Source organism: Microcoleus sp. S13_B4, assembly GCF_036700885.1.
Lineage (GTDB): Bacteria > Cyanobacteriota > Cyanobacteriia > Cyanobacteriales > Microcoleaceae > Microcoleus.
This window is the reverse complement of record NZ_JAUBPU010000019.1, coordinates 1-57,671: the sequence shown is the minus strand read 5'-3', so window position 1 is coordinate 57,671 and position 57,671 is coordinate 1. Positions and strand designations below refer to the sequence as shown.

At 46.1% G+C, this 57,671-nt stretch carries 51 protein-coding genes (1 of these 51 running past the window's edge); 30 read left to right on the top strand and 21 right to left on the bottom strand.

What is annotated here, in order from left to right; translation table 11 throughout:
• Both QT994_RS13310 and QT994_RS13305 read right to left on the bottom strand, forming a co-directional pair.
• A protein-coding gene (locus QT994_RS13310) for a hypothetical protein (RefSeq protein WP_333175188.1) crosses the window boundary here: on the bottom strand, window positions 1-458 show its 5' portion. The gene continues 208 nt to the left of window position 1, outside the view; the window shows 458 of its 666 coding nt (coding positions 1-458); the start codon lies at window positions 456-458; its stop codon lies off the left edge, out of view.
• Between the two features lie 93 nt (window positions 459-551).
• Window positions 552-1,214: a hypothetical protein gene (locus QT994_RS13305; protein ID WP_333175186.1), complete on the bottom strand. Its 663-nt coding sequence runs from the start codon at window positions 1,212-1,214 to the stop codon at window positions 552-554.
• Here QT994_RS13305 and QT994_RS13300 point away from each other — a divergent pair.
• On the top strand, window positions 1,213-1,401 hold the full coding sequence (locus QT994_RS13300) for a hypothetical protein (RefSeq protein WP_333175183.1): 189 nt from the start codon (window positions 1,213-1,215) through the stop codon (window positions 1,399-1,401). The two genes, QT994_RS13305 and QT994_RS13300, sit on opposite strands and share 2 nt — an antisense overlap.
• 44 nt (window positions 1,402-1,445) lie before the next feature.
• On the opposite strand, the gene QT994_RS13295 is transcribed toward QT994_RS13300, so the two are convergent.
• The gene (locus tag QT994_RS13295; RefSeq protein ID WP_333175181.1) at window positions 1,446-2,471 is read right to left on the bottom strand and encodes a YihY/virulence factor BrkB family protein; all 1,026 of its coding nucleotides are present in this window, start codon (window positions 2,469-2,471) and stop codon (window positions 1,446-1,448) included.
• A gap of 144 nt (window positions 2,472-2,615) precedes the next feature.
• Here QT994_RS13295 and QT994_RS13290 point away from each other — a divergent pair, with 144 nt between their 5' ends.
• A complete protein-coding gene (locus QT994_RS13290; RefSeq protein ID WP_333045498.1) occupies window positions 2,616-3,230 on the top strand; it encodes a hypothetical protein in 615 nt (204 codons plus the stop codon).
• Window positions 3,231-3,380: 150 nt separating this feature from the next.
• Here QT994_RS13290 and purU read toward each other — a convergent pair whose 3' ends face one another.
• The gene (purU, locus tag QT994_RS13285) at window positions 3,381-4,235 is read right to left on the bottom strand and encodes a formyltetrahydrofolate deformylase (protein ID WP_333045497.1); all 855 of its coding nucleotides are present in this window, start codon (window positions 4,233-4,235) and stop codon (window positions 3,381-3,383) included.
• Window positions 4,236-4,503: 268 nt separating this feature from the next.
• Entirely contained in the window at window positions 4,504-5,628 is a 1,125-nt protein-coding gene (gene thrC, locus QT994_RS13280) for a threonine synthase (protein ID WP_445243905.1), read from the bottom strand.
• 120 nt (window positions 5,629-5,748) lie between these two features.
• Between thrC and QT994_RS13275 the strand changes: the two genes are divergently transcribed.
• The 6 genes from QT994_RS13275 to QT994_RS13250 all read left to right on the top strand — a co-directional run bounded on the left by QT994_RS13275 (window position 5,749) and on the right by QT994_RS13250 (window position 12,258).
• Window positions 5,749-6,030, top strand: a complete 282-nt coding sequence (locus tag QT994_RS13275) for a hypothetical protein (protein WP_333175177.1) — start codon at window positions 5,749-5,751, stop codon at window positions 6,028-6,030.
• Between the two features lie 256 nt (window positions 6,031-6,286).
• Window positions 6,287-7,339 (top strand): fatty acid desaturase, encoded by a 1,053-nt coding sequence (locus QT994_RS13270; protein ID WP_333175174.1) that lies wholly within the window; start codon window positions 6,287-6,289, stop codon window positions 7,337-7,339.
• Window positions 7,340-7,520: 181 nt separating this feature from the next.
• Window positions 7,521-9,023, top strand: coding sequence for an AAA family ATPase (locus QT994_RS13265; RefSeq protein WP_333175171.1), 1,503 nt, complete (start codon window positions 7,521-7,523; stop codon window positions 9,021-9,023).
• Window positions 9,023-9,733, top strand: coding sequence for a ParB N-terminal domain-containing protein (locus QT994_RS13260; RefSeq protein WP_333175169.1), 711 nt, complete (start codon window positions 9,023-9,025; stop codon window positions 9,731-9,733). The genes QT994_RS13265 and QT994_RS13260 overlap by 1 nt, the downstream gene beginning before the upstream one ends.
• Window positions 9,734-10,272: 539 nt before the next feature.
• Window positions 10,273-11,367, top strand: a complete 1,095-nt coding sequence (locus QT994_RS13255; protein ID WP_333175167.1) for a Rho termination factor (modular protein) — start codon at window positions 10,273-10,275, stop codon at window positions 11,365-11,367.
• A gap of 153 nt (window positions 11,368-11,520) precedes the next feature.
• Complete coding sequence (locus QT994_RS13250) at window positions 11,521-12,258, top strand: Uma2 family endonuclease (RefSeq protein ID WP_333175165.1); 738 nt, start codon at window positions 11,521-11,523, stop codon at window positions 12,256-12,258.
• 27 nt (window positions 12,259-12,285) lie between these two features.
• Here the strand turns inward: QT994_RS13250 and QT994_RS13245 are convergent, their stop codons facing one another.
• A complete protein-coding gene (locus QT994_RS13245) occupies window positions 12,286-13,815 on the bottom strand; it encodes a phenylacetate--CoA ligase family protein (protein WP_333175162.1) in 1,530 nt (509 codons plus the stop codon).
• A gap of 302 nt (window positions 13,816-14,117) precedes the next feature.
• Between QT994_RS13245 and QT994_RS13240 the strand changes: the two genes are divergently transcribed.
• The 4 genes from QT994_RS13240 to QT994_RS13225 all read left to right on the top strand — a co-directional run bounded on the left by QT994_RS13240 (window position 14,118) and on the right by QT994_RS13225 (window position 19,271).
• Window positions 14,118-16,025, top strand: a complete 1,908-nt coding sequence (locus QT994_RS13240; protein WP_333175160.1) for a serine/threonine-protein kinase — start codon at window positions 14,118-14,120, stop codon at window positions 16,023-16,025.
• A gap of 80 nt (window positions 16,026-16,105) precedes the next feature.
• On the top strand, window positions 16,106-16,375 hold the full coding sequence (locus QT994_RS13235; RefSeq protein ID WP_333175157.1) for a hypothetical protein: 270 nt from the start codon (window positions 16,106-16,108) through the stop codon (window positions 16,373-16,375).
• 570 nt (window positions 16,376-16,945) lie between these two features.
• On the top strand, window positions 16,946-18,292 hold the full coding sequence (locus tag QT994_RS13230) for an EAL domain-containing response regulator (RefSeq protein ID WP_333045483.1): 1,347 nt from the start codon (window positions 16,946-16,948) through the stop codon (window positions 18,290-18,292).
• 313 nt (window positions 18,293-18,605) lie between these two features.
• The gene (locus tag QT994_RS13225; RefSeq protein ID WP_333175154.1) at window positions 18,606-19,271 is read left to right on the top strand and encodes a response regulator; all 666 of its coding nucleotides are present in this window, start codon (window positions 18,606-18,608) and stop codon (window positions 19,269-19,271) included.
• Between the two features lie 222 nt (window positions 19,272-19,493).
• On the opposite strand, the gene QT994_RS13220 is transcribed toward QT994_RS13225, so the two are convergent.
• Window positions 19,494-20,210 carry a pentapeptide repeat-containing protein gene (locus QT994_RS13220; RefSeq protein WP_333175152.1) on the bottom strand — a complete coding sequence of 239 codons (717 nt, stop codon included), beginning with the start codon at window positions 20,208-20,210 and terminating at the stop codon, window positions 19,494-19,496.
• 191 nt (window positions 20,211-20,401) lie between these two features.
• Window positions 20,402-21,601 (bottom strand): phosphoglycerate kinase, encoded by a 1,200-nt coding sequence (locus tag QT994_RS13215; RefSeq protein ID WP_333175149.1) that lies wholly within the window; start codon window positions 21,599-21,601, stop codon window positions 20,402-20,404.
• A 183-nt stretch (window positions 21,602-21,784) separates the two neighbouring features.
• Here QT994_RS13215 and QT994_RS13210 point away from each other — a divergent pair, with 183 nt between their 5' ends.
• Both QT994_RS13210 and ylqF read left to right on the top strand, forming a co-directional pair.
• A complete protein-coding gene (locus tag QT994_RS13210; RefSeq protein ID WP_333045478.1) occupies window positions 21,785-22,198 on the top strand; it encodes a universal stress protein in 414 nt (137 codons plus the stop codon).
• A gap of 329 nt (window positions 22,199-22,527) precedes the next feature.
• Window positions 22,528-23,382, top strand: a complete 855-nt coding sequence (gene ylqF / locus QT994_RS13205; RefSeq protein WP_333175147.1) for a ribosome biogenesis GTPase YlqF — start codon at window positions 22,528-22,530, stop codon at window positions 23,380-23,382.
• 19 nt (window positions 23,383-23,401) lie between these two features.
• Here the strand turns inward: ylqF and QT994_RS13200 are convergent, their stop codons facing one another.
• Window positions 23,402-24,217: an MOSC N-terminal beta barrel domain-containing protein gene (locus tag QT994_RS13200; RefSeq protein WP_333175144.1), complete on the bottom strand. Its 816-nt coding sequence runs from the start codon at window positions 24,215-24,217 to the stop codon at window positions 23,402-23,404.
• A gap of 234 nt (window positions 24,218-24,451) precedes the next feature.
• On the opposite strand from QT994_RS13200, the gene QT994_RS13195 reads away from it, so the two are divergent.
• A complete protein-coding gene (locus QT994_RS13195; RefSeq protein ID WP_333175141.1) occupies window positions 24,452-25,162 on the top strand; it encodes a carbonic anhydrase in 711 nt (236 codons plus the stop codon).
• A gap of 124 nt (window positions 25,163-25,286) precedes the next feature.
• Here the strand turns inward: QT994_RS13195 and QT994_RS13190 are convergent, their stop codons facing one another.
• The gene (locus tag QT994_RS13190) at window positions 25,287-26,474 is read right to left on the bottom strand and encodes a tetratricopeptide repeat protein (RefSeq protein WP_333175138.1); all 1,188 of its coding nucleotides are present in this window, start codon (window positions 26,472-26,474) and stop codon (window positions 25,287-25,289) included.
• Between the two features lie 300 nt (window positions 26,475-26,774).
• Here QT994_RS13190 and QT994_RS13185 point away from each other — a divergent pair, with 300 nt between their 5' ends.
• A complete protein-coding gene (locus QT994_RS13185; RefSeq protein WP_333045473.1) occupies window positions 26,775-27,044 on the top strand; it encodes a GlsB/YeaQ/YmgE family stress response membrane protein in 270 nt (89 codons plus the stop codon).
• Between the two features lie 231 nt (window positions 27,045-27,275).
• On the opposite strand, the gene sppA is transcribed toward QT994_RS13185, so the two are convergent.
• From sppA to QT994_RS13170, 3 genes are all read right to left on the bottom strand, one after another.
• A complete protein-coding gene (gene sppA / locus QT994_RS13180) occupies window positions 27,276-29,096 on the bottom strand; it encodes a signal peptide peptidase SppA (RefSeq protein ID WP_333175136.1) in 1,821 nt (606 codons plus the stop codon).
• Window positions 29,097-29,352: 256 nt separating this feature from the next.
• On the bottom strand, window positions 29,353-30,402 hold the full coding sequence (fni, locus tag QT994_RS13175; RefSeq protein ID WP_333175134.1) for a type 2 isopentenyl-diphosphate Delta-isomerase: 1,050 nt from the start codon (window positions 30,400-30,402) through the stop codon (window positions 29,353-29,355).
• A 142-nt stretch (window positions 30,403-30,544) separates the two neighbouring features.
• Window positions 30,545-31,228, bottom strand: coding sequence for an SDR family NAD(P)-dependent oxidoreductase (locus QT994_RS13170; RefSeq protein WP_333175131.1), 684 nt, complete (start codon window positions 31,226-31,228; stop codon window positions 30,545-30,547).
• 78 nt (window positions 31,229-31,306) lie between these two features.
• Here QT994_RS13170 and QT994_RS13165 point away from each other — a divergent pair, with 78 nt between their 5' ends.
• The gene (locus QT994_RS13165) at window positions 31,307-32,416 is read left to right on the top strand and encodes an S-(hydroxymethyl)glutathione dehydrogenase/class III alcohol dehydrogenase (RefSeq protein WP_333175128.1); all 1,110 of its coding nucleotides are present in this window, start codon (window positions 31,307-31,309) and stop codon (window positions 32,414-32,416) included.
• 196 nt (window positions 32,417-32,612) lie between these two features.
• Window positions 32,613-33,467, top strand: a complete 855-nt coding sequence (gene fghA, locus QT994_RS13160) for an S-formylglutathione hydrolase (RefSeq protein WP_333175126.1) — start codon at window positions 32,613-32,615, stop codon at window positions 33,465-33,467.
• A 145-nt stretch (window positions 33,468-33,612) separates the two neighbouring features.
• On the opposite strand, the gene QT994_RS13155 is transcribed toward fghA, so the two are convergent.
• Complete coding sequence (locus QT994_RS13155) at window positions 33,613-34,527, bottom strand: branched-chain amino acid transaminase (protein ID WP_333175124.1); 915 nt, start codon at window positions 34,525-34,527, stop codon at window positions 33,613-33,615.
• Between the two features lie 286 nt (window positions 34,528-34,813).
• Between QT994_RS13155 and QT994_RS13150 the strand changes: the two genes are divergently transcribed.
• The gene (locus QT994_RS13150) at window positions 34,814-35,182 is read left to right on the top strand and encodes a Lin0512 family protein (RefSeq protein ID WP_333175122.1); all 369 of its coding nucleotides are present in this window, start codon (window positions 34,814-34,816) and stop codon (window positions 35,180-35,182) included.
• A gap of 463 nt (window positions 35,183-35,645) precedes the next feature.
• On the opposite strand, the gene QT994_RS13145 is transcribed toward QT994_RS13150, so the two are convergent.
• Window positions 35,646-36,407, bottom strand: a complete 762-nt coding sequence (locus QT994_RS13145; protein WP_333045464.1) for a DUF4142 domain-containing protein — start codon at window positions 36,405-36,407, stop codon at window positions 35,646-35,648.
• A 69-nt stretch (window positions 36,408-36,476) separates the two neighbouring features.
• Window positions 36,477-37,373 carry a hypothetical protein gene (locus QT994_RS13140; RefSeq protein WP_333175119.1) on the bottom strand — a complete coding sequence of 299 codons (897 nt, stop codon included), beginning with the start codon at window positions 37,371-37,373 and terminating at the stop codon, window positions 36,477-36,479.
• Between the two features lie 861 nt (window positions 37,374-38,234).
• Between QT994_RS13140 and QT994_RS13135 the strand changes: the two genes are divergently transcribed.
• Together QT994_RS13135 and QT994_RS13130 are read left to right on the top strand one after the other, a co-directional pair.
• Window positions 38,235-38,714, top strand: a complete 480-nt coding sequence (locus QT994_RS13135) for a YqhA family protein (RefSeq protein ID WP_333045461.1) — start codon at window positions 38,235-38,237, stop codon at window positions 38,712-38,714.
• A 200-nt stretch (window positions 38,715-38,914) separates the two neighbouring features.
• Window positions 38,915-39,157, top strand: coding sequence for a ChaB family protein (locus QT994_RS13130; protein ID WP_333175117.1), 243 nt, complete (start codon window positions 38,915-38,917; stop codon window positions 39,155-39,157).
• A 223-nt stretch (window positions 39,158-39,380) separates the two neighbouring features.
• Here QT994_RS13130 and QT994_RS13125 read toward each other — a convergent pair whose 3' ends face one another.
• Entirely contained in the window at window positions 39,381-40,013 is a 633-nt protein-coding gene (locus tag QT994_RS13125; protein ID WP_333175113.1) for a hypothetical protein, read from the bottom strand.
• A gap of 248 nt (window positions 40,014-40,261) precedes the next feature.
• Here QT994_RS13125 and QT994_RS13120 point away from each other — a divergent pair, with 248 nt between their 5' ends.
• The gene (locus QT994_RS13120) at window positions 40,262-40,981 is read left to right on the top strand and encodes an SAM-dependent methyltransferase (RefSeq protein WP_333175111.1); all 720 of its coding nucleotides are present in this window, start codon (window positions 40,262-40,264) and stop codon (window positions 40,979-40,981) included.
• Window positions 40,982-41,159: 178 nt separating this feature from the next.
• On the opposite strand, the gene QT994_RS13115 is transcribed toward QT994_RS13120, so the two are convergent.
• Complete coding sequence (locus QT994_RS13115) at window positions 41,160-42,362, bottom strand: iron-containing redox enzyme family protein (protein WP_333175109.1); 1,203 nt, start codon at window positions 42,360-42,362, stop codon at window positions 41,160-41,162.
• Window positions 42,363-42,686: 324 nt separating this feature from the next.
• Window positions 42,687-44,504 (bottom strand): AAA-like domain-containing protein, encoded by a 1,818-nt coding sequence (locus QT994_RS13110; RefSeq protein WP_333175105.1) that lies wholly within the window; start codon window positions 44,502-44,504, stop codon window positions 42,687-42,689.
• 175 nt (window positions 44,505-44,679) lie between these two features.
• On the opposite strand from QT994_RS13110, the gene QT994_RS13105 reads away from it, so the two are divergent.
• The 6 genes from QT994_RS13105 (at window position 44,680) to QT994_RS13080 (ending at window position 51,604) form a co-directional block, all read left to right on the top strand.
• On the top strand, window positions 44,680-45,225 hold the full coding sequence (locus QT994_RS13105) for an NfeD family protein (RefSeq protein ID WP_333175103.1): 546 nt from the start codon (window positions 44,680-44,682) through the stop codon (window positions 45,223-45,225).
• A gap of 124 nt (window positions 45,226-45,349) precedes the next feature.
• A complete protein-coding gene (locus tag QT994_RS13100) occupies window positions 45,350-45,910 on the top strand; it encodes an SPFH domain-containing protein (RefSeq protein WP_333175100.1) in 561 nt (186 codons plus the stop codon).
• Between the two features lie 116 nt (window positions 45,911-46,026).
• Window positions 46,027-46,545, top strand: coding sequence for a type IV pilin-like G/H family protein (locus QT994_RS13095; protein WP_333175099.1), 519 nt, complete (start codon window positions 46,027-46,029; stop codon window positions 46,543-46,545).
• A 19-nt stretch (window positions 46,546-46,564) separates the two neighbouring features.
• Complete coding sequence (locus tag QT994_RS13090) at window positions 46,565-49,396, top strand: AAA-like domain-containing protein (protein ID WP_333175097.1); 2,832 nt, start codon at window positions 46,565-46,567, stop codon at window positions 49,394-49,396.
• A gap of 217 nt (window positions 49,397-49,613) precedes the next feature.
• Window positions 49,614-50,672: a potassium channel protein gene (locus QT994_RS13085; protein WP_333175095.1), complete on the top strand. Its 1,059-nt coding sequence runs from the start codon at window positions 49,614-49,616 to the stop codon at window positions 50,670-50,672.
• Between the two features lie 584 nt (window positions 50,673-51,256).
• Window positions 51,257-51,604 carry a hypothetical protein gene (locus QT994_RS13080; protein ID WP_333175092.1) on the top strand — a complete coding sequence of 116 codons (348 nt, stop codon included), beginning with the start codon at window positions 51,257-51,259 and terminating at the stop codon, window positions 51,602-51,604.
• Window positions 51,605-51,766: 162 nt separating this feature from the next.
• Here the strand turns inward: QT994_RS13080 and QT994_RS13075 are convergent, their stop codons facing one another.
• Together QT994_RS13075 and QT994_RS13070 are read right to left on the bottom strand one after the other, a co-directional pair.
• Complete coding sequence (locus QT994_RS13075; RefSeq protein ID WP_333175089.1) at window positions 51,767-52,324, bottom strand: single-stranded DNA-binding protein; 558 nt, start codon at window positions 52,322-52,324, stop codon at window positions 51,767-51,769.
• Between the two features lie 192 nt (window positions 52,325-52,516).
• Window positions 52,517-55,060 carry a mannose-1-phosphate guanyltransferase gene (locus tag QT994_RS13070; RefSeq protein WP_333045446.1) on the bottom strand — a complete coding sequence of 848 codons (2,544 nt, stop codon included), beginning with the start codon at window positions 55,058-55,060 and terminating at the stop codon, window positions 52,517-52,519.
• 571 nt (window positions 55,061-55,631) lie between these two features.
• On the opposite strand from QT994_RS13070, the gene QT994_RS13065 reads away from it, so the two are divergent.
• Window positions 55,632-55,829, top strand: a complete 198-nt coding sequence (locus QT994_RS13065) for a hypothetical protein (protein WP_333030091.1) — start codon at window positions 55,632-55,634, stop codon at window positions 55,827-55,829.
• A gap of 7 nt (window positions 55,830-55,836) precedes the next feature.
• Entirely contained in the window at window positions 55,837-56,574 is a 738-nt protein-coding gene (locus tag QT994_RS13060; RefSeq protein WP_333175086.1) for a class I SAM-dependent methyltransferase, read from the top strand.
• Window positions 56,575-57,671 lie beyond the last annotated feature (1,097 nt).

Below are 57,671 nucleotides of genomic sequence, written 5' to 3'. Positions count from 1 at the left end.
TAAATTGCCTCCGCTTGTTTTAATGTCATTCCCGGCCCGACACCCTCAACTGTTTTATAAATGGGATTGTCAGTCATCAAATCTTCAATGACATCCGCATCTTTCAGCTTTGTACGAAAAGGATAAATAATCCAATATTGCACTTGTCCCGGCTGGCTGACAGCCACAGCCTCAAAGCCTTCTCCTGGTTTAAAAGGAGATTCCTTAAACTGCGCCGTGGAACCCAAAGCTTTTTTCAATTCTCCGAAAGTCATCCCCAGCTTCGCCGATCCAATTCCGCGCTCGGAAATTGTTAAACTTGCAGCAGGTGTTTTTTGAGCAACCTTTGCCACTTCTGGCAGCGCCTTTGTACCCACATGCGCCACAGCGGCATCGGGCCTCGATATTGCTCCCAGATAAGAGCAGATCGCCAGCAAAACAGCTATCATTGATCCAGACAAAACTTTAACATTCAACATGGCTAATTCTCCTAGATTTCAAATGCGACTATCTACCCGTATCTTTTTCGTTTACGTTAAGAAACCGGGGTTTTTGCGTCCAGGACTACTAACTTACTTCCGCACCATCACAGACTTAATTACAGCATTCGGCTGATACTTATTAGTCTGATAAAATCCCCCTTGACCAGCGCCATAAACTCCCGCAAATTGTTTCCCTTCAGCCTTGGGAACAAACATAATGTTTCTCGTGGGTTGCTTGGCAAATACAACCCCTTCTCTCATTTCATTATCTACGTTATAAGATAAAGTAGCCTTACCGTAAATTGCCTCGGCTTGTTTCAGATTCATTCCCGGCCCGACACCCTGAACTGTTTTATAACTAGAATTTTCAGTCATCAAAAGTTCAATGACATCGGTATCTTTTAGTTTTGTACCCGCAGCGTAGATAATCCGATATTGCACTTTTTGCGACAGGCTGACAGCCACAGCATCAAAGTCTACCATAAAAGGAGACTCTACCTTAAACCGTGCCGTGGAACCCAGAGCCTTTTTCAATTGTCCGAAAGTCATCCCGACCTTCGCCGCTCCAATTGTGCGATCGGAAATTGTTAAACTTGCAGAAGGTGTTTTTTGAGCAGCATTTGCCGCTTCTCCCAGCACATTTGTAGCCCCAGGCGCAATAGCGGAACCGGGAGTCGAAATTAAGGTGAGGTAACTGCCGATCGCCAGCAAAGCAGCTATCATTGATCCAGACAAAACTTTAACATTCAACATGACTAATTCTCCTAGATTTCAAATGCGACTATCTACCCGCATCTTTTGGGCTATCCTGGGCCTCACCCTCCTAGTTTGGATTCTCAGAGGTGTTGGCCTCTTGACATTCATTCCCGGTGGTGTCATTTGGATACTGATTTTGCTTTCTTTTGTGGCGGGCATCCTCAGCACTTTACTCCGTAGGTAAGCCAGCATCCGGCAAATAACAAATAACAAATAAAAATTAACCAATTATTTTAATTGTGATTGTTTCATTGCCTTGCCCACCGTCACATTTAACTGAGCGCCCATCAGCATCACCAAAGCAGAAAGATTGAGCCACAGCAGCAACACAATAAAAGTTCCGATCGTTCCGTAAGTCCAAGTGTAATTGCTTAAATGCAAAACATAAAACCGAAATAAAGCTGAAAATAGCGCCCACAAAATAGCAGCAAAAACAGCTCCCGAAAAAATAGGAATATCTGGTTGACGGCGACTAGGCCCGTAGCGGTAAACAAAGGCAAAAGCCAGTGATACAATTCCCAAAGAAATCGGCCACCGCCACAGACGCCAAACAGCTAACAGTTGCGACTCCAAAGGGCAATTGCCGGCGAGTAGCAAGCAATTTTGGACATCTTTTAAATCGCAATTGGCGACGGACTCCAGCAGGCAACTCTGGCGGGCAATAGCTTGTACAATTAGGTCGCTGACAAATACTACTCCCGATGCCAGAATCAATAGTATAATTGTACCGATACTCAGCGCCAGAGAAATAAGTTTGGCTTTCCAAAATGGTCGAGTTCGATCGCTCGGGATTTCATGGATGCGATCGAGTGCAGCCATCGCCGCGCTCATTACTCCAGAAAATGCCCAAATCGCCACAAGAAAGCTCACGGAAAACAGCCCTTTATTGCGAGTTAACAGAATTTCTTTGATTAAGCCGCGAATCAAATTCCGAACGTTATCGGGTATTACCTCCCCCAAAAGGCCGGCGAGTTGATAAAGTGTTGACTGCAAAGGTTCAAAGAGAGCGATCGCAGATAAGATAGCCAACAACCCCGGAAACAGCGCCAGCATAGAATTGTAGGCCATTTGCGCCGACAGCCCCGGCAAGCGCTGCTCTCCCGCCTTAGCGCCGACTTCCTTGAGCGTGCCCCAAGTCAAACACCGACAAAACAGCCAAAAAGCACCAAATTTCCTTTTGAGAGCTCGAAGCAGCCTTAAAAGCGCCTTAAACAAAGCTAAAATCAGGTAGCGCAACCAGTAAAAAATGTTCATAGCGCACAGGAAACGGGGCGAAAGATGAGGTAAAACAAGTCGTTAATTAATTAAGCCATTATCAACTCGCAATTGCCAATTCCCAATTGCCAATTCCCAATTCCCCAATCTAAAATCTAAAATCTAAAATCTAAAATCAATATTATGGCTCAGGATGTCAGACAGTGGTTAGATGAAATCAAGCGGCTGCAACAGCAGTTAACAGAAGTTTCGCGCGATCGCGATGAGGCCGGTGAAAGTGCTGCTCAGTGGCGGCAACTCTACAATACCGAAGCCGAACAGCGGCGGAATGATGCCAAATTAACTCAGCAAAGCATCGCTTCTCTGGAAGCACAAATAGAGCAATTACAAAGTTTCTCCCCCATTGTCTCCGAAGGCGAGGATGCTGGAGTTGCTCGACAGCAGGAAGTCGCACAACTGCAAACAGTAGGCGAGCTTAAAGCTAAGTTAGCAGAAGTTCTCCAAGAGCGCGATCGGGCGATCGAACAAGTTAAACAACTCACTCAAGCCCTCAAACAAGAAGAAGCCCGTCACGCCGAAACTAGCAAAAATTTAACTAGCGCCCTCGGAGATGCCGTTGACTTGCTCACGAAATCACAAAATCCTGCCCCTGCAAAAACCGAGACAGCATACTCTTTAGAGATAGTACCTGTTACCACCCAAAATCCGGGAGAAACTGCGATCGAAATCCGCCACAATCCCGCTCAACTTCCGCCTTCTAAAAACCAGTTACTTCAGCTACCACCTTTTAATCAGTAGTCAGTAGCCAGTAGTTATTAATCATACCAAATCCGCTTTTATCATCCGTCTTTTCTTCAGTCGGCGGAGGCGGACTTCATTTTGCAGGGAGCGATTTCAATCGTCTATCAACAAAACTGACCAACCCGGACTTAATATGACGCCTAATTTTCAAGCAAAAACAACAGTCCGATTGCCATAAACTAAAACACGATTTTGTAAATGATATCGCACCGCCCTTGCTAACACAACTCTTTCTAAATCTTTACCTTTGCGAACCAAATCCGACACTTCATCGCGGTGACTCACGCGCACAACATCTTGTTCGATAATCGGACCCGCATCTAAATCGGGTGTAACATAGTGGGCTGTTGCACCGATAATTTTTACCCCTCTTTCATAAGCCCTTTCGTAGGGATTTGCACCCACAAACGCGGGTAAAAATGAATGGTGAATATTAATCACATGGGGAAATTTTCTGATAAAGTCTTGACTCAAAATTTGCATATATTTAGCCAAAACTACTAAGTCAATCTTATATTTATTAATTATTTCTAACTGTCGTGTTTCTTGAATAGCTTTATTGTCTTTAGTAATGGGAATATACTCAAAGTCGATACCGTATTGTGCGGCAAGAGGCTTTAAATTTTGATGGTTGCTGATTATCAGCGGAATTTCACCTCTGATTTCTTGAGATTGTTGTCGCCAAATCAAGTCTAATAAACAATGATCTTGACGGCTGACCCAGATCGCAATCCGTCGAATTTTTTGGGAGAAATGCAATTGCCAATTTGCTTGTAAGTCCTTGGCAATTTCACTAAAAGCAGGTGTTATCTGTTCGGTGGTTAAATCAAAATCATCTAATTGCCATTCTAGCCGACTCAGAAATAATCCAGCGGTAAAATCGGTATGGTGATCCGCGTGAATGATATTGCCATTATGGGAGGCGATAAAATTGGCAAGTAAGGCGACAAGCCCCTTGCGATCGGGACAGGCAATTAACAGGGTTGCAGTAGGCTTGGTCATAATATAATGATGACAAAATTGTCTGGCTGAGTCGCTCGAGAAAAAAGCGATCTCACAGGGGTTTATTGATACGCTTAAGGGCGGGCTCTTCGGCCCACCCCACAAGGAATTTTAACTGAGAGTGTAACAGGCTAGAAAGCCTGTTTCTATGGGCTTAGGGGCGGGCTTTTCGGCCCACCCCACAAAAGATTTTAACTAAGAGTGGAACAGGCCAGAAAGCCTGTTTCGATCTTCCTTCTTCGTTCTTCCCTGTTCCCTCTTCCTTCTTCTAAAATCCCATCGCCCCAGCTACTGCATCCAAAGTCGGAGCAATGCCACTTTTAAACAGATTGTTGCTGTGATTAATGGCGGTATCCGGGTCTTTTAAACCGTTACCAGTCAGCACGCAAACCACCGTCGCCCCAGTCGGAACTTGGTCTTTCACCTTCAGCAAGCCGGCCACAGAAGCTGCACTCGCCGGTTCGCAGAAAATTCCTTCCTGCGATGCTAACAAACGGTAAGCATCCAGAATTTCGGCGTCGGTGACTGCCACAAAACCGCCGCGGCTGGCTTCGGAAGCTGCGATCGCCTGTTTCCAGCTAGCAGGGTTGCCGATCCGAATCGCCGTCGCCAGGGTGTCTGGGTTCGCCACTGGTTGGCCCGTTACTAAAGGTGCAGCCCCGGCGGCTTGAAATCCCATCATCTGCGGCAAGCGCGAACATTTTTTTGCTTGGTGGTATTGACAAAAACCCATCCAGTATGCTGTGATGTTTCCCGCATTTCCCACGGGAATGCACAGCCAGTCGGGGGCGTCGCCCAAGGCGTCAACGACTTCAAAAGCACCGGTTTTTTGACCTTCCAAGCGGTAAGGATTCACCGAATTTACCAAAGTGACGGGGTAGTTAACAGCCATTTCGCGGACAATTTCTAAGGCGCGATCGAAATTTCCGCCAATCGAAATGACTTCCGCACCGTAAAGCAAAGCTTGCGCCAACTTGCCCAAAGCCACGTAACCCTCGGGAATCAACACGAAAGCTCGCATTCCCCCGCGTCTGGCGTAGGCGGCGGCGGCGGCCGAAGTATTGCCGGTACTGGCGCAAATTACTGCCTCGGCACCAGCTTCCTTCGCCTTGGAAATCGCCATTGTCATCCCCCGGTCTTTGAAACTACCAGTGGGGTTGAGGCCGTCGTATTTGACCAAGACGCGCACGTCTCGACCGATGAGAGAGGCGATCGCAGGTGCTGGAATCAGGGGAGTATTGCCTTCTTGGAGCGTCACTACCGGCGTGGTTTCCGTCACCGGCAGGTAGGGGCGATAAGCTTCGATCAAGCCGGGCCAGCCGTAGCGCTTGGGGGAGGCGGCGCGGGCAGCAGAGTTAGTAGCAGAGTCAGTAGCAGGTAGAATCAGGGTCACGGTGTCAATGGTTTTAGGCAATGGCTAAGGAATTTACACTAATTTTAGCTCGATCGGTTAATTTGATGTTTAATACGATCGGTTCAGGTTAAAGTAACTTAATGGTGTGAATGTGTAGATATGTCTACTCAATTACTAATGTCAAATAATTCATCCACTCTTTCCCGGCCTCAAGTCACCGCGAGCAATCCCGAAATGGCTAGTTCTTCTACCCTATCGACCACTTTTGCCCGCAAACTAGATTTGGTGAAGTGCCCCTACCAAGCCGATCAGCAAGTTAAGTTCCTGCACTTACAAGCAGAAATCGAATCCTTGCTGCTGGAAGTGCAAAGCCTCAAACAGCAACGCTTGATCGCTGGCTTGCCGGCTCTCGACCCGATTTCAGGTAGCAACAGCAATTAGCAGACCACAGTCGCTAATGCTAATTGTGCTGCCCCTGTGTTATAAAAACTAAGGTTTTGCTACCCGCAGAATTTTTGCCAAAAGTGCTAGAAATTCCTAACTGCGGATAGCGATCGCTAGCATTTGCTAAAACGCGCTTGCCTACTGCTCAACTCGTCTGCCACAAGCTGGCAACGAGCTGACATTTTACTGCGCTTTTTTATTGCGCTAATTTGTTAAGCCATGCTCATGGCATACGGAGAATCGAAATCAGTTTATGACAGCATCGATCGAAAAACCACTAAATTTGACATCCGCAAGTGACACCTCCAACTTGCGCCTCAAAGATATTCTCAAAACCCTGCCGCGGGAAGTATTCGTCAAAAACCCCCGCAAAGCTTGGACAAAAGTCATCGTCAACGTTTTGCTAGTTGCTGTCGGTTACTGGGGCATAGCAGTATCGCCTTGGTTTCTACTACCCCTGATGTGGATTTTCACAGGTACCGGATTAACCGGTTTTTTTGTGATCGGGCACGACTGCGGCCACCGATCATTTGCTAACCGCCGCTGGGTAAACGATTTAGTCGGACATATTGCATTTCTGCCGTTAATTTTCCCGTTTCACGCATGGCGGCACGGCCACAATTACCACCACAAACACACCAACAAAATTGGCGAGGATAATGCTTGGCAGCCGATGACAGCACCAGACTACGCTGGCGCGTCCAAGCCTTTACAAATAGCTTATAGTTTAATATTCGGTCGGATGTGGTGGATCGGCTCGATCGCCCACTGGGGAAAAGTGCACTTTATGTGGTGGCGCTTCAAAGGCCAACAAAAACAAGAACAAGTCCGGTTTTCTGTTTTTGTAGTTTTAATCGGTGCTGCGATCGGATTTCCGATTTTAATTGCAACCACAGGCATTTGGGGATTTGTCAAATTTTGGTTGATGCCCTGGCTGGTTTACCATTTCTGGATGAGCACTTTTACGATCGTCCACCACACAGCACCAGACATTTCATTTAAAGAACCCGAAGAATGGAACGAAGCCCAAGCGCAACTATCGGGAACAGTTCACTGCGATTATCCCCGCTGGGTAGAGTTTCTGTGCCACGACATTAACGTCCACGTTCCCCACCACCTTTCAACTGCTATTCCCTGGTACAACTTGCGCCTGGCCCACAGCAGCTTAAAGGAAAATTGGCAAGATCATCTCTACGAAACAGAATTTTCGTGGTCATTAATGAAGCGGATTGCCGACAACTGTCATTTGTACGATCCCGCGGGTGGCTATCTGACATTGGAGGAATTTAACGCTCAAACAAAGTAGTTTTGAAGCGTGATCGATCCCCAAAAAACCCGGTTGGTCAAACTAAACCGGGTTTTTCGATATTACAATCCGTAGCCTTTGTAAGGGGAGGAATGCGTACTCTACTGTCAATATCACAATCGGTATCATTATTAATCAGTCATTCCCAATCTAAAATCTAAAATCTAAAATCTAAAATCGAATGACTTTCAATCCCAATAACTGTCGCAACGAAAGCGAAGTAGAAAGCAAACTCATTGTCAGCTATCTGCTACCAAAGTTAGGCTATACGCCCGACACTTGGCACCAAGAAATCGCATTTGGGAATATTCGTCTAGACTTCCTCTCATTTGCCACCCAAGTTATCCCCATAGTTGTCGATGCAGACTCGCCGATGAGTGTAGTTATGGAGGCTAAACATCCGAAGGAAAATTTAGACCGCCACCTGCGAAAACTCAATCGCTATTTAACAAGTTTGAGCATCCGCTACGGACTCATAACTAACGGTAAAGAAATTAGAATTTACCAAAGAGCCGCCGATGAGATTGAGCTAGTCTTTAAGTGTGCTGGAAAAGACATTGAAAATAGAATTGATGAAATTATCGCTTTAATTGGCAGAGATCGTTTAAAATTTATAAAAAATCCCGATAATCTCCAACTGGAAGATAGTAAAATTAATTTAGTTAGTCCTGAGTTAATTAGCGAAGTCCCAGTACAGCCTAACAATCCCGCCACCGCAGAACCTGAGCCAAGTCAAATCTCTGAACCGGAACAAATACCTGAAAATAATCCAGTTAAGCCTCAAGTTAAATCCGATGTAACCGTTCCCCAAAAAAGCCAAAATACTATGAAAATCATTGCAGTTTACCACAATAAAGGCGGCGTTGGCAAAACTACAACAGTAGTCAATTTAGCTGCTGCGCTGAGCAAGAAAGGTAAGAGAGTCTTGGTGATAGACTTAGACAGTCAGGCTAATACAACCTTTGCGACAGGTTTAGTTAAATTTGAGGATGAAGAACAAGACGATTTGAAAGATTGCAACGTTCGTCACGTTTTGCAGTCAGAAGATGGTTACTCGATCGCACAAGTAGCTCGCAAGTCTAATTTTTGCAATCCCGAAATAGATGTGATTCCTTCCCACATTGATTTAATGCAACATGAAACGGATCTCAATCAACTAGATTACAGCCGAATGATTTTAATTCAGAAACTAGAAGAAGTACAGGATAAATATGATATTGTACTGATTGATACGCCACCATCTTTGAATCTTTACGCCAGAATTGCCCTAATTGCGGCGGATTATTTAATTATTCCTTCTGACTTAAAACCTTTTGCCAATCAAGGACTGATCAATGTCAAGGATTTTATTAAAAAAGTCAATACCTTCAAAAAACAAATTGGCAAAAAACCTCTAGAAGTTTTAGGCGTACTCTCTTGCAAAATCTCAACTAATGCTAAATTTGTACAGTATAGTTTGTCCAAGCGGAGGGAGGCAATTCCCAAACGCTACGGCTTTGAAATCATGGACAGCGTAATTTACGAGAGAGACGATTTAGCAAAGTGTGCAGAACAATTTCAAATCGTGGGAAATATGGAAATCGCCGATCCGATTTCAGTGCTAGACTTTAAGCCTGATTGCATCGCATCCCAAGAATTTGAAATGCTAGCAATCGAAGTTTTGGAAAAAATAGGTAAAAACTAATGAAAAAATTATCTCCGTCACTGGTTGCAGTGAAAAGAATTACATCCGCAGTGCCCCGTTCCAATTTTACCGAGACTGATTTGGAGAAATTAGCGAAACTGATTTTAGAGTCAGGAGGATTGATTAATCCGATAATTGTCCGCCGAAACGGTATGGATGCTTACGAAATAGTAGACGGAGACTTTGAATACTACGCGGCAGCGAGAGCCAAGGAAATAGAACCTCTCAAAGGCGAGACAATCGGAGCATTCATCCTGGAAGAAGAAAATGAAGAACTTCTCCTCGAACAACTTGAAATTCTCAGAAAAACCGCAATAACTGAGAATCAAAGTGTAAGTGTGGTTCCGCAACAGTCCTCCAGCTTAGAACAGCGGCTGACAAATATTGAAACTCGATTGGAAAACAGAATTAATGAATTGAAAGCCGATTATACGCGGGAAAAACAGGCGCTGATAGAGAGGGTTAAAGAAGTAGAAAGCCGCCTTCCCAAACCTGTTCCGCTGTTGGAAGCACTCAACACTCAAAAGGAATCCCAACTGAGCATAAATTTGAAAAATGCTGGGATCACATCTCAAACAATGAGAGACAACATCATCATACAGCGAGATTTGGAGCCATTTACCTCATTTGAGAATGTGGTGAAACGCATTAAAGGGTTAGGAGATAAAACAATGATTAAGGTCATTGACAATTGGCAAAGATATTTATAAGCTTTCAGCCATCTAAATTGCATTTTTGGGGCATTGCTCAAAGCCAATGCGACAAACGTTGAAAAACCCGATATGACTCGGCGGTTGAAACCCATCCTACACGAACTTCCGTCCCTCTCGCTTGAGACTAAAGAATAAAGGGGATATTAAAGCTGGCTTTCGTATAAATCGAAATTGCGATCGCAACTCGCAACGCCAGCCCGATCGCCCTGATGCCAAAAAAAGTAAAGATGAGTAAAGCAGTGTATCCTTGGTGTCCCGCAGGCAGTTAAACTCATCACAGTCACTTTTTTAGGAATTGCAGTAACTTTTGCCGATCGGGCTGTCACCGCACAACCAGCGGCACAGGTACAGCAGCAACGCCATATCTCCCCCAGATCACCGAGTTCGATCGCAGTTTGGGCAAAGTGCTAGTGGCCCACCCGACAATTAGAGTTCTTGGGTTAGTCCTGCATCACTTAAAACTGAGGCTGTAAAGTGCAAATATACACAAATATCTACACAACAGATTTTAATGACAAAAGGGGACTTGTAACAAGATGGATCGATCGTCCGATCAAAACCGAATAGTTGAATATTTGCGGATTAAGCCCATTAGTCACACTCAGATTTACACTTCTCAAATTGCCATACCCGAGTCTCATCGGGGCGAAATTCCTCGCGAACGCCGCGAAGCTCTTAGGAGAAGTCTGATCGAGCAAGGCAGCAACTTGATTCCTTTAATTGTACGCCCCACTGAAGCTTACAGCAACGAAGAAGAATATGAAGTAGTCTGCGGCTCGGATTGGTGTATTGTTGCTAAAGAACTCGGCATCGAGCAAATGTGGGCGTGGGTATTTGAAATGACCGACGAGGAGGTAGCTGTTGCTCAAGCAGAAATGGAACATTTAGCTCCGCAACCGACTCAGAAATCGGCACAAATTGAGACTCTACTGCAAGAATTTGAGCTATCATTTCAAAAAAAGGTAGATAGTTTAACAAAACAAATAGAACAATCTGTTAAAAAAAATGAAGAACTGCTAAAAAAGCAAGTAAAAGCTCTAACTGAGCAAAACTTTGAGCGTAACCAAATAGAACAGATTAAGCATTTGCTAGAACAAGTGGAAAAAGCATTTCATGAAAAGGTAGATAAAATGGCTAAAAAAATTGAACAATCGAGCATCAACCGTCCGCCAACATCGGGTGTTATTTCTGAGGTAAATCTTGAAGGTGCTTTGAGACAGTTGGATGAACTGGAAAAACTACTGTCAACAAAATTAGAGCGCACAGTCCAAACCATTAATCAGTTTGTCTCCGACGCCATTGAAGACGTAGAAAATGACCTGAAAAATCAAATCGAAACGCTCCGCCACCAACTTGGAGCCGCAGCGACGCACTCAGAAATACAGCCCGAGGCACCGCCGAAGAAGCAGTCAAAAACGCAGCCGAAGAAGCAGTCGAAAGCACAGCAGAAACCTCAGCTACCGCAGTTGCAGTTAGAGTTGCCGTTTCCGTCCCCGTCCCCAGAGGAAGACTACGAAAGTCTTTCGCTGAGACGGTTGAAGGCGATCGGCAAAGACAAGAAAGTGCGGGGCTACGCGCGCATGAAACGACCGGAAATTCTGGTGGCTCTCAGACAAACTGACGGTCAATAAAACGATAGTTGCGAATAGTTAAAGACTAATTATTCGGTCTTCGATCGCGTTTTTCGGCAAAAAGCGCGATCGGGCTTTCAGAATAGTTCTCGCCAGAGATATGAAAAGCTTGCTAAAATAGACACACAACCTCTTACTCCTCACCCAGCAGCCATGTCCGCAACCGCAGAATTAGCTACTACCCAAGAGATACCGGAACAAGAGATACCAGAAAATGTTATCTTTCCTTCAGGCGATTTATACAGTGACGAACCTCCCGTGGAAACAGAACTGCATCTCCGACAAATAATCCTACTCTTCAACTGTCTAGAATGGCTGTGGCGAGATAGGAACAATTTCTATGCTGCTGGAAACCTCACCATTTATTACAGTCCCAAGCAACTCAAATCGAAAGACTTCCGAGGCCCAGACTTTTTTGTGGTACTCGGAACAGAACGAAAAACTCGGAAAAGCTGGGTAGTTTGGGAAGAAGACGGAAAGTACCCCAATATCATCGTTGAAATCCTGTCTCCCAAAACAGCGGATATAGACAAAAACTTTAAGAAACAACTCTATCAAGATACTTTTCGCACTCACGACTACTTTTGGTTTGACCCAGAAACTTTAGAATTAGCTGGGTTTCATTTAGTTGACGGGGAATATGAAGCAATCGCACCGAACGAATTCGGGCATCTGCGGAGTCAACAACTCGATTTGAGTCTGGGAATTTGTGGCGGAAAATTGCGTTTCTTTACAGCAGAGGGAGAGCTTGTCCCTACTCCTCAAGAGGTTGCAGAAACCGAGACTCAACGAGCCGGACAAGAAGCTCAACGAGCCGGACAAGAAGCTCAACGAGCCGATCGCCTGGCCGCGAAACTGCGAGAATTAAATATTGATCCCGATACAGTTTAGTGCAGCCCCTACTCACAAAAACACGGTTTACTGCCGCGTGTATCGGTGCTTCACCCCAATCGGAAAATACTCCGCATCGCCCGTCGCAGTTAATGTCACCACAGGTAACTGATATTCGGGCGGAACGTAATTAGCAAATTCGCTGTTTAGCCGCCGCAATTGCGCGAGAATTGAAGATGCGATCGCCTGCTTCATCTCCTCGTCGCCCTCCACCCCCGCTGCTAATTCCACAACCACCGATAAAAACCGATTTTGATCCGCATCTTCCTTGACTTGCAGCACAAATTTTCCTGTCACCCATTCCCGAATGGTGGGAACTTCTAAACCTACGGTGACATTTTCCGGGTAAATGTTAGCACCGAAGTAGGAAACGGTAAAGTGCGATCGCCCGAATACGTAGACAAAAGGCAAGCAGCGAATTCCTCTGGGGAAATCAGAAACTTTCATACCTGCTGCTTGCTGCAAACGTGCCACAGGGTTAAATCCCCATTCTGCCAAAAAATTGAGCATAGCTTCGTAACAAATTAAACCGCCGTTATCGGAGATGTGATAGCGTATTAGCGGGATGCCGTTGTCGCCAGAAAATAACAGCGTGCCGTCATTATTCACTTCAAAAAAGCGGCTTTTCGGATCGTACTGCACCAGCGTTGGCAACCGCGATTCCCCGAATAAATTGCGTGCTGCTTCGGGATTGTTTGCTAAAAAGCGACGGATGCAAATGCTCAGCGGTGTCTCGTTGCCCAAAACCCCCGCATCCGCAGTACCGTAAAGGCTGGCAGAGTTGTAATATAGATTGTCAGAATTAGTGCGATCGCTCACCAAACTCCGCCATTCTTCGCTAAACACTTCTCCCGCAAATACCATCTTAATTCGGTATTTTTGCCACTCCACACCCCCAGCAATTCCGCTATCAATCACATCTTTGATAAACGGCGGATATCCCAACAAAACTACTTGCTCGAAATGCTCCCCAAGTTCCTGCACAACTCGAAATATTTCAGTCTTATTATTCCCAGGCGTCACAACTGTAACCGGATAACCCTTACTCGCTAGATAGCGACAGCAATTTGCCGTGTACATTCCGCCTACCCAAGTTCCCAACGCAAAGCAAATGACAGCTAAAGTTGAGCGATTGTCGGCGTAAAAACTGTCGTGAAATATTTGTTCAAAACGAGCTGCAATTTGCAACTCGTCGCTGATAAAACGCGGCCAAAATGTCGGGTTTCCTGTCGAACCCGATGAAATAGCAATGAAATCGCAAGTTTCTAATTTGCCGTGGTAGCACAACTGAGGTAGGGGGTGACAGCGTAAATAATTCTCTTTGGTAATTAGCGGCAATTTTTGGAAGTCTTCAAAGGTTTGAATTGAGGCGGGATTGATGTTACGTGCAGCTAGGAAAGTCTGGTAAGCTGGTACTGTGGCCGCGACTTTTTGAAAAAGCGCGATCGCCTTGGATTCGGCAACTCGATTCTGCTGGTGTTGCAATCGTTCCTCAAGCGGCGCCCTCAAAAACTCTTCAAACCCCCCCATTGCTCGCTGACGCTGTTCTGGCTGCATTATTTGCTCCTTAAAATGCGTATTTTGCACCTCGATCGCTCAAGATTCAATTAGTAGCGCTAACGCCCGATCGCACATTGGGCTGGACACTAAAAATTTGAACACATTTTGAGGTCGATCGAAAATATGGCGCAGGAGATAAACTTCTATAGCACGAAACCGCTGTTTTCACAATAACCACAGGGGATAGCCAAGCTGCCGATCGACAAATAAACACTGACACACTATGTCAAGATTAATTCAGCGATCGCCCAAAACTCCCAGTCTCAGTCAAGCGTGAAAATCCGACGCAGCAAGTTCCAATGAACAATCCCATCTACCCCGGCATAACTCTCAACAACCACTACCGCATCGTCCGCGAATTGGGACACGGAGGCTTCGGGCGCACCTACCTCGCTGAAGATGCCCACCGATTTAACGAACCCTGCGTTTTAAAAGAATTTGCGCCCCAAGTACATGGAAGTTACGCTTTACAAAAATCCGAGGAACTGTTCGAGCGGGAAGCAGGAGTGCTCTACAAGCTGCAACACAATCAAATCCCGCGCTTCCGCGAACTCTTCCGCGTCAGTATCAGCGATCGAGGCTACCTATTTCTCGTCCAAGACTACGTGCCCGGTCAAACTTACCGCTTTTTGCTAGACGCCCGCAAGCGTCAGGGTTTGCGGTTCATAGAGGCAGAAATCAATCAACTGCTCATCCAGATTTTGCCCGTGCTCGAATACATTCACTCTTTGGGAGTGATTCACCGCGACATCTCCCCGGACAACCTGATTCTGCGGAGTTCTGACGGGATGCCAGTGCTAATCGACTTTGGGGGAGTAAAACAAGTCGCCGCCACCGTAGAGTCTCTTTTCGCTGAGGCTAACGGCACTCCCGCCCCCGCGACTCGCATCGGCAAGCTCGGCTACGCTCCCGTCGAACAGATGCAGATGGGTATCGTCTCTCCCCACAGCGATTTGTACGCTCTGGCGGCCACGGTTTTGGTGTTGCTGACGGGGAAGGAACCGCATCAATTGCTCGACAGCCATACCCTGAATTGGAAGTGGCGGGCGGAATGTTCTCTGTCTCCGAATTTGTCCCTGGTGCTGGATAAAATGCTTGCTCAACAGCCGAGCCAGCGTTACTCCTCGGCTCGCGAGGTAATGCTCGCTCTCTCCGGCAATCCGCCTTTACAGCCACCTTTGCCACCAGCCCCGGATTTTGGGATCACGCAGCCACCGCCGGATTTCTCGCCTATACCCGTGCCCGCTCCCACGCCAAAACTGCCGGGAACTCCGGTGCGAATTGCTGCTATTGGCAATCAGCAAAAAATGCCTGCTTGGAAAATGGTTTTGTTTGTGGTGGCGGTGCTATCAACTATGGGTGGAGTTGGCTGGTTTGCGGGCAATTCTTTGTTAAATCTGCAATCAAAAGTGCAGAAAGTTCCCCAGCCTTCAAACCCGAAGCAGCAACAAGAAGATGCTTTGCAAGATCGCTTTGTCAAGCTCAAAATTGACGATCGATTCTATAGCGGTTATGTCAACCTTGTGGACGAGACTTTCTATGCCAAATACCCGGAATTGGGCGGACGGCTGTTAAAAGAAGGCGATGACGATCGCCAATGGCGCGAAAGGTGGCAGAAAATCGGCGACGAGTTGCTCGATAAGCTGGAAAATCTCAGCAGCGACGCTAGAGCGCGGTTGGGCACTTACGACACCACTGATATCGATCGCTGGAAAACTGAGGTTAACAAGCTGAATTTGAGCAGTCGGGCTTTGTACGATTTGGCTGATGCTAAGTTCTTTTATTGGTTTCCAGAACAGCCGCGCGATCGCAATATCATTGGTTTGCCGATCGGACAAATTTGGCAAGCAATTACCGCCGACGCACTCGAAGCCTTACAAGCTGGAGCAACTGTCGAAAGCGTTGAATTTGACCGCCGATCGAACAGCAAAAGCCTCACAGGGAATCTCAAACCCGGGGAAGGGAAAGCTTACATTGCCAGGTTCGCTCAAAATCAAACTTTGCGCGTGAATTTACAAGCACCGCGCAAATCTACTCTACTGTCAATTTATACTCCGGGGCGGACAAAGGGCGCGCGAGCTTTGCTGGAAGATGCAGAGGGACTTAGTTGGTCTGGATTGCTGGATGATGCTGGTTATTATGAATTCGTGGTTGTTTCTCAAGCATCTGAGCCGATCGCTTACGAGTTGAACCTGACGGCGGAATAACTGCTATTGACGCTCTCTATCCACCCAGGCAATAATAAGGTAATACCAATCAGACAAGTTGTCGGGTTCAAACAAAGAATATGCTGAGATTCGCGATCGTAGCTTTAGTGACTTTTGGATTAGTATTAGTGACTGCACTAGGTTTACATCCGGCCAATGCGACAGTCAGCACTCCCGAATTTTATGCTTGGAACTTTGCCTCTGTAGGCAGTAGCGAGCTGGTTTGTAAAAAGACCCTAGTAGTTCCGCAAGACCTGATAATTCCGTCATCATCCATGCAGGCTGTCAGTATCAATTCTGCAATTGTAGATGAAAAGTTTTGCGCGAATTCCCCTAAGCCTGTGAATTAAGGCCGTGCATAATATGATTTCCGGTTAGAGAACCATACTTAAGTTCTCCGTTAGTCGATTTGAGATTTACTTCACAGATGAATCTGGCAGCTTCAACCTTAATCTAAAATTTTTATCTCTCCACGACTGTTGTCTGAAAGCAAGTATCCTTTTTTGGATGAATCAGGACACTGCGTCCTGATTCATTCATTGATAGAAAACTCTAGTTGTCAGTACAAACACGGACTTATTATGAATAATTAACCGGACCTCATATAAGTGATAGCCTGAGTAATTTCCGCCATCGGCGCTGTGAAAGTGTGGGCGGCAATTTTTTTAATGAGAAATATCGGCTATTTTGTAATGAAAATTCATCAAACAAGTCGGGCGCCGAAGTTTTATGCTCTTGAAAGAGATCAAACTCTTCCTTATTTTCCCAGTGCTTTTATGGTGACTTAAGAACCGAGGGAAAATATTCAGCCATTTGGCTAATCGTTTATTGGCTAATTGGCCGACTCAGTAATTCGTTAGTTTGAGTATGCTAGAGTTAGTCAGGTTCAGATATATAGTGCCATCTGTTATCTAAGTATCATGCTCAAAATTTTGGTGATTGAAGACGACGAATTAATCCGGGAAACTCTTCTGCAACTCCTGGAATCTCACAGCTACCGGGTCATTGCGGCTGAAAACGGTCGAGCTGGGGTGCAGATGGCACTTTCGGAGATACCTGATTTAATTTTGTGCGATGTGCAGATGCCGGAACTCGACGGTTATGACGTGTTGCGGACTCTGCGGCAAAACTCCCTAGCTGCAACAATTCCATTTATTTTCCTCACGGCTCAAAGTGACAAAACCGATTTTCGTCGGGGGATGGAATTGGGGGCAGACGATTACTTGACAAAGCCGTTTACCAAAGCTGAATTGCTGGGAGCCATTGCTTCTCGCGTCTTGAAACGGCAAACTATTACTCAACCGCTGACAGTCGCGCTTCACCAAGCAGAAGCCAGACTCAAAGATTTAGTTAATGACTCGACCAAGGTTACGACCGTCTCTCCTGAAAAGTTTGCTCTTGAAGCTTTGCTGCGCCACGCTTTGGCACAAGGTGAGTTTCAGGTATATTATCAGCCACAAGTGAATATTGCGACCGGCCAAGTTATCGGCGCCGAAGCTTTAGTGCGCTGGCAAAATCCTGATCGAGGTATAATTTCTCCCGTCGAATTTATTCCCTTAGCAGAAGAAACAGGTTTAATTATTCAGATTGGCGAGTGGGTACTGCTTTCAGCTTGCGCTCAAGCCGCGAGTTGGCTGGCTGCAGGGTTTTCGCCCTTTACAATATCAGTAAATTTGTCTGCGCGACAGTTGTCAGACCCGGAACTCAAGGCGCGAATCGTGCAAATATTGGAAACTACAGGCTTAGACCCTGCTAATTTAGAATTAGAAATGACCGAAAGCGCTTTGGTGGAAAATGCGACTGTAGCAGGCGCTACTTTAAACCAACTAAAAGCTTTAGGAATTCGGATTGCTATTGACGACTTCGGCACCGGTTACGCTACTTTAGGATATCTTAAGCAATTTGCTTTTGACAGTTTAAAGATCGATCGAATTTTCGTCCGTAATGCCAACGAAGATACTCAAAATGCTGCTATTACTACAGCAGTAATTTTACTGGGTCACAGTTTGAATATGACCGTAATTGCTGAGGGAGTGGAAACACAAGCAGAACTAGATTTTTTGAAACAACATCAGTGCGATATCATGCAGGGGTATCTGTTCAGTCGCCCCGAACCAGCAGCGATAATTGAAAGTATGTTGGTTGCCGACCCTGGTTTGTGCGCGCAGCCGCCAGTAGTAGGACCTGCTCGCGTTGTCCCTTTTGTACCTGTTTCCGAACCCGAAAAATCTAAAAACCTTTCAATGTCGGGTCTAGGAATAGTGTAAGTGTCACCCAGCTTTCTGTTTTAGAGGATTAAATTCTTTCTTTTACCTTCTATTGTCTGCATAAAAGTTGACGCTTCCTCATAAAAAGTTGTAGCTTTTGATGATATGCGAATCAAAGAAGGATATTGTTCCCCATATTGCTCTACTGCTTCCCCTTTTATGCGCTAGGCGCCCCTAATTGGACTATTTGAGAAAGTGTAGCGTCTTCAAATTGCGAGCCTTTATCAAGTTGCAGGAGGTAAACTCATTTAAGTTCCTACTTTGGAACTGGCAGTTTCAAGAACTGTCCAACTCGAATTGGTGCAAGCCTGTCATGGAAAGAATATTAGTAGTTGACGACGAAGCAGACTGTCAAACAGTCTTAGCAATGTACTTGGAAAGTCAAGGATATCGGGTTGAATGCGCTAATTCAGGGGTTGAGGCGCTCTCGATTTTTGAAAAGGCCCCCCCAGATTTGGTAATTTCAGATGTCATGATGCCGGAAATGGACGGGTTTGAGTTTTGTCGCCGTTTGCGAACTACCCGTTTGGGACAGTTAGTCCCCTTTATATTTTTGTCGGGTCAAGGGGAGATTGAGTCAAAAGTTGAAGGTCATTCGATCGGCGCTGACGATTATCTGGTAAAACCTTTTCAATCGGAAGAAATCTTAGCTAAGGTAAAGGGGCAGTTAGAGCGCTCTCACCGCATTCACGCCGAGATTGTCCGACTGCTGCAAACTGCTAGCGGTAGGGCGGTGGAACCAACATTTGTGGCATTATTGCCCGCACCTGCACCTTTGCCTTTAACTCCAGCCGAGGAAAGAGTTTTTTGGGAGGTTATCCAGGGTTATACTAACAAACAAATTAGCGATCGGCTGTTTATTAGCCCCCGGACTGTGCAAGCTCATTTAGGCAGCATTTTCAGCAAACTACAGTTAGAAAATCGTGCCCAGCTTGTGAGATTTGCCCTAGAAAGAGGATACAAACCACCTCAAACTTAGCTCGGCTCTCAACTTAGGGTGCGCCAGCCAGTGGATTTTAGATTTTAGATTTTAGATTTTAGATTTTAGATTTATTCCACAGATTCATCTGGGAGCTGGAACTTTACTCTAAAATTTTGATCTTTCCACGACTTAAGTGGGGAACTTGTATCCGTTTTTGGGCGGGAGCAAAAACTCCCGTAGCTGCAAAAAAAATGGAGGCTGACGCACTCAGCCAGCAGATTATTCCACATTCAAAACACAATAAGGATAATTAGTTATCACACAAACCCCTGGCCCCAAATTCGTACCCCGGAAGTTGGCACGTTCCAAATCACCCTGCCGCACGTTATTCGCCGCATCGATATTTGTCCCGGTCAATTGAGCTCTAGGAAGCCTAGTATTTGACAAAATAGCATTCTGCAAATTACTATCGCGCACATCCGCGAAAGACATATCCGCTCCGCTTAAATTCGCACGATTCAAATTAACTCTAAACAACAGCGAACGCCTCAAATCGGCATTCGACAAATTAGCTTGCAGCAGATAAGCTTCGCCCAGATTCGCATTAAAAAGTTTAGCACCGCGCAAATCCGCACTCGTCAGATTCGCTCGCCCCAAAAAAGCATTAGACAAATCCGCATTTCGCAGATTAGCACCATTCAATTCAGCACCGTACATCTCGGCATTAACTAAGTTAGCATTGCTCAAATTAGCATCACTTAAATCCGCTTCTAACAAATTAGCTTCATAGAGATTTGCTCCGCTTAAATCCGCTCCTCTTAAATTAGCTCTGTACAAGCTAGCCTTGAACAAATCAGCATTTCTCAAGTCACAGCCCTCGCACTCCTTAGTTTCCAGCAATTGTCTAACCTGATCTGGATTTTGAGCTTTAACGGGAGCGGCCAGCCCAAACAAAGCTAAACTTGCCGTTACAGTTGCCAAGAGTTTAAGTTTCACAAACAAACCTCACTGCTACTTCAAACAAATTATACTAGGAAACTGTAGACTTTAAACCGATATCTTTCTCTCTTTTATCTTGCTCTGCGTTCTCGGCGCCCTCTGCGGTAAATCTCCAAAAAAATGATTCGCAGCTAAGGATTTAGACCAGCTTCCAGCAAGGCGGGCAAAGCCCGCCCTACTTAACTTAATTAAGCTTCATCCAAAGCAGCAACACCAGGCAATTCCTTACCTTCTAGCAGCTCCAAACTAGCACCGCCACCAGTGGAAATGTGGCTCATTTGTTCGCCTAAATTCAACTGTTCCACAGCCGCCACCGAGTCACCACCACCGATAATTGTGGTAGTACCGGTTTTAGTAATCCCCGCCAAAGAATGGGCAATTCCTTCAGTTCCTACAGCAAACTTCTCCATCTCAAACACGCCCATAGGCCCGTTCCAGATTACCGTTTTGCAATCGGCCAAAGCATCTTGGAAAGTTTTCACTGAATCTGGGCCAATATCCAAACCCATCCAACCGTCGGGGATGCTTTCAACAGGGACAGTTTGAGTATTAGCATCAGCAGCAAACTTGTCAGCAACTACCACATCAGTAGGTAACAGAAAAGTAACTCCCCGTTCCTTCGCTTTAGCTTCCAAAGACTTCGCCAATTCCAGCTTGTCATCTTCCACCAAAGACTTGCCCACGTTCAAGCCGCGAGCTTTGTAGAACGTGAAAACCATGCCACCGCCCAACAGCAGTTTGTCGCACTTTTCGAGCAGTTTTTCAATGACTCCAATCTTGCTGGAAACCTTAGAACCGCCGATAATAGCAGCTAAAGGACGCTGAGGATTGTCGATCGCACTGCCGAGATATTGCAGTTCCTTCTCCATCAAAAACCCAGCCACAGAAGGGCTCAGATACTTAGTAACGCCCTCAGTAGAAGCGTGAGCCCGGTGAGCAGTACCAAAAGCATCATTGACATACAAATCGGCCACAGAAGCTAACTTCTTAGCAAATTCTGGATCGTTTGCCTCCTCCTCTGGGTAGAAGCGCACATTTTCTAGCAACAGCACATCGCCATCTTGCATCGCGGCGACTGTAGCAGCGACTTCATCACCGATGCAGTCATCAGTCTTTTTGACTTCTTTACCCAACAATTCCGACAGCCGTGTAGCAACCGGTGTCAAGCGCAACTTCTCCGTCACACCCTTGGGACGGCCGAAGTGGCTGCACAAAATCACCTTAGCGCCCTTGGACGCTAAATCTTGAATTGTCGGCAGAGCCGCGCGGATGCGAGTATCATCGGTGATATTGCCGTTGTCGAGCGGCACGTTAAAGTCCGCCCGCACCAATACCCGTTTGCCCGATAAGTCCGATGCCGATAAATTTGCTACAGTTTTTTTTGTCACAGGATTAACCTCCTAATATGTGTGTTTTTGTCGAATTCCGTTGAAATGGCGGCACTGGTCACTTGCACTTGGGCCTCGGACGCATTCAACCGCGTCCGTACAAAAAACGGAAGATGAAACAAACGGCACTGATTGGCTCAACGTAAACATTTTATCGGAGTCCGCGTCCCGGAGATGTGCAGTATGTTCAAGACTGTCTTATTTCCTGTAGATCAAAGCCGAGAAGCCCGCGAAGCTGCCGAAAAGGTGGTCAATATCGTGAAAACCTACGCTTCTCGCTTAGTTATTCTCTCGGTAGTCGAGCCCCCAGCCGAGGAGGCCGACGCCCCGGCCCGAGAGGTGATGACTTCCCCCGAAGCAGTCGCCAAACTTCTGTCGGAGGCCCAATCGATGTTTTCCCAGCAGGGAATTGAAGCTGAAATCATCGAACGGGAAGGCAAACCTGCTTTCACGATTTGCGATGTGGCTGACGAAATTGGGGCCGATTTGATTGTGATGGGCTGTCGGGGGATGGGTTTAACCGATGATGGGGCGTCTGACAGCGTTACCAATCGGGTGATCAATCTGTCTCCTTGTGCAGTTTTGATTGTGCCTTAAGGAAGGAAGAAGGAAGAAGGAAGACGGAAGAGGGAATAAGGAAGAAGCAAAAAGGAGGAAGACGGAAGAGGGAATAAGGAAGAAGCAATAAAGAAAACTCTTTCTTTTTACTTAATCTCAGCAGTGTAAGTTAGATACCTAACAGCTTACTTTTTCATTTTCCCTTTTTCATTTTCCCTTTTCCCTCTTCCCTCTTTCCTCTTCGCTCCTTACTTCTTGATTCCTTACTTCCTGATTGCTTCCCTAGTTCCTTCCTTTGTGATTCTCTCTTTCCTTACACTCATCCTTCTTCCTTCTTCCTTCTTCCTTCTTCCTTCTTCCTTCATATTATGAAAATTCACTGGTATCCCGGTCACATTGCCAAAGCGGAACGGGCATTAAAAGAACAGCTAAAGCGAGTAGATGTGATACTCGAAGTCCGAGATGCCCGCATTCCATTGGCTACTTATCACCCCCAAATGCCGAGCTGGGTGGGGGGCAAGCCGCGAGTCTTGGTCATTAACCGCATGGATATGATTACGCCTCGATCGCGCGAGGCGTGGGAAACATGGCTGGAGGCGCAGGGGGAAACGGCGTATTTTACCAATGCCGAGCACGGCCACGGAGTAGACGCTGTGGCGGATGCAGTGCAGAATGCTGGGGTGCAGCTAAATAAAAGAAGGTTCGATCGAGGTATGCTGCCCCGTCCAGTCCGCGCAGTGGTAATGGGATTTCCCAATGTCGGAAAATCTGCTTTAATTAATCGGCTGTTAGGGCGGAGAGTGGTAGATAGTGCTCGCAGAGCTGGAGTAACTAAATCGCTCCGATGGATTCGCATTTCTGACGAAATTGAATTATTAGACGCGCCCGGAGTGATCCCAACCCGAATTAACAATCAAGAAAATGCCATAAAATTAGCTATTTGCGAAGATATTGGCGAAGCAGCTTACGACAATCAGGTAGTAGCTGCAGCTATGGTAGATTTGCTCCTAGGACTGGAGGCGGCTGATGAGACTTTGATATCACTATCTGGTTTCAAATCCAGGTATAAATTAGATGCAGCCTCTAGTAATGGTGAAGATTATTTGCACGAGGTCGCAAAAGAAAAGTATAAAGGAGATGTCGAACGAACGGCGCGGCAGATGTTAAACGATTTTAGAACGGGTGTGTTGGGTCAGCTTTCTTTGGAGTTGCCGCCGGCTTGATAAGACTCGTGCCATAGAACTAATCAGGAATGGTATTAAATAGGGATTTGCTGACGGTGAGAATTTGAACTTCGTCTCCTATGTGTACTATTTTTTCGGCTGATTGAGGTGGCACTCTGGTGTTAACTATCAGCCGACTAAAGTAATTTAAATGCCTTTTTTTTACCAAGTTAGGCATGATTTCGTTGTGCTTGGCTGCTAGTATCTTTTTAAAATTTGGATAAGCTTCTATCAGTGCATAATTTGGTGTAGATAGAAGACAGGCATGACCCGGATTAATACCTTCAAATATTACAGTCCCTATTTTAAACCTCACAACTTCATCAGCTTGGGGAAAAAGTTCATCTTCCCAAAAAGCCGGGACATCTCCTATTTCAATATTAGCTCGCAAGTGATGGCGCATCTCGCTAACGCAAACTCTGGGAAACCAAGATGCAACTTCGGCAATTGTTGCGGTACTGATAATGCTTGGCCCTGGTGCAGTGGTATCCTCGGGAAAACCAGTCAGCAAGTTTTCAATTAACTTGACGGGGAAACCGAAGTAGTTGCTCAACCAACATTCTACTCCTGGGCGTTCTCTATCTACATGAAAAAAAAATTCTTGTTCGGTGTCTTGAATTTTCAGACCGGCAATTCTCTTTTTGATGTCAAAGGATAAGCGTAGAAAACGGACTCCGCTGTTGTGCTTAGTGTTAACCAATTCTCCTGCTGCATCGCAAATTGCAAAAGAGCGATCGCCTTCTAGAGATCCGCTGGCTAGAATAGTTGCTTGACTGACAGCTATGCCGTCAAGGGACTTGAGCGGATAGATATGAATGCTGGCGACGTAAGACATTTCGAGCCATTGATAAATAATTGTCGTTTTAGATACATTGTAGCATCCCCTGCGGGTAGAAGGATGACTGCTGTTGACTTTACGAAATAAAATATGAATGAAATAAAAAGGGGCAACTTTTTTGAAGTTTACATTTGACCAGAGTATCTTGTAAGTAAAAATCAAAGAAGTCTGACTGAGCTTGTGGTAGATATTATGCTATAAAATAGAACAAATTGAACCGAGTTATAAGCAATGACTGAAAGCGGAAAAAAAGGCATGATTTCGCGACGCAATTTAATGTTGAGGGCTGGTGCAGGGATGCTGGCGGCAAGCTTTGCACCTGCGCTTTTACAAGCCCAAGCCGCAAATGCACAGGAAATCTCTGACATTACTCCCGACGGTGCTCTTCAGAAATTGATGGAGGGAAATCAACGATACATTCAGCAAAAACGGACATTTCCCGACCAAGCCCGATCGCGAATTGTAGAGGTAGCACAGGGTCAACATCCGTTTGCAACCATCCTGGCTTGTTCTGATTCGCGGGTTGCTCCCGAAATTATTTTCGACCAAGGATTAGGGGATTTATTTGATATCCGAGTAGCTGGCAATTTTCTCGACGATGTGGTTCTCGGGAATATAGAATATGCCGCCTTAGAATTAGGCGTGCCGCTATTAGTAATTCTGGGTCACGAACGCTGCGGTGCTGTTAAAGCAGCTTTAGATGCCAAAGCTGTGCCGGGTCACATTAGCACTTTGGTGGCGGCGATTCAACCCGCAGTTGATTCGACCAAAGGTCAAACAGGCAATGCGTGGGATAACGCAGTCAGAGCTAATGTGAAAATGAATGTAAATAAGTTACAATCCTCGTCGCCTATTTTAGCTGAAGCAGTCACAGCGGGCAAACTTAAAGTTGTTGGCGGCCGCTACGATTTGGATAGTGGCAAAGTAGAGATAATTGCTTGATTTTGCTGGTTGCATCTCATATCTTTGAATATTTTTAATGAACAGGCTTTCCGGCCTGTTCCACAATCCGAGAATTGGATTGTGGGGTGGGCATCCTGCCCGCCCATAAAAGCCATAATCTCAGTTACATCAAACCCATTTCTTGCAGTCCCCGGCGCAGGCGTTCTGCCTCAAATGGGCGGCGCTGTTCGTGAAGGGCGATCGCTCTTTTAAATTCTGCTAAACTTTCTGGCATTTTGCCAATTTTGAGCAAGGCTACTGCCAAGTTTTGATGAGCTTCGGCGTGTTCGGGATCGATTTTTATCGCTTGTCGATAATAGGCGATCGCATCTGCTAAATTTCCGGCTGCCTTCAGCGTCAGCCCTAAATTGTAGTGACCTGCTGCAAAAGAGGGGTCAATTTTTAAAGCTGCTTTGTAAGCTTTTTCAGCAGATTTCAAATCTCCTTCATCTTTAAGCAAATTGCCCAAATTATTGTAAGCACCCAACTTGAGGGGCGGGAACACATTTGTATTAATTGCGGCTTGATAGTGTTCTTTTGCTTTGGCAAACTGCTGCTGCTGGCGATAAGCAATTCCCAAATGATAGTTTAATTCGTAAAGAATAGAATCATCAATTGCAGCAGCAGTCAAGCCTTTGGTTAATAAATTAATTCCCCGCGCCAGTTGGCCGGTTTCTACATACAAAGCGCCTAATTTGCTACAAGCATAAGCATCGTCTGGATAATAAGCGATATAGCGTTCCATCGCAGCTTGAGCTTTTTGGAATTTACCTTTTGCTGCGATCGCATCTTTTTGATAACCAGAGTGCAAAATCGCCACATCGGGGAGAGAAGCTATTTTCCATTTTGGTTCCCTGTGCAAAATCTCAGCCACGCTGTCGTCTACCATGGCGTGGTAAGGGCGGGAAAAGCGAATATCGAGGCGATTGCGAAACAAGCGCGACACTAGGGAATAGGGAGATTGAGAGGCACCGATTTCTTGGCGGATGAGATTGATTAGCAGCAGCCGATCGCTCCCAATTGCCTGCTTAATTTGAGGTACAATCTCCGGTACCAAAACCTCATCGGCATCCAAGACCAAAATCCAGTCGCCCTGGGCGTGCTTCAGACACTCGTTGCGCGCCGCTGCGAAGTCGTCGCACCATTCAAAGTCATAAACCCTCGCCCCGGATTCTCGGGCAATTTCACGGGTGCGATCGCCCGATCCCGTATCCACCACGACTATTTCGTCAACAACACCCTTAACGCTGTCCAAAGTCCGCGACAGTGTTGCCTCTTCATTCTTCACAATCATGCACAGAGTCAGATCCATCGGGCGCAAACTTTCCTCATTTCACAGAAATATTGTAATTTTTTTAGCCACCCAAACACAAAAAGTCCCAGAAAAGATTTTCCTATTTCCCTTTTGCTTTGAGCATAAGTACCTTTCTTCGCTCGAAAAAGTGGGTTAACTCTTTTGAGATATTAAAAAGCCTCAAACTGGGACGATTGATGAGAAATCCTACCACCTTCGGTTCCTCCCTACGGTAGAGGTAAAGGCTCGATAGCACTTGTTATTCTAAAAACATAAGACAAGGGACGAGAAAAGTTTAAGTATTCAGGAGAAAGAGAAATGGGAATTATTGCTTGGATCGTTTTAGGACTGATTGCCGGTGCCATCGCCAAAGCCATTTATCCGGGAAGTCAAGGTGGCGGTTTTCTGGCCACAACAGGCTTAGGAATTTTGGGCGCGTTAGTGGGAGGTTATCTAGGTCAAGTCTTACTGGGGACGAGCGGGGGAGCATCCTTCGGAGCATTGACTCTACCCAGCATAGCTTTTGCCGTTATAGGTGCGATCGTTCTACTTTTCATCTGGGGATTGTTAACTCAGCGTGCTGCATAACAAATCTTGCCAATTCCCAGTCGATAGACTTTTAGGGTATTCATAAACCCGGTTTCTTAAAGAAACCGGGTTTTTCACTTGTTTGTAGGTGCGTCACCCTACTTTTACCAAATCCGGGTTAAAAACCCCGATCAGACTCGGCCTTTGAAACCGCTCAATAGTCAAACTTTCGTCTGAACAGAGGGGACTGAAGAATAAAGGGGTAAAAATCCCGGATTGGGTATCAATTAATTAATCAATCCGCAAATTGAAAGGCAAGCGAACATAAATCCCCTGGGGGTCGTTCATCGACTTGATCACAGCCAATTCATCTTGCATTTTCTTAAATTCCGCCGTTAGCGGGTCGAGTTTGGCGGCTGGTTTCAAAACGTGAACGCCTGAAATTTTTTCCAAAATTCGCTCCTCCAAACTGCGGCGTTTTGGATATTCTTCCAACTTCCAATCATCGCCGAGTTTAGCTTGCTTCGCCGCCTCTCTCACAGCATCTTCAAGCCCGCCAATTTCATCGACTAAACCCAACTGTTTCGCAGCCGTACCAGACCACACCCTGCCTTGAGCAATTTCTTGTACCTTGTTTTTCGACAGTTTGCGGGAGTCGGCGACTTTAGTAATAAATCGATCGTAAATGTGATCCACTACCCTCTGAATATTCGCCAATTCTTGAGGATTTTTCGGACGGGAAACCGTGTTAGTATCCGCAAAGCGGGCGGTTTTCACAACGTCCCAAGTCAGGCCGTTGTTAGCAGCCAACTTTTCGCCGTTGAACAGCATTCCAAAAACGCCGATAGAACCGGTAATCGTATTGGGTTCGGCAAAGATTTTGCTGGAACCCATCGAAATCCAATAGCCGCCGGAAGCTGCTAAATTGCCCATCGAAACGATAACTGGTTTCTTTTTTCCCGTCAGCATAACTTCGCGTCCAATGACTTCGGCCGCCGTCGCGCTGCCTCCGGGACTGTTGACGCGCAAAACCACTGCTTTTACGTCGTTATCTTCTCGGATTTTCCGCATTTCTTTAGCAATGCGATCGCCTCCTACTTGAGTCGGGCCGCCTTCGCCGTCTACAATCTCTCCTTCTGCGTAAAGTATAGCAACTTGGTTTTTCTTGTTACCGCGAGTTGAGCTTTTATTCTCAGCAATTTTTGCGTAGTTTTTCAAACTAATTTGCTTGAAAGATTTGTTTTCGCCATCGATTCCTGTGAGTTTTTTAAGTTCGGTCGATATTTCGTCAAAGTATACAACTTTATCAACTAACTTGCTTTTGAGAGCTTCGTCAGCCATCAAATTTCCGCCATTATCTGCAAGCGCTTGCAGTTGCGGAACAGTCACTTTGCGACTCGGGGCGACAGTTTTCAGGTATTCTCCCCACATATCTCCGAGCAACTTTTGAGTTTGCTGGCGATTTTCGGGACTCATTTTTTTGAGCAAAAACGGCTCAACGGCTGACTTGTATTTGCCGACGCGAGTCACTTGCACTCCCAGGCCGTATTTTTCCAAAGCACCAGTGAAAAACATTGCCTGACTGCTAAAACCGTTGATTTCCAAAGCGCCGTAAGGATTGACTGCAATTGTATTAGCAACGGAACCGAGGTAATAATCTCGCTCATTCCAGTCCATCTGGTAAGCAAAAATGGGTTTTTTGGCATCTCGGAAACGCTGCAATGCCGATCGAACTTCTTTGAGATTGGCAAACCCGCTGCTGCTCGAATCCGAGCTGCCTTCGAGATAAATGCCAACAATTTTCGGGTCTTTTTTAGCATATTCGATCGAGTCTAAAACAGTCCGCAGCGTCACTGTATCGCCGGAATCTTCCGAAAGCACTTCTTCAATCGCCGCGCCAGTGCTACGGCTCGGTTTGCTGTCGGTGATATTTAAAGAAAGGTCTAATACCAATACAGACTTATCTTTAACTTGCGGACCTGAATCTTTAGACGACGATGCCGCCAGAGAAATTAGCAGTACCAGTCCCCCCAATCCGATGCTGCCCAGCAGCAGCAGTCCGAGGAAGGTTCCCAGTAAACTTGCACAGGTATATTTTAGGAAATCTTTCATTAGATAATTGGTAATTAGTTATTAGTCAATAGTCAATAGTCATTAGTCATTAGTTAGAGCACATCTGGTGAGAGTGGAATGATACGCAGGTGAGCGTCCCGCTGGCATTGCACTCGGAAAAATATTATTCCGATGCCAGCGGAAACGATATTATTGGTCATTCCAGCAAGTAGGATCTAGCAGTTACCCGCTGTCGTTAGTTATTAGTTAATGACTAATGACTGTTGACTAATGACTTTTGACTGCTGACTCACTTTTATCTTAACCTTTCCAAAACCCCAGAATGTTTTAGCTCATCCAAGTTACCGCAGCCCGTACAGAACATCACGGTGGCGATTTCTGCAATTAAAGCCTCAGCTAGGAGGGCTGCGGCTGATTCCGATTCCGCGGCAGCTTGCAGAAACGGCCGCGCCAGTCCCGCAATATCTGCGCCAAGGGCGATCGCCTTCGCTGCATCCAATCCATTCTGCAAGCCTCCCGAGGCAATCAGGGGAAGATCCGGGGCTGCGGCGCGGGTGCTGACAATGCACTCGGCTGTTGGTATTCCCCAGTCGGCAAAGGTTGCGCCCAACCTGCGCTGCTTGCCATCTTTAGCTCGCTCTCCTTCTATTTTCGCCCAAGAAGTGCCTCCTGCTCCGGCAATGTCGATCGCACCTACCCCCGCTGCGAGCAATTTCTTTGCCATTTTTCCTGAAATACCGTTGCCGACTTCTTTAGCAATAACTGGTACTGGTAATTTATCGCACAATTTGGCAATTTTATCTAGCAGTCCTTTAAAGTTAGTATCGCCTTCGGTTTGAACGCACTCTTGCAGCGGATTGAGGTGCAAAATTAGTGCGTCTGCTTCTAAAATATCAACAATTTTTTGACACTCTTCCAAACCGTAATTGTAGTTTAATTGAACCGCTCCGATATTGGCCAACAGTAGAATATCGGGAGCGCGGCGACGGACGGCAAATGTAGGAGCTAGTTGAGGATTTTCTACGACGATTCGTTGGGAACCGACACCCATTGCGAGTTTGTATTCTTGAGCGACATCGGCGAGGCGATAATTGATTGTCTGGGCTAATTGTGTGCCGCCGGTCATTGAGGAAATTAGCAGGGGAACGGCTAGTTTTTTGCCGAGAAATGTGGAGGTTAAATCGATTTCGGTGCGATCGAGTTCTGGCAAACAGCAGTGTTCAAAACGGTAGCGTTCGAGACCGCTGGTAGTTTCGCGAAATTGTACGTCTTCTTCGAGGCAAATCCGCAGGTGGTCTGCTTTGCGAGTTTCGGTTTGCGAGGGGGAGGTTAGCGGCAAGTTCACAGTTGCTATTTGGGGAAAGAGTTTTGATTTGGGAATATAGAAATTTTATTTCATTTTTGAGATTTTTTTTTATTAACCGCAGAGGGCGCAGAGGGCGCAGAGAAGAGAGATGTTTGCCAATCTTCTTGCAAGGGTTGCTATATTATCCAGGAACACTCACCGGCACGCCGTTATCTGAAGGTTTCAATTTTAGTAAAAAAGGAACTGCTTTTTGCACCCAGGCTTTGGCTGATGTGTAATTTGCCGCATCTTCGCCGAAACAAATGTCCAGCATATCTGTGTGAATTATCCCCGGATTCAAAGGAACTGCTGCCATACCTGCGGGCAATTCTTGAGCGAGCGATCGCGTAAGTCCTTCTATTGCCCATTTAGAAGCGCAATAGGGCGCGACTTCCGGCGAAGTTGACCTTCCCCAAAGAGAACTAAAGTTGACAATTATGCCGCTTTTTCGAGCAATCATTGCCGGGACAAAGTGGCGAATTACATTAGCTGTACCTTTAATATTAACATCAATTAGCTGGGAAAATTCTTCGTTACTAACCTTCCACAGAGGCGCGAGATTGTTGGCTAAAGCTGCGTTATTAATCAGCAAATCTGGCGGCGAGTAATTTGCCAGCATTTCTGTTGCCCAAACTTTTACTTGCTCGTCGTTGGCGACATCCAAACAAGTAAAATGGTGGGGCGCACTATATTTTTGGTTGAGTTTTTCCACCGCTTCGGAAGAACGGGCGCATCCCACAACTGTATGCCCCAACTCAATAAACTTTTCGGTCATGGCCAGACCAAGACCGCGACTAACTCCAGTAATTACAATTAATTTGGTCATAGATTTGCTTAATTTAGACATTAAGTAATACAATACATCTTGACGGGTCAATTGACAAATCGATCGCAGGGAGAAAGCATGAAAGTAAAAGCAGCAGTTGCTCGCAGTGCCGGCAAACCTTTGAGCATTGAAACGGTTGATCTAGATGGGCCGAGGGCTGGAGAGGTGTTGGTGGAAATTAAAGCCACGGGTGTTTGTCACACTGACGCTTACACTCTTTCCGGCGCCGATCCTGAAGGTTTATTTCCTGCTATCTTAGGCCACGAGGGAGCCGGGATTGTCGCAGAAGTTGGGCCGGGAGTAACAAGTGTCAAAGTGGGCGATCGGGTAATTCCTCTCTACACTCCCGAATGTCGCAATTGCGAATATTGTTTGAGTGGCAAAACGAATCTCTGTCAAGCAATTCGCGTGACTCAAGGCCAGGGAGTGATGCCTGACGGCACGAGTAGGTTTTCCCTAGACGGGCAGAAACTTTATCATTACATGGGAACTTCTACCTTCGCTAATTATACAGTATTGCCAGAAATTGCAGTAGCAAAAATTCGCGAAGATGCTCCTTTTGATAAAGTTTGTTTGATCGGTTGCGGCGTAACAACTGGCATCGGCGCTGTCATTAATACGGCGAAAGTAGAGCCTGGTTCTAATGTGGTAGTTTTCGGTTTGGGTGGCGTGGGTTTGAATGTAATTCAAGCGGCTCGCCTGGTGGGAGCTAACATGATTGTCGGCGTAGACATGAATCCCGACAAGCGAGAGATGGCAGAAAAATTCGGCATGACTCACTTCGTCAATCCCCGCGAAGTGGAAGGCGATTTAGTGCCTTATTTAGTAGATTTAACCAAAGGCGGAGCTGATTATAGTTTTGAATGTATCGGCAACATTAATGTGATGCGCCAAGCTTTGGAATGCTGCCACAAAGGTTGGGGCGTGAGCGTAATTGTCGGGGTAGCCGGAGCCGGCCAAGAAATTAGCACCCGCCCGTTCCAATTAGTAACTGGTAGAGTTTGGAAAGGCACGGCATTTGGGGGCGCAAAAGGCAGAACAGATGTTCCTAAGATTGTTGATTGGTACATGGACGGTAAAATTGATATTGATAGTTTGGTATCTCGGGTAATGCCGATCGAGCAAATTAACGAAGCTTTTGATTTGATGCACAAAGGCAAAGTAATTCGCACAGTTTTGACCTTTTGAGTTTTTGAAGGTGAAGGAAGAGGGAAGAGGGAAGAAGGAAGATAGGACTTACGAAAAAAGTGGTTTTACGCGCTACCTATAGCTGTAAGGTACACGGCTGCACCCTACATAACTTCTCTCTTCTCTCTGCCTCTTCGTCCTCTGCGCCCTCTGCGGTTAATAAAAAAATCTCATTCACAAAAGAAATAGAATTAATATGATATCAGAATCCCTAAAACTGCAAAAAGAATATAAAAGTTTCGGTGGCAAACTCGGCTTTTATAGCCATCAATCCTCTGCTTGCAACAGCGAGATGAAATTCAGTGTTTATCAGCCCCCGCAAGCTTTATCTCAACCCGTACCAGTCCTATATTTTCTATCAGGTTTAACCTGCACGGAAGAGAACTTTATGGCAAAAGCGGGGGCCCAGCAATTTGCGGCAAAATACGGGTTAATGCTGGTGGCGCCCGACACTAGCCCGCGCAATACTGGTATTCCTGGGGAAGATGACGATTGGGATTTAGGAAGTGGTGCGGGTTTTTATGTGGATGCGACAGCCGCACCTTGGAATTCTCACTATCGAATGTACAGTTATGTGGTTGATGAATTGCCGAATTTAATAGCCGAAAATTTTCCAGCGATACCGGAAAAACAGGGAATTTTCGGTCATTCGATGGGCGGACACGGGGCTTTAATTTGCGCTTTAAAAAATGGATCTCGCTATCTTTCAGTTTCAGCTTTTGCGCCTATTTCCGCGCCAATGCGCTGCCCTTGGGGACAAAAAGCTTTTGCAAACTACCTCGGCAGCGACAAAGAGATTTGGGGGGCTTGGGATGCTAGCGAATTGGTGCTTCAGGCGCAATACAACCGTCCGATTCTGATTGACTGCGGCACTGCTGATTCGTTTCTTGCTGACGGGCAGTTGTTGCCGGAACTGTTCGCGGAGGCTTGTGCAAAAGCGGGACAGCCGCTAACTTTAAGGATGCAGGAAGGTTACGACCATAGCTATTATTTTATAGCTAGTTTTATGGAGGATCACATTCGCCATCACGCGGCTGTTTTGTGCGGCTAGTTCCTAGCAGGAAGCAGGCCAGATCCCTGTTAGGCTCTGCCTGGGAACCGATATCCAGAGGCTCTGCCTCGCATGGCTGCCATAAAATGTGGAGGCAGAGCTTGGTAACGAGTGAACTCGCTTCTACGAGCAGAGGTATTTTGGGTTAATTAAGATTAATCGGAAATACCCATTCTTTATAATTACTGTCGCGATTTTCTATAATCTCCGTCAGTTTGTCCAAAATCTTTTCGGTGATGGGTCGGTTTTTGGGCAAGTGATAGTTTTCTACTCGCTTAATTGGGGTAATTTTGGCTGCGGTTCCGCAGAGGAAAATCTCGTCTGCAATCAACAATTCTGATTTGTCAACTGGTCTTTCTATGACTTCTATTCCTAAGTCTCGGGCGATTGTAATTACGCTGTCTCTGGTAATTCCTTCGAGAATATCTTGCTCGAAACCAGGAGTAACTAATTTACCGTTTCTGGCGACAAATATGTTCATCCCTGAAGCTTCGCTGACTTTTCCTTGAGAATTCATCATAATTGCTTCGTCGAAGCCGGATTCTACTGCTTCGGTTTTAGCTAAAGCTGAGGTGATGTAAGCGCCGCTAATTTTACCTCTTAAGGGCAAACTGCGGTCTTCTTGGCGGTACCAAGAGCTAATTCTACAGTTGACTCCTTCTTTTGGCAAATAGTCTGAGAGTTCTAATCCGTAGACAAAGAAGTCTGTTTCTACGTTGTGCAGTCGGGGGGCAATTCCTAAACTGGATGTGTAGATAAAAGGGCGGATATAAAATGATTTGGTTGGTTGGTTTTTCTGGACAAAATCAATTATTATCTGTTGAATTTTGTCGGCTGGCAAATCGCAGTGAAGGAAGCTGGCACTTTGACTTAATCTTTGACAGTGGCGGTCTAATCTAAATAGCAATATTCGATCGGCATTTTGAGGGTCTGGAATTCCCCGCAACCCGCCTAAAACTCCGGTTCCGTAGTGCAGTGCGTGGGTGGCAATGGAAATTTTGGCGTCGGTAAAGGGGAGAAATTGGTTTTGAAAGTAGGCAATTGGTAGAAAACTATCCATGATTCAAGCTGGCGATGAGTTTTGCAGTCCGCGAGGAAGGCTTAATTTGGTTATATTACCATAAGTTCTACGATTTGAGATTTTAAATTTTAGATTGTAGATTGAGAATGACTGATTATCTAAGGGCTTGAAGCTTGCCTATAGTTAGATTCTTTTGGGAAATGAGTATTATTCTTTTGTTGTTATATCGATATATAAAATAATATCAATAGCGGTCTGTTTGGTTGATAATTGTTTTGGGAAAGAGTGCGATCGACTACAAACAAAAATCAACCGAGGGGCAACTATGGCACGTAAATGTTTCATCATTGAAATGGGGATGGGTATAGACCAGCACGGGCAGGAACCGACTGTAGCCTGTGCAAGGGCTGTACGCAATGCGATCGCCCACAATGCTTTGCTGGGTGTCTGGGAAGTGGCAGGTTTGAGCGACCCCAATCAGATGATTGTTGAGGTAAAGGTTGCTGTTCCTTACCCGGAACAAGTGCGCGCCGAGGAGGTGTTGGCGGTGCTCCCTTTCGGCAGCAAAACTCTGATTGTGGAGCAAGGGGGCATGATTGTCGCAGGAAGGGCGATCGCCTCTCTGAATGATAAAAATGATGAAATGCTAATCGCTGTGGCGGCGGTGACAGTTTTTGTGGAAACTGAGGACTAATTAATTTTGTGTTGTTTGAATAAATCGCCCGATCGCACTTGCTTGTTTCCGCGATCGGGCGATCGAACGCTTGTGTGTTAAAAAATGATTAATTTAGGCTAAGTTGTAGGGTAAGTCAGAGACATCGCATGAAATACCGTAGAAAATTTGAGGCTCTGAGGCACGCTACAATAGGTCTGTTCTACGGTAAGACTTATTTGCGCCTACCTACTTAATTTTGAACTTTTAAGTGATAATAATTTTTAATTTCTCAGGCGACCGGGTATGTAAGCAAGCCAACAAAACCCTACAATTAATAACAGCCACGTCGCTGTAATATTGCTGCCCAACAAGCTGCGGAGAAAATCTTCCATTGTTCTCAAAAATTATAGGGTTTAAAACAATATATTGCGCTTTCCTCTCGCAGCACAAAAGGTAGAGTCCGATCGGGTTTTATGCGATCGCACTCTACCTCCTCTACCTCCTATTGGGGCTTGCTGGTATCTGCCAACATTTGGTTAACCATTTGCAAGTGCGCCTGAAGGTTCGGCAAAGTCTTGGTAGCCCAAGCCTTCAACTCGGGATCTTGTCCCTGTTGAGATTGAGCCTGAAACAAAGCAATAGCCTGATTGTGGCTCTCGATCATAGCCTGCTTGTAAGCGGTGTCAAAACTTGTACCGGAGAGTCGCGAAAGTCGATCGCTCAAAGCTTTGTTCTGGCTGCTGATTTCGGCTGGCAGTTCTACCTCCTTTTGCATTGCTAACTGCATCAATTCTTGATTGGCCCGAGTGTGTTCATCAACCATTTCTTGCCCGTACTGTTTCACACCAGCACTAGAACCGCGCTGCACTGCCAATCGACCGAGCTGCACTTCCAGCATACTAAGTTGACCTGCTTGCATGACAAAGGTTCTGTCTCTGCTGCTGAGAGAATTAGGCGAAGTTTCGCCACCTGTTGGAGTGCTGGGAGAACGGCCGGGATTGTTGTTGCTGGGGGTAGTTGGAGTGTTGGGAGAACCCCCGGGATTGTCGTTGTTCTGCATATCGGTAGCAGGAGAACGAGGAGAAGTACGATCCTGGGAAGCGTTATCAGCAAGATCAAAAACCCGATCGCCCGACTGGTTTAAGCCGTGAGTCTGGCGGTTTAATTCTGCGAATCCCGGCACAGCTATCAAGGAACTAACGCCGGCAATTCCGGCAACTGTTACCAATTTTGTGAACAAATTTTTGCGATTGAATGAAGTCATGAATTTCTAAGCCTCTAAGTTTTCAAACGTCCGCGCCAGCCAAGCTATGCCGTAGGGAATAGCCCGAAACTACCGATGGGACGGTGTACCGTTTTTCCGAAACAAGTTGAGCAAACCAAAGGCGCCCAGGACACCCAGCCACCCCAAATTGTTGTGGCGATCGCGCTGAGCACTCAAAACTCCAGAATTAGTATCAGCCGAGGTCGATGTGGTACCGCTTGTACCCGTTGTACCCGTTGTACCCGTTGTATCTGTGCCACTCGTACCCGTTGTACCCGTTGTATCCGTACCGCTTGTACCGCTTGTACCAGTCGTACCACTCGTACCGCTTGTACCGATGCCAGTCGTACCGCTGCCGCTTGTACCAGTCGTACCGCTGCCGCTTGTACCGCTTGTACCGCTTGTACCAGTCGTACCGCTGCCGCTTGTACCAGTCGTACCGCTGCCGCTTGTACCGCTTGTACCAGTCGTACCGCTGCCGCTTGTACCCGTACCGCTTGTACCCGTTGTACCGCTTGTACCGCTTGTACCCGTTGTGCCACTCAAACCGGTTGTACTGCTTGTACCCGTACCGCTTGTACCCGTGCCACTCGTACCGCTTGTACCGCTTGTACCCGTGTCACTCGTACCGCTTGTACCCGTACCGCTTGTACCCGTGTCACTCGTACCGCTTGTACCCGTACCAGTCGTACCGCTTGCACCGCTTGTACCCGTGCCACTCGTACCGCTTGTGCCAGTACCGCTTGTACCCGTGCCACTCGTACCGCTTGTGCCAGTACCGCTTGTACCCGTGCCACTCGTACCGCTTGTGCCACTGCCGGCGCTACTGCCAGCACCCCCACCAGCACCGCCTCCAGCACCGCCGGCTCCCGACTGGGCAGAAGCAGGCACTGCTAAGGAAACTGTTGCTAAACCTAAAGTACAAGCGCTTGCTAAAACAATTTTCAACAACTTAGAAGATTTCATGGTAATGCTTGCTTTTGCGTAGAGTCCTGCGATCGCTTGTGATGCCAAAACCGCAGGGTCAAGTTGACAGCGTAACGTACGACTTTTGTAACCTTTGCTGCAGGATAAGGATGGTAAGGGAGCAAATTTAGTCCCGTTCCCGCGATTCTTTTCCCCTGATCAATTACACCGCAGCGTTAATAGTTTATAAGCTATTACGTATCGTTCAAGTTAGCCATTCATCTTTAGGAATATTTGGGAAAACGGCGTTTTATTTCAGGTGGTGGATGATATTTGATTGGGCGGCCGACTAGCTAAATCAAAACTTGCACACGGGATAGAAACCGGGTTGATCTGAAAAATTTTGGGTTGAGTAACGAGACATATACGAACCCCCGGGTTTCTCAGACCAGGCGCTGATCTTCCTATAAATTTTCCCCTGATGCAGGTGCTTTGAGGCAGAAATTCTTGATTTTGTCACCGTCAATTTTGGGTTAGTCCTATACCAGAGGAGTTAGTTTTAAATTTTTTTGAGCGCTATTTTTCCTTAAGTTGCTGCTGGCAATTTTGCCCCTCGTAGGATACCGATCAAACTTTCTCAGGAAACTAAATTATCTCAAAAAGCCCGATCGACCGCCGATCGTCTCATAGGGCCTGCAATGCCGCAACAGCAAGGCTTTTGACGCTCGCTTTGACTTGCGTTAAACACGAAGGCGAACTGAGGGCTATCCGAGTCGTGCCCGCGCGACATGAAATTAACCAACGGCGGCGCAGTCGTCAGAATTGCTTGTGGGTGCGATCGGGCAAACTCTGATATAGTAAAGCCAGAGGTATGCCAGAGAGCGCTTGTTCTCTAACACATTTTCCAAGGGGAGATCAACTATGCTGCATCGAGTTCTTGCCAAAAGTCGCTATCTAATGTTAATCGCTGTATTCGGTTCTTTTGCAACGTCTGTGACGCTTTTGATCTACGGTGCCCTGGAAACCTTCATTACCATCGGCCACACAGCTACAGTACCGGTTTCTAGCGAAAACTCCAAACAACTGATTCTGTCTAGCATCGAAGTTGTAGATTTGTTTCTCCTCGCCACAGTATTTTACATTACTGCCCTCGGGCTTTACGAGCTGTTTATAGACGAGCGCATCAAAGTACCACACTGGCTGGAAATTCACACCATCGATGACCTAAAAACCAAACTCACCAGCGTCATTGTAGTAGTGTTAAGTGTATTGTTTCTCTCTGAGGTAGTTCGGTGGAACGGCGGGACGAACATCCTTCCCTTGGGAGCGGGTATCGCTTTAGTAATCGCTGCGCTGACATATTTTCTAAGTTCGCAGCTCAAAAAGCCGAAGTCAGATTAATGGCTGTTTGAGGAGGGAAATTAACCAAATCCGGCTGAACCAGCAACGGCAATCAAGTTGCATTATATTTCATAAGTAATTTAACATTACATCTGTATTGGGACTGATAAGAATGCAATCTGAAACTTGCTTTTAGAGAGAGGAAAGTAGTGGCTTCTAGTATATAAGATTAACTTTATGTTTAATAATTAGAGGTCATTATGCCCGAACAACAATTTGATACCTTACCTTCAGAAGCACAAGAACTCCCCCAAGGGGCGAAACAAATTTTTCAGGCGGCTTTTAAGAGCGCTAGTGAAGGTGGAATGAGCGCCGATGGTGCTACTAGCGTCGCTTGGAACAGCGTAAAATCTGAATACGTTAAAGGCGATGGGGGCACGTGGCATCACAAGGGCGACGATACTAACCAAACCCGCAAATCTGTACAGTCTGGTGGCAATTAGTTATCAGCCATCAGTAATATCGTGTCCGCTAACATAACCCCTATCCGTTGTGTAGTGAGGGCTTCATTCCTCAAATTTTGATGAGAACGAAGAATCCTCACTACCAACCAATTGCAGTGACGTTATTCTAGCGGGCATGAGATCATCAGTCCTTTGCAATGTACTCATCCTTTGTGGTTAATGGTTTACGTTGATAGCTGTTGGAATGGCGGTGGTACACAAGTTAATGCAGCTTGTTAATCGGCTGGCGCATATCCCATTGCAATTCGGCTAAAACTAGCAAGCTAAATACCATTACGGTTCCCGTAAATAGGAAAGACCAACGGCCCGTGAAAGGCAAAATCAAAATTCCCAACAGGTGAAATAAACTTGCTGCTAAAAGCGCGCGCGAGCGCACTGCAAATCCAGTCCCCAAATACCCTAGGCCGCTCATTCCCAACCACAGGGGACAGAGATTCGCCAACACTTTTCCCCACTTGAGAAAAATTGCTAGATCCGTCAGCAGCAATCCTAATAACATTAGTAGTACCCAACCGTAAAGCACCCAAGTCAGGCGTTCTATTTTGACCCAAGAGTATGTCATGCTTACCATTGCTGCTGTACCTACGAGGCTGAGCGCGGACCACAAACCTGCTTGCAGTATCCAACTCATAGAAAAAAATTGTGCTGTGCCGAAGATGGGTATCAACAGCAAGCTCCACAGCAAGCAAGTTCGATCGAGACAAGTATAAAATTGTGAATAAAACCGATCTTTGCCAAGGGGAAACTGAACCTGCCAAAGCCCTTCTAAATCCTGAACCTCGATCTTAAGCTGTTTCCGGCGCAGAGGCGGAACTGAATAATTAAAAAAGGTCATATCTGACACTATTAAAATTTACAATTATTTGCTTAGGTACTATCTCACCAGCTATCGCTATAATTGCAATCTGTCAATCGGATTAATCTAGTTAAGTTGATAATCTGTCGGCAGTAAGAGTTATTTGAACTCACCAGATTAAACAGGAAGAGAGAGATTGGACAACTTGATAAGATAGCTCTTGCGACAGATGGCTGGAATATTACTTATTCGATACTTTGAAAATAGTCAACTTTGTTACAGAATTTATGCTCACTTCATCCCATCCTCTGAAACAGGTATTCCACTGCCCGGAAGAATCGGATTTTTACGCGCACTGCTTGGAAAGTTTAGTGTTAAATGCTAGTGACAATTATCGACTTATAGTAGAGTTTGGTTCAGGAGAGGGAAGTCCAGTTATTAAGTCTTTGCTGAGAAGTGATTTTGAGGGGACAATACAGGGATTTGAGCTAAATAATGTAGCTTGGAAAATTGCTCAGTCTCAAATTAAGGAATATCAACTGAGCGAAAAATACACGGTCAACAATTGCTCTTTTTTTGATTCGCCTTTATACGAGTCGGCGGATTGTGTCATCTCAAATCCCCCTTACTTGCCGGCGGTGGATGATAAAATTTACCAGCCTCTGTTGCACGGCGGGAGTGATGGTTGTACAATTGCTAAGAAACTTTTATCTTTGGGCAGCGATGAAGTTTTGCTGATGGTTTCTAGCTATTCTAATCCTGTGGGTTTGATCGATTATGCCTTGGATCGAGGCTACTCGGTGGCGAATTTTGAAATTGCACCTTTAAATTTTGGCTATTATAGTTCGGAACCGAAGGTGAAAAGTGCGATCGCCAGTCTGCGAGAACAGGGAATGGCTTTTTATTCGGAAAACATCTATCTGCTGGCTGGAGTTTTGTTTAAGAAGCACCAAAAGTCGCAAAGAGATTTGTCGATCGAGCTAATTCAGTTAATGACAGCATTTTAAAATACAGGCCTGGTAGGGTGCATCTGAGATGTTGCACCATTCTCAGCAACAGGCAAGATGCCTATTCCACAAGAAATACACTTTTTGTGGAACAGGCATCTTGCCTGTTGCTAAAAGGCTTATTGAGAACGGTGCAATATCTAGGGTGCATCAGTCTTTGAGGCACCCTAGATAGCCGTTAATTCCGTTCTGCGGCTTGGATCGATCGCACCACAGCAGCCCCAGCCCGATCGCCGATCGACTTCTCCTGATCGTACCCCAACACCAGTTCCCACGCCTCCTGCGGGTATCTATCAACCAGCGGGATCGCCACTTCATCCAACATCCAGCGACCGTGACGTTCGTCTTCTTTGATGTGCAGTTCCCAATAACCCATCGCAGCCTGCGAGAGGCCCAGACGCTGGGCGGCGGCTAGATAATTGCGGTAAGCGACCGGCCCCGCCACCTCAAAATAAGTTAGTCCGCCGTTGTAGCGCAGAAAATGGCGCTTGCGTTCCGTCAGCAGAAAGTTGTGATTAATGCTTGCGAGCACTTCCCAAGGCACTAAATCGAAGTACGCTTCTGGTTCTGTACTCATCCCGAATTCAGCCAGCATTTGAGCAAAAAAGGTCGAATGCTTGCGGGGAAGGCGACCGCCGCCGTATTCTTCGATCAGCACTCGTGTAAGGGTGCACTGAATTTCGTTGCCGGCACCGCCGAGGATGCGAGAAAGGCGGCTGGCTTCCACTAAACCGTCGAAAGAGGCGATCGCCAGTAGGTGTTTGTATCCCTCTTCAGTCATCTGTTCCCGCTGGTAGCGATCGAGCTCAGTTAACGGAGGATCGACATCGGCGGCCGCGCGATCGCGCAGGGCTTGCTTGACATCCGACAATTTTTGCAACGCTGCAACGTCGATTTGCGCCAGTTCCCACTGCTGCCAAGGTTCCTCAATGCGATCGCGCACGGAACGCAAATAGTGCGATCGTTCGTTATTGTAGCGGCGCAAATCGTCGTACCAAAACAAGTTGAGGCGGTTGACGCGGTAAAGCACGCGCTGCAAGAAGCGGTGAGCGGCCTCATCGCCCGGTTCCTGTTGGTAAGCTGCTTGAATTGCATAGGCGATCGCGCTTTCAAAATCGCTGACAAGTAACGGTTTTGCCGCCACCGTCTTGTCTAAATCCTCGACTTCTAGCAAATTGACAAATTGGCGATCGGCTGCTTCGTAATTTGGGGGTGTGGGTTGCTTTTTGGGAAGACTCGGCGAGTCTATTTTGGGGAGTAAATCTGCCGTGTTTTGCATGGAATCAACTTTATTATGACTTTGATTATTGTGCTGCCTGCCCAAACAGCCAACCGTTGCAGATTGCTGAGGATTCTGGCTAATTACTTTCAAGATAGCCAATCAGTCAGCCGCATACACCCTTCCATTGATAGAGATTTGACCGCTACCGTCTCATACCCTTTTCAACTTGTGAGTCAAGGTAACAACGTTTATGGAAATTGGTATTAACTTATATCAGGCTTCCTTCTCAATCACCTGTTTATAAACGGGCATCTGGCCCGTTCCACAAAAACTAAATTTTCTTGTGCAAGAGGGATCTTGCTCGTTCTTCAAAAACTCAACCTTCTTGTGGAACGGGCATCTTACCCGTTCTTGAAAAACTCAATCTTCTTCTGGAACGGACATCTTACCCGTTCTTGAGACTGGTACAACCTATGACTACTATCAATTTAGGCGATCGCGAAAATACTCCTCATACAAGTTGCATCTCGCAGTGCAATAATTGCTCTCCTGCTTCACCAAACCCATACTGTTTAATTTAAACGCCAATTCTAGCCTTAATCGGATTGGCTTTGACACACTCGAAACCTCTCTCATCGCCTCGATTAATTCGGGATATTTTTCTAAATTCCACAAATGCCTCCGCAAATGGTCGCTGTAAATTCCTGCCTCCGTCGTGGCCGATTTCAGCAAGTGATTTAAAGTCACATCTTGACGGGCAATGCGATACATAGCCAGCCGCACCAAAAATGGATGACCTCCCACTAAAGCCATCAATTCTACAACTTCACCATCACTCCAATTCAATCCGTGCCGTGTAGCCAAATCTTGCACTTGCTGCGAATTAAACTCCGGCAATTCAATCGGCAACCCCACATTAAACGGCGATTTATTCACGTCCAGCGGGATATAAACTTCCGTCGAATGCACCACTACCAAGCGAAACTTTTTCCAAATATCTCGCCGTTTCGCTTCTTCGTGTAAAGCTCGCAATAATCCAAAAAAATCATCAGCAATTTCTGGCGATTCAAACAGGCGATCGCTCTCATCCAAACCTAACGTCAGAGGTTTTGAGGATTCTGAAAGTAAATACTGTTCAAAATAAGCTTTGCAGCACTGATTACTACCAATCAAATCCGCTAACTCCCAGCACTTAGGCAATTGCTCTAGCATTCCTAACTCTTGACCGATGCTAGCACAAAACCACTGCAAAAATGTATCTGAGTTAGCGAATATTTTCCTATTTGCTAGCTGAAAACTCAGCGCTACCGTGCGAGAACCTTGCACTTCTGCATGATGCAAAATCCTCGCCATCAAGGAAGTTTTGCCCATTTGTCGGGGTGCTTTGATGCGGATCAGCGCTCCCGGTTGGGCGATCGTCTCGTAACAGCGGGATTCGATGGGAGGGCGATCGATATAAAAACAAGAAGTGAGTTCAACTTGTCCTCCTGGCAATTCTGGCGCGGCTGCTGGCAGGGGTTGAATTATTGACTGTTTTGTGCTAGGAATTGCGTGCCATTCTACAGCTAATTCATGGTCGAGAGTTAACGATGTCCGACCTTCTTTAATAATGGTTAAAATTTCTGATACTAACTTTGATGAGTGACCAGCACCGCGCCACAGCCAGGGCTGAATTCCTGCTAAATAGCTGCGTAAATCAAAGGAAAGCGGTGTATTTAATTCAATAAAAATTGGTAAAATGGCTGGTTTATGAGAAGTTAAATTGTGCAATTCCTTGGCTAGCTGCACTTGTTCCAATACCATTTCGCTAGCGGCAGATTCTTCGGAAATCAGTAACAGCAAATAATCGCAACGTTTTAAATATGAGCTTGAGTCGCTGCTGTTGTTAATAAAAAAGACTTCGTGGCCCCCCGCACTCAAAGCTTGGTATAACTGCTGGGAAAGGGTGTTGTCTGAGATCGATCCTCTTCGAGGGCTTCGCCAACGGGCGTTGGCGTTAGCGAAGCGATCCGAAGGAAAGCCCTCGAAGACGATCGCCACTTTTGCCCTCACCAGCACTATCTCCTCTGGCTCTGAATTCGCTTCAAAATCAGCTATATCGCGCCATTCCTGCCCCAATCCGCGACAAATTTCGATGAAATTGGCATAATCCACAGGTTTGCCATTCAGAAAATGGCTGACAGTAGATTGGGCCATGCCTAAATCCTCAGCCAAAATTTTTTGACTGGGAAAGCCATTTCTCAGGAGACAGGATTTAACTGCACGAATGCACTCTTCGCGCACCCTTAGCGATCGTGGCATTGCTTATAACAATCAAGACACTGAAACCATCATAAATGCCAACCGTCCCTAAAGTCGATGAAAAGTCGATGAAAAGTCGATGAATTTTCAAATAAGTCAGTCGCTAACTCAAATAGCCACCTGATTAGATTAGAAATAACAAGGTTGAATCCCATCACAACGAGGTAAAAGCATTGTGCATTCTATCCTAATTTGGTCGCTGGCCTCAGCCACTAATCAACCCGGTTTCGCCTTCACACCCCCGATCTTGTGGTTGCTAGTCGGAGTTTTGCTTAGTGCGATCGATCTATTAATCCAAAAAACTCAGCCCCAAAAATACAGGTTTTACGTGCTAATGATGGGTGCTGCTGCTCTAATTGAATCCTTCGTTTTGTGGAGAGGATCAGTCGCCTTCCAATTTAATTGGACGATGGTAATGTATGAAGATTTTGACTGGCAGATATTCTACTGGATGGGGATAGCTCTCGCCCTGAGCATCTGGATTCGACCAATTTTTATTGTTCGCAAAAAGTTTGTGATTCCCGAAGCCACGGAAGCCACAACAATCTCCGAGATTTTCCCTGGAGAAACCGGAATGGTGATTTATGAAGGGGCTTCTTGGAAAGCTCGCAATGAAGATTCCCAAGGGGCGATCGCACCCAGACAAAAAGTTTACGTTTTGCGGCGCGAAGGAAACACGCTGATTGTTGTACCTGACAGATTAATTCACATCAACAGCTAAATCTCAGTTAGCTCTTTTATGACTCGGCGATTGAAATCGCTTCTACACAAACAAAGTCCCTCTCTAAGAGACTAATAAATCACTCTCAACTGTCAACTGTCAACTATTTACCAGGAGATTCACTATGTATCAGTATTTTTTGACTGTATTGTTGGCTATCACCGGAGTATCCTTAGCGAGCAGCGTTAAAATTGTCCGTCAAGGAGATGAGGCGTTAGTTGAAATTTTCGGAAAGTACGATCGCAAAAAACTAGAACCGGGTATAACCTTTTTGATTCCCTTTGTCGAGCAAGTGGCCTATAAACAAACTCTGCGCGAGCAAATTTTAAACTTGCCAGCGCAAGAATGCACAACGCGCGATCGGGTTGCCGTCACCGTCGATTTTATTGTGTACTGGCGAATCATTGACTTAGAAAAAGCTTCCTACAAAGTGCATAATCTCAAGGAAGCAATGTTAAATATGCTGATTCTTTCCATTCGGACTCACCTTGCTAAATTATCTGTCGAGGAACTCTACACGGCTCGCAATGAAATCAATAATGCTTTAGTGGAGGAGTTGGATACAACGACAGATCCTTGGGGTGTGAAGTTTACGAGAGTGGAATTGCGCGATTTTGCGATCGGCAGTAAAGTGATTCATCCTACATCCATTGACCGGAAAGAAGTACAAAAGCTGCGAGCTTAGAGATTAGTATTTCCTCCTTTTCCTCGTTACCAGGCAGAGCCTGGTAACGCTGAACCAGAGCCTCTGCTTCGCCGACTTTAATTCGCCTTGTATATACCATTTAAGGAGACAAAATCATGACTAAATATCAAGTATCAAGTATGAGCAATTTAGCTTATAACGGTTGCGGATGCTTATTGCTTTCAATGGGCATTGGAGCAATTGGTGCGATCGCTCTGGCATCATTTCTGAATGCTAGCAATAAACCCATGATTTCAGAAGCAAAACTGTATGTTGGCTCCATGAACAAAGCGCAGCAAGCTCAATTTGCTGAAAAAAGTGCTTTTGCTACTTCTGTTAATGCTTTGGGAATTGGGATTAAAACCGAGACAACAAATTTCAAGTATTCAGTTCGCGCCACTAAAAAAGCAGCATTTAATTATGGAGTATCCAAGGAAAAAGGCTTTAAAAGTTATGTCGGCGGTGTCTTTCTAGTTTCTGCTAAAAATTTTGAGCCAAATGCTGCTAAAGATGAAATAACTACAAAGTCCATATTGTGCGGCTCTGATTTTCCCGGTACAATTAAACCAGCGGAACCCACCTATGAAAATGGTAAGATTGCTTGCGGTAAAGGCACGACACAAGTGACCAGATAATCTAATTATAGGCCAGATTATGACAGTCGATTACCAATATCAAATCGGAGGCAGTCTCCCGCAAAATGCACCTACTTATGTAGTGCGACAAGCTGACTCAGAACTTTATCAAGCCCTCAAAGCCGGAGAGTTTTGTTACGTGCTCAATTCCCGACAAATGGGCAAATCCAGTTTGCTGGTGCGAACTGTACAAAAACTCTCCGCTGATGGCATTGCCTGTGCTACGATCGACCTTTCTGACATTGGCAACCAGCAAGTCTCTCTAGATAAGTGGTACGGCGGCGTCGCTTACAAGCTATTGTGCAGTTTCAACCTGTTTAACCCAGTCGAGTTTATGACTTGGTGGCGGGAGAGAGAGTTGATGTCGCCAGTGCAGCGCTTAGGAGAGTTAATTGAAGAATTGCTGCTGGCAAAACTTCCTCAACCTCTTGTCATTTTTATTGATGAAATTGATAGCGTTCTCAGTTTCCAAGAACCCCTAGACGATTTTTTTGCATTACTTAGATGTTGCTACAATAAACGCGCTCACAATTCAGAATACCAGCGCATTACATTTGCTTTGCTGGGAGTAGCTACCCCATCGGATTTAATTAGCGATGCAACTCGTACCCCGTTTAATATCGGTTTAGCTATTGAATTGCACGGTTTTAACTTACAAGAAGCTCTGCCTTTAACCAAGGGATTTGAGGGAAAACTAGACAATCCTCTTGAGGTTTTAAAAGATATTTTGGATTGGACGGGAGGGCAGCCATTTCTGACTCAAAAGCTTTGCAAGCTGATTCTAAATCATGTAAAAAGCTTAGCATCGGCTTCTCTTATATCAGACGCAACGGATGAAAGCAAAAGTGAATTTTTTACTACAAATCAATTGTTCATTAGCGAAATAGTTCAATCTCATATTATTGATAATTGGGAATCGTCTGATGAACCTGTACACATCAAAACAATTCGCGATCGCCTTCTCAGAAGTCAGCACCGCGCCAGTAGGTTATTAGGACTATATCAAAAAATATTGCCACCCTGCGATCCCCCTCAACCCCCCTTAATCAGGGACGAGAAAATGCCAGAATTACCCTTGTTAAGGGAGGGTGCGGGAATCTGGGCGGATGATACTCCCGAACAAACAGAATTGCGGCTGAGCGGATTGGTAGTAAAACGAGCCGGAAAATTAACCGTATCCAACCGCATTTACGCAGCTATATTCAACCCAAACTGGGTAGAAAAAGCACTCGGCGACTTGCGCCCCTATGCTGAAGCCCTAACAGCATGGATAGCTACAAATTGTCAAGACGAATCTCGCTTGTTGCGGGGTCAAGCACTGGAAGATGCCCAACAGTGGGCGGCAAATAAAAGCTTGAGCACACAAGATTATCAATTTTTAGGTGCGAGTCAAGAAGCGGAATTTGCCAAATTGCGCGATCGCGAAAAACAAACTCAAACTGAAATTGAACAACTGCGCCGCGAAAAAAAGTTACTAGAGGAACTAAGCGAAGCACAAAAGCAGAAAAAAGTGATGGCAGTTAAACTTTGGCGCGAGCAACAACTGAGAGTGCAAACAGTTACAGGAGCCGCCGTCATATTAATATCAATCCTAATAGTAGCTTTTTGGGTTAAACCGTCAATCGAAGAAAGAAACAACAAAATTCTCACCCTCAGTTTGCTATCAGAAACGCTATTTGCCGCAGATAAAAAAGAAGAAGCTTTGCTAGAAAGCATTAGAGCTGTTACAGAAATGAAACGATCGCTCGGAGTGAGTTCAGATATTCAGATGCGAGTGGCGATCGCCCTCGAACAGGCAGTTTACAACTTTCGGGAACGCCGCCGCTTGCAGAGTCAAGCGAGTACCCTCGCTTTCGTGAGTTTCAGTCCCGACAGTCAAACAATTGTGACGGCTACCGATAATTATATCAAACTTTGGCAAACTAATGGAACTTTGCAAGCCACATTGACAGGGCATACTGATAAAATTAGAAGTGCAATATTCAGTCCTAGCGGTGAGATTATTGTCTCAGCCAGCGACGACAAAACTGTAAAAATTTGGCAAAAGAATGGCAAATTAATTCATGATTTAAAAGGACACAGCGGTCAAATAACAAGCGTCTTTTTGAGTCCCGATGGTAAAATCATTGTTTCAGCAAGTGCCGATGGAACTGTTAAACTCTGGAAAATCAACGGTGAAGAATTGTTAAGTTTTAAAGTGGAGCGAGGTTGGATAACCAGCGCCAGTTTTAGCCCAGATGGTCAGATAATTGCTGCGGCTGGCACTGATGGCACTGTTAAACTTTGGAGTTTGACAAAGGTTGTGGAAAAGTTGCAAAAACAGCAGTCCATCCAAGCAAGCACCGATATCCAATTGCTCCGAAGCTTACAGATTGAAAGTGATAAAATTATGAGTGTAACTTTCAGTCCCGACGGAGCAATGCTGGCGACTGCAAGTGCTGGCGGAACTGCGAGAATTTGGAGGAAAGACGGCAAACCGCTAAGTATTTTAAAGCATACAAGTGGATTGACAAATATCAGCTTTAGTCCCGACAGTCAAATGTTGCTATCTGCAAGCACAGACAAAATGCTGAGGCTGTGGAACATTGACGGTACATTGCTCAAAACTTTAAAAGGTAACAAGGATGCTGTTTGGAGTGCGAGTTTTAGTCCAGACGGCAAGGCGATCGCTAGTGCTAGTGCTGACGGTACGGTGATGCTGTGGAATCTTAATCTTGACGATTTGCTGGTGCAGGGCTGCAATGTCGCCCACAATTATTTTAAGACAAATCCGATCGCAAATCAAAACAATCGCCACCTCTGCGACGGGATTGGAACTCAGTCAGAACTCACGCAAAAAAAATCAGGTTAAGAGTCAATCGATTTTAGATTTTAGATTAAAGATTTTAGAATTAAAGCATTGACCCCACGGATGAATCCGGGGGCTTGTATCCTGGATGCTTTCGGTCAAAATGTTGAGTTGGGCAGCAAAGTATCTAGGCAGAAACCGGCTTTTTGACCGCCCCTGCGTCTAGGGCTGATATGGTTAAAATTGGTAGCAGCTAATAGGTAATAGGTCAGCCCGATCGGTGTATTCAACTCTAGAACAAAAGTACCAGCGCCTGCAAAAAGACTTAACAGGCGGAGTCATCGCCCTTGGGGGCATTTTATGCACGGGTAGTCTCTGGTATTGGCAGGTGGAAAAATGGCCTTTGCTGGATGCCGCTTACATGACAGTCTTTACCCTAGCAACTGTGGGCTACGGTGAACTTCACCCCCTCGGCCAACGCGGGCGAATGTTTACGATATGCCTGATTTTGATGGGCGTGATTGTGATTGGTTTCATCGTCAACCGCTTTACAGAAGCGCTGATTCAAGGATATTTTCAAGAAGGAGCAAGAATTAGGCAGCAGCGACGATTGGTAGATTCTTTGATGGGGCATTACATTCTCTGCGGTTTTGGGCGCACGGGCCGCCAAATTGCCTTGGAATTTCAGGCCGAATATATCTCTTTTGTGGTGATTGATTCGGCGGTGCCGTCGGTTGAGGCAGCTTTGGCGCTGGGGTACACGGCTGTCCAAGGAGACGCGACTCTGGACGAAACTTTGCTGAATGTGGGGATCGATCGCGCAATTTGCATAGTAGCAGCTTTGCCTTCGGACGCCGAGAATTTATATACTGTCATGTCGGCGAAAACTCTGAATCCGAAGGTACGGGCGATCGCCCGCGCCACCACAGAAGAAGCCGTAAAGAAGTTGCAGCGGGGCGGGGCCGATGCCGTCGTATCCCCCTACATTACCGGCGGAAAGCGGATGGCGGCAGCGGCTTTGCGGCCTCAAGTTATGGATTTTTTAGACGGTGTTTTGACCGGCACCGATAGTTCTTTTTACATGGAAGAATTTTTGGTCGATCCCAATACTTGTGTCTACGTCGGGCAAACTTTGAGAAATGCCAAGTTGCGATCGCAATCGGGGGCCTTGGTGTTAGCAGTGCGGCGCGCTGGCGGGACTTTGATTGTCGGGTCTACTGGAGAAACTGTGATCGAAGGAGGAGATATGCTGATTTGTTTGGGTACTGCGGAACAACTGCGAACTCTCAATCAAATCCTCAGTCCCCTGAGTTTTCGCCTCCCCCGGCCCCCGAACTAATACGATGTCAGGTTTCTTGTCAGGAATGCAAGTCCTCTCTCAATCAATGCTTCCCATAACAATTGACACTCGATGGCGTAAACACAGGGGGATTCTTTAACCTGGACTTCCCCCCCTACAAATGTACTAACAGTCGTCAAACTTTTACTCCACAAATAAGACAACTGTTGAGCTGAAAATTTGACCCATTTATACACAATAGCTGACGCAGGCGATCGCGATCGTCTGTTGTAGATTCAATATAATTGCCGATCACAAACAGATATCAATCATCTACATGGGTACACAATTTTTTACTCAACAGTTGAAACCTTTGTGATCAGAGGCTTAAAAATGCTAAATATCGAATCGAATTAACGCGACGGTGTTTGCGAGACTTGGGGGTATTATAGAGATAATTTTAACGGTCTGTACTTACTGACTCAAGAATTGAGAGAAGTGATGGTATAATAGGCGGTCTTGCTTCTCTAACCTTAGAGAGAAGCAAGACCGATGCAGAAATACGTCCTAAGAGTTTTGCGATCGCCCTTAGCGTCAGGTAATATTCTTGTTAATTATTGCGCTTCGCTCAGGAGAAAAAATTTATGCCAGATATGTCCGGTCAAGACCCCTCGGAAATTAAAATGGCGACGGTTGATGAAGAAGAAAAAGGCGCAACGTTTAGCGGTACGGTCATCCTTGGTATCGATGTCGAGGGTGCTGGGGAAGTCCTTTTCTTCAGAGACTTTTTGATTGAAGATTATAAAGGCGAACTTACCGCTTATCTGGCAACAGATGGCAATATAACGAAAAGCATTGATTTAGGCGAAGTTAAGCATAAGAACACCAGCTTTAAGCTGCCAATTCCGCTGGGGACGGATACATCACCCTACAATACCGTCGTGCTGCGCGACGAAAAAAGCAAGAAAAAAGTTGTGACGATCAAGCTGTAAAATTTGCAATTTAGCTCGTAGTTCAGCCAAATTCGTTAGCGCAGCCCTCGAAGAGGATCGCCCTTTTTTTCCTGAAGTGCGATCGCTCTTAAATTAAGGTGCGTCACTTTCGATCGAACGGCGAAGTTTTGCGATCGCTCGTAAAGTGATGCACCCTAATTTTTAAAATGGAATCGGATCGTAATCGGGATTTTCCGGTTCGTTAGAGGGACCCGACTGGCGATCGGACTCAGAATTTGAAGACTGATGCGAGTTCCAATCCGAACTAGATGTGCGGTTAGCGCCGCCTGGAGCGCTGTTAGAACTGCGGTTCCGCGAGCCTAAAGGAACTACATTGCTCGGCACATTAGCCGGCGCGGTGTCGCGAATTTGAGCTGGTTCGGGGGCTGTTCTACCTGCGGGAGCCGCACTCATGGCATCGGCGCCGACACTGTAAATCCTTTGAGCTGTCAGTTCAGCGCGCTTTTCTTTAATACCATCTCTTTCGATCGTATTCATGCTCAGCCTTCCCTCAATAATCACGCGATCGCCCTCGTGATATTTTTCGTGAATTTCTTGAGCAAAATTTCCCCATCCTATCACTTTCAAATGTTCGGGCGGATCTTCTGGTTTGGGGCCGGGAAACTGCACCAACATCTCAGCGATTTGAAGTTGATTGTCTGGAGTATAACGGAGTTGCGGTTGTTGAATTATTTCCGCCATCAAAATGCAGCTATTCATCTGTTATCTGTGCGTAATTGGGAATTGGAGGTTGAAGAAAGAAGGAAGAAAGAAGAAGGAAGAAGGAAAAAGTAGCTCTCCGTGTACCGATGACTTGTGCGTCTTGCTTTTGGCAATAGCAAATAGCAAATTGGTAATTGGTAATTACTGATTTTTCTGCACTCTTGGCTATTAGTTGTCGCCGATTACCGATTACCCATTACCAAATTTATCTTGGCGAACCGCCGCCTCGGTTTGGCTGACAAAATCGTGAACGAGGGCGCGGTACTCCTTCAAAGTTTCAGATACCCAATCTCGATCCTCGCTGTTGGCGAAGATATGAACGGTCGGTTCACTAGCATCGGGCAAAACTAATACCCAATTGTCGTCGCTGTAGTTAAAAATCTTCACTCCATCTACTAATTCTAAACGATCGGGCGAATGAGTTTCTACTAAATGTCGCATCAGCGAACCCTTGATCGTCCAAGGACAGCGGACGCTGTAACTGCGGTGGGTGACGCGGGGAAGTTCCGCCTTGATCTGTCCGAGCGATCGCTCCTGAATCGTCATCATTTCTATCACTTTAGCAATGCAGAACATTCCGTCAAATCCGGGATGCAACTGCGGGAAAATAAAACCCATAAGGCCGCTGCCGCCCAAAACCACATTCGGGTTCCTGTTAGCGGCTTCCATCAAAGCAGTTGGGTTCGCCTTCGTGCGGATTACCTTGCTTTGATAGCGGCGGGCGATCGCCTCCACCGCAGAAGACGCATGCACTGGTACTACTACTGTACCTTTGGGATGAGAAGTCAGCATCAAATTTACCATCAACGCCGTCAGCATTTCCCCACGAATCGCTATCCCAGACTCATCTACCAAAATGAGCTGTTCGCCGTTAGCCGATACCTGCACTCCAAAATTAGCGCTGAGTGCTTTCACCACCCGGCCGAGTTGGTCAAGCAAATATTCCCGTTCCCCGTTGCTCAGAGAAGTCTGCTTGAGACTGGCATTGAGCACCACCGCATCGCAGCCAAACTTGGCGAGCATTTGCGGCAGAATTGCTCCGGAAACCGCGTAAACGTAATCGATTACCACCTTAGTATTGCTGTAGCGTATGGCCTCAACATTCATCTGTCGCTCAAAAATGCGGTTGTAAACGTCGAGAGCTTGGTTAAAGTACGTCATGTCTCCAATTTCCGGAATTAGAGCCCGCCGCAAATCTTCTTTAAAATAAGCCCCCTCAATTTTTTTCTCAGCTCCTTTAGTAATATTGATGCCTTTGATATCGAAGAATTCAATTAAAATGTGGTCGGAGCGATCGGGCGAAATGCGAACATGAATGCCGCCGGCAATCGACAGCGTAGACGAAACCGTGCGCGCGATCGGAATTGCCGTCGATTCCAAATTGATCACATTAATTCCCACCGACATCAAACCCGCAATCAAAGACCTCGAAACCATCCGCGAAATGCTCCGCTGGTCGCGAGAAACCGATACCGAAGTCCCGGGTTTCAAAGTCGAGCCATAAGCCGCGCCCAATTTCACTGCAAATTCCGGAGTAACATCCACATTTGCCAGTCCTTGAACGCCACGCTGACCGAACAAATTCCGCTTAGCTTGTTCTCCCCAAATTAAATTTTGATTTAACAGAGCGCCGGATTCAATATTTTTGCTCGGCCATACGCGCACGCTTGGCCCCACTTGTGCTTCTTCTCCCACGATGGACATTGAACCGACGACAGCACCTTCGAGGACGTGAGCGCGCCTGTCTACGCGGGTACTCCGGCAAATCACGCAGGCCCTAAGATGAGCGTCTTCACCGACAATTGCTCCGTTCCAGACAATGGGACGTTTGAGGTTGGCGTCGGCCCCGACAGTCACGTTATCTCCGATAACTGTACCGGCATCGATTTTAACTCGGGCTGCAATTCGGCAATTGTTGCCGATCATGGCCGGTACTTCGATGATCGCGCTATCGTCAATAAAAGTATTCTGACCTACCCAAATTCCTGATCGAACTTCGTTGTAGTAGCTCAAATCCAGTTTGACCTTTCCCCGCAGCGCGTCGTACTGAGATTCCCGGTAAACATCTAGCTGGCCAACATCGCACCAGTAACCCTCGGCGATGTAGCCGTACATCGGCTCGTTTTTTTCCAGTAGCATGGGAAACAAGTCTTTGGAGAAGTCGCACTCCTGATTTGCCGGCAGGTAATCCAAGACCTCGGGTTCTAAAATATAAATGCCGGTATTGATAGTATCGGAGAAAATTTCGCTGCTAGAAGGCTTTTCCAGAAAGCGACTGATGCGGTAATTTTCCTCGGTAATCACGACCCCGAATTCCATCGGGTTGGGAACGCGAGTTAAAATTAACGTGGCTTTGGATTGCTTGCTGCGGTGAAATTTGATCGCTGCCGTTAAGTCGAAGTCTGTGATGCTGTCGCCGCTGATGACCAGAAAAGTTTGATCGAGCAGTTCAGCAATATTTTTGACGCAACCAGCCGTACCCAGCGGTTGGTCTTCCTCCACAGCGTAAGTCATTTGAACGCCAAACTCTGCCCCGTCAGTAAAATATTCGCGCATGACATCGGGAAGATAGTGCAGCGTTGCAATAATTTCCGTGATCTGATGCCTTTTTAGCAAATTAATAATGTGTTCTGCGATCGGGCGATTAAGAATCGGCACCATCGGTTTGGGCAAATCGCACGTCAGGGGTCTGAGCCTCGTTCCCGACCCCCCAGCCATTAGCACTGCACGCATAAAATCCTCCTTGCTTAGAAAGCTCTCTACCGTCATTGTCCGCTAGAAAAAGTTTCCCTGCTGTAATTGGTTGGCCGCCAACTCTCAGTTCTTACTTAAATATCTTCGAGTAGTGACACGTCTGGGAAATCCCGTTCGGCCAGGCTGTCCCCCAACAGCAACCGATTTCAACCGAATTAGAACTTGCGGCGCCACACCAATCGCCCGATCGAGCTCGGATTTGTAGGGGATGTTGGGTACTACCAGTTAAAAATAAATAATGCCACTGTAGCCCCGTGCTCGAAACCCTTCTGTCATCAGTCATTCCCAATTCTTTAATTCTTCAATTCTTCCATCGTATAAGCCCTCAGAATCCTCGACTTTTGGCAGAAGTTCCTTCTTGCTGGCTCGGTGAAAGCTATTTCGGGGGTGTTATTTTTAAGTTTGTGGCCAGCGGGGATTTTGAAGTCTCTTTCTGAAGGTGGAATTACTACAGCTATCGGTGCGCCTTGGCGTCTGATAAATGATAGATTAAGAGTAGCGCTTTGACTAGCTGACCCAAAATCCTATCTATTGCTTAGGGGTTTTTTAAATGAGTACGTTAATTAGCTTGGCATTGCTGATCGCTTACGGTGGCGGTATTTGGAAATTTTGGAATGGTTTCGATCGCACTAACTTCGATCGAAGTTTTGCAAATCGCCTGAAGCTGTCGCTGCTTTGGCCTGCATTAATTTTTAATAAGCCTTACCGCCAAAACTTTACAAAGGCTCTCAAAGCCTCTAAAAGGTAATTCAAGAATGTCTAAAAAGTCCGAACGCCCAGCAAGTACAAGCGAGCAAACTTGGTTTGCCAAAGGCAAATCAGATAGCTGGCAAGTTTTACTATCGCAGGTTGCTGCCCGGTTCGATCGCGAATACCGGGGAGAAGCTTTCGCTTTACCCGAAGAAGTCGAAGCAATGCCGATTTTCCTAGAATCAGTCGCAGGAACTCTCCAAGCAAAAACAGTTTCTCCCTTCTGGAAAATTGCCAAACCTCAAAAAAATCAGCGCTGTTTAGACATTGGCTGCGGAGTCAGCTTTCTGATCTACCCTTGGCGGGATTGGGAGGCATATTTTTACGGTCAAGAAATCAGCAGCGCAGCGCGAGACGCCTTAAACGCTCGCGGCCCTCAGCTCAATTCTAAGCTGTTCAAAGGCGTAGAATGGGCTCCCGCTCACCAGTTAAATTACGAGGAGGCTCAGTTCGATTTATGCCTCGCTACAGGCTTTAGCTGTTACTATCCCATAGACTATTGGAGTATTGTCATGGGAGAAGTAAAACGGGTACTAAAACCGGGCGGTCATTTTGTTTTTGATGTCCTCAACCCCACTGCTCCTCTAGCAGAAGATTGGGCAATTTTGGAAACTTATCGAGCCGGCGAAGTATTTTTAGAGACACTAGAAGATTGGGAAAAAATGATAAAATCTGCGGGCGCTAAGGTAGTCAAAAAGCAAAGCGGCGACTTATTTCAAATGTATAAAGTTCAATACAATTGAGAGTTAAGGGGAATAGGTAATTAGCTTTGTAGTCAAAACTTCAATCGTCCAAAGCCTGGTCTGGCAGACGAAAAACAACTTCATTCTTAGTGGAGAAAGTAGGGTGGCTTCACTAAGTAGAAATTAGTTTGAGAACCAACAAATATTCAAGCTGACGCACCCTACTAACTATAGCAACCGTCAAGGCAGTTATGGCATAAACGGGAAGTAGTCCTTATCCTGCCGTGCGATCGCTCCATGCCAAAACCCTACAGCTACGACCTTCGTCAGAAGGTGCTCGAAGCCATAAAACTCAATGGTTTGAAGATTAGTGAAGCCAGTCTCCTGTTCAACAGAGCGTCGCAACACGATCAGCTTAGGGTTTTCCATACCAGCCAAAAGTGGGAGCTTTGAAGCGTTACCCAATAAACCTCCCGGCAAGGGTCATAAAATTACTGACGCTGGAAAAATTCCGCGAGGCAAGGCTTGACTCATGGGAATAAAACTCAGATGGAGATGGCATCATTGAAGGGAGGGGGAAATTAGCGCTCGCACCATCTCACGGGCATTGAAAAAGATTGGTTTCACTCGAAAAAAAAACTTACGCCATTCCCAGAACCGGATGAAGTCAAACGCAAGGCGTTTATAGTTCAGTTGTCCAGTGTAGCCCCAGATCAGATTGTTTACCTCTCCCGAGTCTGGGATGGATCGGCCCTGCTCTGTACGATTATGGTTGGAATCAAAGAGGTCAGCGGTTCTATGCACTCAGATCAGGACGACGTAAGGGGCGGGTGAACATGATGGCAGCGCCAATGGGCCCCAACCTGATAGCTCCGTTTACTGTCTGAGGGAGCGTGTAATCGAACAGTGTTTTAAACGTGGCTAGAAACAAGTTTGCGAACCACACTCCAAGTTTGACAAGTTGTGGTGATGGATAATGCCACCTTCGATTCATAGCGGGCGCATTGAGCCACTGATTGAGAATGTGGGTGGCAAACTACTGTACTTAGGGCTTGCTGAATATATCGATCGCATATTACCTGGCCTGGGTTAAGAACTGGTGCGTTCGAGAGTCATCGCCGTGAAAAACAGGTAAAATAGATCAAAACCCGTGCATC

What these genes read in the sequence shown, in the direction of transcription:
- QT994_RS13300 (WP_333175183.1), top strand. Translation starts at nt 1,213, where the DNA reads ATGACTAATTCTCCTAGATTTCAAATGCGACTATCTACCCGCATCTTT.
- QT994_RS13305 (WP_333175186.1), bottom strand. Translation starts at nt 1,214, where the DNA reads ATGTTGAATGTTAAAGTTTTGTCTGGATCAATGATAGCTGCTTTGCTG.
- QT994_RS13295 (WP_333175181.1), bottom strand. Translation starts at nt 2,471, where the DNA reads ATGAACATTTTTTACTGGTTGCGCTACCTGATTTTAGCTTTGTTTAAG.
- QT994_RS13290 (WP_333045498.1), top strand. Translation starts at nt 2,616, where the DNA reads ATGGCTCAGGATGTCAGACAGTGGTTAGATGAAATCAAGCGGCTGCAA.
- purU (WP_333045497.1), bottom strand. Translation starts at nt 4,235, where the DNA reads ATGACCAAGCCTACTGCAACCCTGTTAATTGCCTGTCCCGATCGCAAG.
- QT994_RS13275 (WP_333175177.1), top strand. Translation starts at nt 5,749, where the DNA reads ATGTCTACTCAATTACTAATGTCAAATAATTCATCCACTCTTTCCCGG.
- QT994_RS13270 (WP_333175174.1), top strand. Translation starts at nt 6,287, where the DNA reads ATGACAGCATCGATCGAAAAACCACTAAATTTGACATCCGCAAGTGAC.
- QT994_RS13265 (WP_333175171.1), top strand. Translation starts at nt 7,521, where the DNA reads ATGACTTTCAATCCCAATAACTGTCGCAACGAAAGCGAAGTAGAAAGC.
- QT994_RS13260 (WP_333175169.1), top strand. Translation starts at nt 9,023, where the DNA reads ATGAAAAAATTATCTCCGTCACTGGTTGCAGTGAAAAGAATTACATCC.
- QT994_RS13255 (WP_333175167.1), top strand. Translation starts at nt 10,273, where the DNA reads ATGGATCGATCGTCCGATCAAAACCGAATAGTTGAATATTTGCGGATT.
- QT994_RS13250 (WP_333175165.1), top strand. Translation starts at nt 11,521, where the DNA reads ATGTCCGCAACCGCAGAATTAGCTACTACCCAAGAGATACCGGAACAA.
- QT994_RS13245 (WP_333175162.1), bottom strand. Translation starts at nt 13,815, where the DNA reads ATGCAGCCAGAACAGCGTCAGCGAGCAATGGGGGGGTTTGAAGAGTTT.
- QT994_RS13240 (WP_333175160.1), top strand. Translation starts at nt 14,118, where the DNA reads ATGAACAATCCCATCTACCCCGGCATAACTCTCAACAACCACTACCGC.
- QT994_RS13235 (WP_333175157.1), top strand. Translation starts at nt 16,106, where the DNA reads ATGCTGAGATTCGCGATCGTAGCTTTAGTGACTTTTGGATTAGTATTA.
- QT994_RS13230 (WP_333045483.1), top strand. Translation starts at nt 16,946, where the DNA reads ATGCTCAAAATTTTGGTGATTGAAGACGACGAATTAATCCGGGAAACT.
- QT994_RS13225 (WP_333175154.1), top strand. Translation starts at nt 18,606, where the DNA reads ATGGAAAGAATATTAGTAGTTGACGACGAAGCAGACTGTCAAACAGTC.
- QT994_RS13210 (WP_333045478.1), top strand. Translation starts at nt 21,785, where the DNA reads ATGTTCAAGACTGTCTTATTTCCTGTAGATCAAAGCCGAGAAGCCCGC.
- ylqF (WP_333175147.1), top strand. Translation starts at nt 22,528, where the DNA reads ATGAAAATTCACTGGTATCCCGGTCACATTGCCAAAGCGGAACGGGCA.
- QT994_RS13200 (WP_333175144.1), bottom strand. Translation starts at nt 24,217, where the DNA reads ATGTCTTACGTCGCCAGCATTCATATCTATCCGCTCAAGTCCCTTGAC.
- QT994_RS13195 (WP_333175141.1), top strand. Translation starts at nt 24,452, where the DNA reads ATGACTGAAAGCGGAAAAAAAGGCATGATTTCGCGACGCAATTTAATG.
- QT994_RS13190 (WP_333175138.1), bottom strand. Translation starts at nt 26,474, where the DNA reads ATGGATCTGACTCTGTGCATGATTGTGAAGAATGAAGAGGCAACACTG.
- QT994_RS13185 (WP_333045473.1), top strand. Translation starts at nt 26,775, where the DNA reads ATGGGAATTATTGCTTGGATCGTTTTAGGACTGATTGCCGGTGCCATC.
- sppA (WP_333175136.1), bottom strand. Translation starts at nt 29,096, where the DNA reads ATGAAAGATTTCCTAAAATATACCTGTGCAAGTTTACTGGGAACCTTC.
- QT994_RS13170 (WP_333175131.1), bottom strand. Translation starts at nt 31,228, where the DNA reads ATGACCAAATTAATTGTAATTACTGGAGTTAGTCGCGGTCTTGGTCTG.
- QT994_RS13165 (WP_333175128.1), top strand. Translation starts at nt 31,307, where the DNA reads ATGAAAGTAAAAGCAGCAGTTGCTCGCAGTGCCGGCAAACCTTTGAGC.
- fghA (WP_333175126.1), top strand. Translation starts at nt 32,613, where the DNA reads ATGATATCAGAATCCCTAAAACTGCAAAAAGAATATAAAAGTTTCGGT.
- QT994_RS13155 (WP_333175124.1), bottom strand. Translation starts at nt 34,527, where the DNA reads ATGGATAGTTTTCTACCAATTGCCTACTTTCAAAACCAATTTCTCCCC.
- QT994_RS13150 (WP_333175122.1), top strand. Translation starts at nt 34,814, where the DNA reads ATGGCACGTAAATGTTTCATCATTGAAATGGGGATGGGTATAGACCAG.
- QT994_RS13145 (WP_333045464.1), bottom strand. Translation starts at nt 36,407, where the DNA reads ATGACTTCATTCAATCGCAAAAATTTGTTCACAAAATTGGTAACAGTT.
- QT994_RS13140 (WP_333175119.1), bottom strand. Translation starts at nt 37,373, where the DNA reads ATGAAATCTTCTAAGTTGTTGAAAATTGTTTTAGCAAGCGCTTGTACT.
- QT994_RS13135 (WP_333045461.1), top strand. Translation starts at nt 38,235, where the DNA reads ATGCTGCATCGAGTTCTTGCCAAAAGTCGCTATCTAATGTTAATCGCT.
- QT994_RS13130 (WP_333175117.1), top strand. Translation starts at nt 38,915, where the DNA reads ATGCCCGAACAACAATTTGATACCTTACCTTCAGAAGCACAAGAACTC.
- QT994_RS13125 (WP_333175113.1), bottom strand. Translation starts at nt 40,013, where the DNA reads ATGACCTTTTTTAATTATTCAGTTCCGCCTCTGCGCCGGAAACAGCTT.
- QT994_RS13120 (WP_333175111.1), top strand. Translation starts at nt 40,262, where the DNA reads ATGCTCACTTCATCCCATCCTCTGAAACAGGTATTCCACTGCCCGGAA.
- QT994_RS13110 (WP_333175105.1), bottom strand. Translation starts at nt 44,504, where the DNA reads ATGCCACGATCGCTAAGGGTGCGCGAAGAGTGCATTCGTGCAGTTAAA.
- QT994_RS13100 (WP_333175100.1), top strand. Translation starts at nt 45,350, where the DNA reads ATGTATCAGTATTTTTTGACTGTATTGTTGGCTATCACCGGAGTATCC.
- QT994_RS13095 (WP_333175099.1), top strand. Translation starts at nt 46,027, where the DNA reads ATGACTAAATATCAAGTATCAAGTATGAGCAATTTAGCTTATAACGGT.
- QT994_RS13090 (WP_333175097.1), top strand. Translation starts at nt 46,565, where the DNA reads ATGACAGTCGATTACCAATATCAAATCGGAGGCAGTCTCCCGCAAAAT.
- QT994_RS13080 (WP_333175092.1), top strand. Translation starts at nt 51,257, where the DNA reads ATGCCAGATATGTCCGGTCAAGACCCCTCGGAAATTAAAATGGCGACG.
- QT994_RS13075 (WP_333175089.1), bottom strand. Translation starts at nt 52,324, where the DNA reads ATGAATAGCTGCATTTTGATGGCGGAAATAATTCAACAACCGCAACTC.
- QT994_RS13070 (WP_333045446.1), bottom strand. Translation starts at nt 55,060, where the DNA reads ATGCGTGCAGTGCTAATGGCTGGGGGGTCGGGAACGAGGCTCAGACCC.
- QT994_RS13065 (WP_333030091.1), top strand. Translation starts at nt 55,632, where the DNA reads ATGAGTACGTTAATTAGCTTGGCATTGCTGATCGCTTACGGTGGCGGT.
- QT994_RS13060 (WP_333175086.1), top strand. Translation starts at nt 55,837, where the DNA reads ATGTCTAAAAAGTCCGAACGCCCAGCAAGTACAAGCGAGCAAACTTGG.